This window comes from Pseudomonas sp. LBUM1655 (assembly GCF_059716085.1).
Map to the genome: position 1 here is coordinate 747431 of NZ_CP166801.1, position 56150 is coordinate 803580.

Here is a 56150-nt window from a genome sequence, read left to right on the forward strand (position 1 = left end):
TGCAGCGCCGCTCACATCAGCGTGGTGAATATGCTTTTCGATTGTTTTCAATACTCTGCGCTGATGCGTCAGAGGAGATGACATCAGGGATTCCCCTAGTTCTGACAGATGCGTCAAGCGTCCACACGATTTGCGGCTTATCTTTACTGGCGGGTGCCGGCCCAAGGCACGTTGTTGTATGGTTGTGGTCGAACCGTTGAACCCAAGTGATTGAAAGGATATCGCCATGCTGGACTGGAAAAACCGCGCGGGCGCCGCGCCTGAACGTGCCGCCGAGCCCAAGTCGGCCACCCGCAGCTATGTTGGCGGGCTGTTGTTCAGCCGCGCGCTGGCCACCCTGGTCGGCATTTACCTGTTGGTAACCATCGGTCTTGGTTGGTACTGGAGCCAGGAACCGGCGCTGTTTCCCGTGGCGCAGAACGCACAAGTGGCTGCCGAGAAAGAAGGCAAGCAGATGGTCATCGGCTACACCACGGTGGAAACCCTGAAATCCGTCGCCGGCACCCTGCTCGACAAGCCGGGCGGCTACATTTCCAACGACCGCTTCCCGCCGGGCTTGTGGATGGACAACACGCCGAGCTGGGAATACGGCGTGCTGGTACAGGTGCGTGACCTGACCCGCGCCCTGCGCAAAGACTTTGCCCGTTCGCAATCGCAATCGGCCGAAGACGCCGATCTGGCCAAGGCCGAACCGCGCTTCAACTTCGACAACAAGAGCTGGATCCTGCCGTCCAGCGAGTCGGAGTATCAGGAAGGCATCAATTCCCTGAGCCGCTATCAGGCACGTCTGTCTGATCCATCGCAGAAAAACGCGCTGTTCTATGCCCGCGCCGACAACCTGAACAACTGGCTGGGCGATGTCGGCACCCGTCTGGGTTCGTTGTCCCAGCGACTGTCGGCCAGTGTCGGTCGAGTCAAACTCAATACGGCGCTGAAAACCGAAACACCGGCTGTGGGTGAAGTACCGCAGGTTGATGAAGAAATCGTCGAAACCCCGTGGATGCAGATCGACAACGTGTTCTACGAAGCGCGTGGTCAGGCCTGGGCACTGTCGCACCTGCTGCGTGCCATCGAAGTCGACTTCGCCGACGTACTGGCGAAGAAGAACGCTACGGTCAGCGTGCGTCAGATCATTCGTGAACTGGAGGCTTCGCAAGAGCCCGTCTGGAGTCCGATGATTCTCAACGGCAGCGGCTTCGGCGTGCTGGCCAACCACTCGCTGGTCATGGCCAACTATATTTCCCGGGCCAACGCAGCAGTCATCGACTTGCGTCAACTGCTCAACCAGGGTTGATTCATGAGCCACAACGCCAAAGAGGCGGCCCATCGCGCCGCCTCGGATGCCGAACAGATCGCCTGGGTCGACGATCAGGACAACCTGCTCGGCGCCTTGGTGCGTGCCGATTTGCGCGAACGCGGGCTGATCGGGCGGGGCACGTACATCATGTTGTTCAATTCCGCTGGTGAGCTTTGTGTGCATCGGCGTACCTTGAGCAAAGCCATTTATCCCGGTTACTGGGACGTGGCAGCGGGCGGCATGGTGCAGGCCGATGAAACCTACGCCGAATCGGCGGCCCGTGAGCTGGAAGAAGAGTTGGGCGTCAGTGGCGTGGAACTCACCGCTCACGACCATTTCTACTTCGAGGACACCGGCAACCGCCTGTGGTGCTCGGCGTTTTCCGCCGTGTGGGATGGGCCTCTGAAACTGCAACCGGAAGAAGTGCTGGAAGCGCGCTTTATCCCGGTCGAGCAAGTCATGCAGGAAATCCAGCGAAAGCCCTATTGCCCGGACTCTTTGGCAGCGTTGCAGCGCTATCTCAAGGCTCAACAAAACGACGTCGCAAAGAACACATAAATTGGCGCCGATTGGCACTTAGCAATTGGGTTTTTTGCCGTTACACTGCGCGACCTTTTCAAGCTGTACCGGCCTGCGTTTGTTGAAGCATCGGTGCAGTAGCGCTGCCCCTGCCTGAGTGGGGCTTCGCGGTCGATGACCTTGCCCAAGGTCGCGATCAGTCTTTGTCCTCCCAAGAGGATTGCCGGTGGCCAAAAAAGCCGCATCCTTCGCCGCCCTGGGCGGTCTGGTATTTTCCACCGACGCAGGTCGTCATTGCCCGGAATGCAGTAAGCCGGTTGACGCCTGTATCTGCAAACAAACCGTGATCCCGGCCGGAGACGGCATTGCCCGCGTGCGTCGCGAAAGCAAAGGCCGTGGCGGCAAGACGGTGACCACCATCACCGGCGTGCCCCTGGCCGAAGACGCACTCAAGGAGCTGGCGACAACGTTGAAGAAACGTTGCGGCACCGGCGGAGCCTTGAAAGACGGGATCATCGAAATCCAGGGCGATCATGTCGAGCTACTCTTGGCTGAACTGATCAAGCACGGTTTCAAAGCGAAGAAGTCCGGCGGCTAGCAGCCTCTGTGAAAACCACCTGCGGCTTGATCCGGTGCTGATGGTTGTCAGTTCCGGCGTCGTCTCCATGGTTTTCACAGAGCCTGTTCATGACCGGTTTCTAAACTCCACGCGGTCAGCGCGGTCTACCGCCGCGCTGACGAACCGTCATTTTCATTCTTTAGACTGCGCCAGCCTGCATTTCAGGTAACGCACTATGACTTCTTTATAGGGGACTTCGATGTCCGTACGACGCACACGCAAAGACGATGGCAGCCAATGGACAGTTGCGGACAGCCGCAGTGTTTACGGGATTCGCCATTGGGGGGCCGGGTATTTCGCGATCAATGACGCCGGTCGCGTCGAAGTTCGTCCGAACGGCCCGAGCAGCTCGCCTATCGACCTGTTCGAGCAAGTCGACCAACTGCGCAAAAGCGGTTTGTCCTTGCCGTTGCTGGTTCGTTTCCCGGACATCCTGCAAGACCGCGTACGTCAGCTGACCGGCGCCTTCGATTCGAACATCGAGCGCCTGGAATACCAGAGCCAGTACACCGCGCTTTACCCGATCAAGGTTAACCAGCAAGAAGCGGTGATCGAGAACATCATCGCCACCCAGGACGTCTCCATCGGTCTGGAAGCCGGCTCCAAGCCTGAGCTGCTGGCGGTGCTGGCACTGGCGCCGAAGGGCGGCACCATCGTCTGCAACGGCTACAAGGACCGCGAGTTCATCCGTCTGGCGCTGATGGGCCAGAAGCTCGGCCACAACGTGTTCATCGTGATCGAGAAAGAATCCGAAGTCGGTCTGGTGATCGAAGAGGCCGCCTCGCTGAAGGTCAAGCCACAGGTTGGCCTGCGCGTGCGTCTGTCGTCGCTGGCGTCGTCGAAGTGGGCGGACACCGGTGGCGAGAAATCCAAATTCGGTCTGTCGGCGGCGCAGTTGCTGTCGGTGGTCGAGCGCTTCCGCGCGGCCGGCCTGGATCAGGGCATTCGCCTGCTGCACTTCCACATGGGTTCGCAGATTGCCAACCTGGCTGACTATCAGCACGGCTTCAAAGAAGCGATCCGTTACTACGGCGAGCTGCGCAATCTCGGTCTGCCGGTCGATCACATCGACGTCGGTGGCGGTCTGGGCGTTGACTACGACGGCACCCACTCGCGCAACGCCAGTTCGATCAACTACGACATGGACGATTACGCCGGTGTCGTGGTCGGCATGCTCAAGGAATTCTGCGACGCGCAGAGCCTGCCGCATCCGCACATCTTCTCCGAAAGCGGCCGTTCGCTGACCGCGCACCACGCCATGCTGGTGGTGCAGGTGACCGACGTCGAGAAACACAACGACGAAATCCCGCTGATCGAAAACAAGGAAAACCTGCCGGAAACCGTGCAATGGCTGGTTGACCTGCTCGGCCCGACTGACATCGAAATGGTCACCGAGACCTACTGGCGCGCCACCCACTACATGAGCGACGTGGCTGCACAGTACGCCGACGGCAAGCTGACCCTGGCTGAAAAAGCCCTGGCCGAGCAGTGCTATTTCGCGGTGTGCCGTCGCCTGCACAACTCGCTCAAAGCACGTCAGCGTTCGCATCGCCAAGTGCTCGACGAACTCAACGACAAACTGGCCGACAAGTACATCTGCAACTTCTCGGTGTTCCAGAGCCTGCCGGACACCTGGGCAATCGATCAGGTGCTGCCGATCATCCCGCTGCACCGTCTCGACGAAGAGCCGCTGCGTCGCGCGGTGCTGCAGGATCTGACCTGCGATTCCGACGGCAAGATCAACCAGTACGTCGACGAGCAGAGCATCGAGACCAGTCTGCCGGTGCACGGTTTGAACGAAGGTGAAGACTACCTGCTGGGCGTGTTCCTGGTCGGCGCCTATCAGGAAATCCTCGGCGACATGCACAACCTGTTCGGTGACACCGACTCGGTGAACATCTATCAGAACGCCGATGGCAGCGTGTACCACGCCGGCATCGAAACCCACGACACCATCGAAGACATGCTGCGTTACGTGCACTTGTCGCCGGAAGAACTGATGACTCACTATCGCGACAAATGCGCCAGTGCCCGTATCAGTGCCAGCGAGCGCACGCAATTTCTCGATGCCTTGCGTCTGGGCTTGACCCGCTCCTCCTACCTGTCTTCCTGAGGCCAGGTTGCGATCTCGCCGGGTTGTCTGAAATTTTCCCGCAGGCTGTGGAAAATTCGGATGACCCGGTGGGATACATCCCAAAATCTTCGCGAAATGCTTGGCTATCCTGGCCAGCAAAGTCATCCGGTCTGCTTTTCGCGTAGGTCATTTCCTAAGTTGTACTTCAGCTCTCTACTCGGCCATGGCTCTCGGCGAGAATCCCCGAACGCCCCTCCTGTAGAGATCCGCCTATGTTCGATCCAGTCAACGAGTCGTCGTTTCGTCTCGATGTAGCGGGCCTGTCTGACCCTTTCGAAGTCCTGGCCTTTACCGGTAGCGAAGGCCTCAACGAACCCTTTGCGTTCGAGATCGATGTGTTGATCGACGATCCGCAACTGGACCTTGCCGGCCTGCTTTACCGTTCGGCTTTCCTGTGTTTCGGCCCGTCGGGGGAGGGCGTGCACGGTCAATTGCAGAGCCTCGTCCAGCATGAGCAGGGGCACGGTTCCAGACTGAGCCGGATCCGCCTGGGGCCGAAACTTGGCTGCCTCGATCTGCGGATCAGTCAACGGATTTTCAGTGGCCGTTCGGTGCCACAGATCATTGAGCAAGTGCTCAGGGAGCACGGCATCGTCGGCGCGCAGCGCCGCTTCGAGTTGCGTGGCGACTACCCGGCGCGCACGTTCTGCACGCAATACCGTGAATCGGATCTGCAACTGCTGCAACGCTTGTGCGCGCAGGCGCGGATTCACTATTTCTTCGAGCACCAGCGCGGCGGCCATTGCCTGGTATTCGGCGATGATCCGGCGCAGTTGCCGTTGGCTGACGCCGCGTTGTATCAGGGCGAGCCGGCCGATCCTTTTGCCGGGCCCGCGGTACACCATTGGCAATTGCAGGAAACGTGTCAGGCCGAAGGCACCTCGCTGGCACCACAGGCCGAAGGACGCAGTGACCTGGCGGCGTTGCGTAGCGGCCAATGGCTGCGTCTGGTCGGGCATCCCTTCGCCGAATGCAATCGCCATTGGTTGCTGACCAAGGTGGAACACAGCGCCGATCCGGCCCTTGATCTGCCTTATGCCAACCGATTGTTCGGTGCGCAGCAGGTGCCAGCGTGTGCGTCGGCCGCCGAGCCATCGAGACTGCGCATGCACAGTCTGCAAAGGGCCTGGGTGGTGGCGGTCGACGAACCGCAGCCCGATCATTTCCGCCCGGTGGCGGTGCAGTTCGACTGGCTCTATCAGGGTGAAGGTGCGGCGCCGAGTCACTGTTGGCTGCCGCTCGCGCCAGCCTTGGCTGATGCGCCGCTGGCGGCGCTGGGCGATGGCGTCGAGGTAGTGGTGAGTTTCTTTGAAGGCGATCCGGATCAGCCGATGATCAGCGGGGTGCTGCAACCACCGGTCGCCGCCCCGAACATCACCGATGACCCGCCGCCACCATTGCCGGAGAAACTGGTCTGTGAAGGCTTGCAGCAATTGCTGACGTCCGGCGAGCCGCTTTTGTTGCTATGCCTGATGCCCGGAGGCGGCAGTTTCAGCCACTGCACAGAGGTCGTCTGCAGTTGTCGGTTACTCACCGCGCTTGAACAGAGCGGCGCAACATGAGCGGCGCGGCGCTGGAGCCGATGGCGCAATGGCTGTTGCTCGACGGCCCGGATGCAGCGCGGGCCTTGACGTTACTGCGACAGGCTTTCGCCGACGTGCGGCGCTTCTGGCTGTTTGACGGTACCGAGTTCGAGCCGGTCAGCGAGCACGGCCCGGTGCTGATCGACCTGCGTGATAGCCAGGCGCTGGGGTCGTTGTGTCAACGCGATCCGGATACCTGGCGCGGCTTGCTGCTCGGCAGCGAGGCGCCGGCGCCTGAACTGCTGAGCCACTTGCAACGCATGCTCACAGTCTCGTTCGGATTGAACCATCGGGCCTTGCTCAGTTATTACAATCGCCAGACCGCCAGCTATTTCTTCGACGCCTGTGACGCTGGCGAATTGAGTCGCTGGCTTGGCCCGATCCGCCAATTGCGCTGGTTCGGTGGCACCTGGGCCGATCGTGCGATTGGCAGTCAGGGCTGGCAGCAGTTGCGCAACCCCGGGCTTGCCGTAGAACCATTGAACATCGAAGAAAGCCTTACGCGACGGCAGCGCGAACGCCTGCAAACTTGCCTGTTGGAGCAGCACATCTGGCGCTGGTGCCAATCATTCGGAACCGATTACGCAACGATGGCCTCCCATGTTCAACAGGGTCTGGCGCTGGGCTTCAGCGACCGCAGTGTGCTCGATGGCTGGTTGTGGCTACGCTTGCTGCATCCGCGTGCCGTGCTGGTGCCGCCGCCGGTGGGGCTGACCCAGCAGGAGCGGCTCGACCATGTGCGTCGCCAATGGGGTGGCGATCAATCGTGAGGTTCACGCGTATGGCAGGTTTTTTCCGGCAAGGGTTCGGCGCAGTGATCGGCGCTTTAGTACTGTTGCTGCTCAGTGCGTGTTCGCCGGTAAAACTGCTCAATGTGCTGACCCCGGATAGCACGTTTGAAAAAACCACGGGCATTGCCTACGGTGACGATCCCCGGCAGAAGCTCGATGTCTACGTGCCGCGTGATGCATTGGCCGATGCGCCGGTCGTGGTGTTTTTCTACGGTGGCAGCTGGAACAGCGGCGCGCGCGAGGATTACGCTTTTGTTGGCGAGGCGCTGGCGTCCCGGGGGATTGTCGCGGTCGTGGCGGATTATCGGTTGTATCCGGAGGTGCGTTATCCACTGTTTCTTGAAGACAACGCGCGGGCGGTGGCGTGGACCCGTGCGCACATTCGCGAGTTTTCCGGTAATCCGCAGCGCTTGTATCTGATGGGGCACAGCTCCGGTGGCTACAACGCGGCGATGCTGGCGCTGGATGGCGACTTGCTCGCAGCGGTGGGGATGTCGCCCAAGGACATCAGTGGCTGGATCGGTCTGGCCGGGCCGTACGATTTTCTACCAATCGTGAATCCTGATGTGCGCCCGGTGTTTTTCTGGCCGGACTCACCGCCGCAATCGCAGCCGATCAACCACGTCAATCGCGGCGCGCCGCCAGCGCTGCTGATCGCGGCGAGCAAGGATAATCTGGTCAACCCGACGCGAAACACCGGCGGTCTCGCCCATAAACTGCGCGAGGCGGGTGTGCCGGTGCAGGACTTGTATTACTCGAGACCCAATCACATCACGCTGGTGGCGACATTGTCACGGCCACTGCGGCGGCTGGCGCCGGTGCTCGATCAAGTGGTCGGCTTTATCGAGCACACGCCGGCTCAGTGAGCCGCGCCGTTAAACCAGCCGTCATTACGCTTGAGCCACAGGGCCTGTGCGCCGAGCGTCAGGCTGCGCAGCACCATGAACAGCAGGAACGTAATCCACAGGCCATGATTGCCCAGACCTTGCAATGCCCAGGCGAATGGCACCAGCAGAACCACCGTCAGCAGCATGCCATTGCGCATTTCCCGGGCGCGGGTGGCGCCGATGAACAGGCCGTCGAGCAGGTAGCTCCAGACCGCAATCAACGGCAGCACGGCGAGGTAAGGCAGGTAGACGAACGCGGTGTCGCGCACGCTCTGGATGTTGGTCTGCATCTCGATGAACAAGTGCCCGGCCAGTAAAAACAGCAGGGCAAAGCCAAGGCTGGCGATCAGCGACCAGCCACCGGACACCACCAGCGAGCGGCGCAAGGCCAGGCGATCGCGGGCGCCGATGGCATGTCCGCACAGGGCTTCGACCGCGTGAGCCAGACCGTCCAGCGCGTGCGCCGTCAGCAGCAAGCCGTTGAGCAACAGCGCGTTGGCGGCGACCGTCGCATCACCGAGTCGCGCGCCTTGCACGGTGATCAGGAAAAACACCGATTGCAGGGCCAGACTGCGGATGAAAATGTCGCGGTTGACCGCCAGCAGCGGGCGCCAGCTCTGCCACACTTTCAGCGCAGCCCAGGCGATGTGCCCGGGATAGGCGCGCAAGGCTTTGCGGGTCAGCAGTAGACCGAGCAGGGCACCGCTCCATTCGGCAATCACCGAGGCCCTGGCCGAGCCGACCACGCCCCAGTCCAGACCGATGACGAACCACAGATTCAGCACGATGTTGATCAGGTTGGTGGTCAGCAGAATCGCCAGCGGCGCCCGGGCGTTCTGGGTGCCGAGGAACCACCCCACCAGCGCATAACTGGCCAGTGCGGCAGGCAGCCCGAACAGTCGGGTATGGAAGAAGTCACGAGTGAGCTGATCGAGTTCCGCCGACGGCTGCATAAAGTGCAGCGCAACCCCGCTTAGCGGCACGCCCAAGGTGCCGAGAACCAGCGCCAGTCCCATCGCCAGCAGCAACCCTTGCAGCAAAATCTGCCGCAACGCCGCGCCATCGCTGCGCCCGGCCGCTTGCGCGGCGAAACCGGTGGTGCCCATGCGCAGAAAACCCATGGCCCAGGCGAGAAAGGTGTACAGACTGGCGCCAACCGCCACGGCGCCCAATTGATGGGCGTGAGGCAAGTGGCCGATGACGGTGCTGTCGACCAGCGCTACCAGCGGCACGGAAATATTGGAGAGGATCATCGGCGCGGCAAGCACCCAGACCTTGCGGTGAGTCGGGCGGTCGCGCCAGTCGGCAATCAGGTTGGACATGCGGGCTCCTTGGGGGAGCGGGCATTGTAGCGGTTCGTTGGGGATTTGCTTTGCTCGGATAACCAGCCCCTCACCCCAGCCCTCTCGCGAGGGAGAGGGAGCCGATCTTCATGCTGCTCAACCCTGAAGTTTCAGGTCGGCGTATAGCTGAAGAACAACTCGGTCGGCCCCCTCTCCCCTTGGGAGAGGGCTGGGGTGAGGGGTTTTATGTGAGGTCAGTGAATAATCCAGCTCAACAACCACAACCCCAGCAGCAACCAGATAATCCCGGCAATGATCGACGCATTCATGAACGCGCGAATCGCCGACCACAGCAGCATCAACCCGACGATCAGCGCGATGATGCTGATGATCGAAGTGTCCATCCCCAGCGTCTTGGCCAACCCATCGACAAAGTTGCCCCCGGCGTTGCTCAGCATGTTGAACAAACCACTGAGGCCATCGACGATAAAGCGGATGACCGAACCGAGTGCCTGGCCGAGCCATTCGAAAAAGCTTTCTACCTGCATGTGTGCATCCTGATGAAAGAGCTGAGCCTTGGGCCACAACGCAGGTGGCCGAGTTCCCTGCAAGCATAGAGCTTTCTTTGGCCCTTGCCTTCAACCGGCAACCCCCCGAAGCTATACGCCTTCAGGAGAGCCCGATGAACCTTGTTGAACTGACCGAACGCCTGCACGCCATTCGCGACCGCAATGACTGGCGGCAATTTCACAGCCCGAAAAACCTCGCCATGGCCGCCAGCGTCGAGATGTCTGAACTGGTGGAGATTTTCCAGTGGCTGACGGAAGACCAGTCGCGCCAGTTGCCGGCGGACAAACTCGCCCATGCCGGACAGGAAGTCGGCGATATCGTCCTGTATCTGTTGCTGCTGTGCAGCGAATTGGGGTTGGACATGAATGAAGTGGTGCGCAGCAAGCTCGCCGACAGCGAACGGCGGTTCGGCTGATGAGCGACCGGCATTTCGATCAGTTGGCGACCCGTTTCGCTGAAAAAATCTACGGCGGTGCCAAGGGCGCGATTCGCCTCGCGGTGTTGCAGGCTGACCTTGCCGAAGCACTGCCGGATCGTCCGTTGCGGGTGCTCGACATCGGTGGCGGTCTGGGCCACATGTCGCTGTGGCTGGCAGAGCGCGGGCACGACGTGACCTTTACCGAGCCTGCCGAGCCGATGCTCGAAGGCGCCCGCCAGCGGTTCGCCGAAGCGGGGCAGACGGCGACGTTTATTCAGGTGCCGTGGCAGGAACTGCTCGGGCAACTCACGGAACCCTATGATCTGGTGATCTGTCACGCTGTGCTGGAATGGCTGGCCGAACCCCACGCAATCCTGCCGGTGTTGCATCAATTGACCAAACCCGGTGGTTGGCTGTCGCTGGCGTTCTACAACCGCGACGCGCTGATCTACCGCAATCTGCTCAAGGGCCATTTCAAGAAAATGCGCAAGAACGTGATGGCTGGCGAGAAACAGAGCCTGACCCCGCAGATGCCGCTTGACCCACGAGAATTGGCAACGCAACTCGAAGGCTTGTGGCAGGTCGAAAGCCAAAGTGGGGTGCGGGTTTTCCACGACTACATGCCGGTGGAGTTCCAGGCCCGCGCCGAACTCGTGGATTTGCTCGAGATGGAACTCGCCCACCGTCGTCACCCAAGCTTCGCCGGGCTTGGGCGCTACCTGCACTGGATCTGCCGGCCGATCTGATCGGAGCGCAAAATGAAAGCACAATCGGGGTTACTGCTGATCTGTCTGGGGTTGGCCGCCTGTCAGGGCAGCAACCCCTACGTGGCGCAGTCGCGGCCCTTGCCGCCGGCGCCAGCGCAAGCCGCCAACACCTTTGACCGCAGCGCGTATCCGGCGCCGCCGCGTGATTACGGGCGCTACCGCAGTTGGGCCTGGCTCAACGGCCAACTGCCGCCAGGCACGGCATGGGCGGATTCGGCGCAAGTGGCTGAAGCGGTGAGCAACGCGCTGGATCAGCGCGGCTTGCGTCCGCTGCACGACAATCGCCCGGCGGACCTGTTCGTCACCGCCAATCTGCGTCTGGAAACCCGCTTGCGTCAGGTCCAGGACGATTACGGATACGGCTACGGCGGATACAGTGGCTATGATCGTTATGGTCACGGTTACGGCATGTACAACAGCGTGCCGGTCGTGCGCACCTATCAGGAACAGGTTGTGGTGGTGCGAGTCGACCTGTTCGACGCCGGCACCGGCCAACCGGTGTGGAGTGCCAGCGCCGAAACCGCCAACAAGGGCAGCCAGATCGATCGCACCGATGCGATTCGCGAGGCTGTGGAAAAGGCCATGTCGGCGTATCCTCCGAGCTAGCTTCGGTTAATCGAGAAGCTCTAGCAGGTTCATGTCTTCAACCGGAGAAAAACCATGTACCGCCGTCTTGCTTTATTCGCCATGGTTGCGCTGCTCAGCGGCTGTGCCGCCAACCGGGTCAATCACGACTTCGACGCCAGCCGCGACTTTGCCGGCTATCGCAACTGGAGCTGGAAAGACCCCGCCCTGCAATACCGTCCCGATGATCCACGGATCAAAAGCGACCTGACCGAACAACGCATCCGTCAGGCCGTCACCGATCAACTGGACCAGCGCGGTTTGCGCCCGGCGCCTGCCGGCGCCAAGGGTGACTTGAGCGTGCAGACCTACCTGATCGTCGAGGATCGTCAGCAGCAAGTGACGACCAACTACGGCGGCGGTTGGGGTGGCCCGTGGAATGGTTACTGGGGCGCGCCGATGTACAACGAGACGCGCAACATTACCTACAAGGTGGCGACAATCCAGATCGACCTGCTCGATGGCAAGGACGGCAAACTGGTGTGGCGCGGCAGCGATGAGCAGATGCTCAGCAGCACGCCGAACCCGACGGATCGCAGCAATGCCATTCGCGAGACGGTGGCGCGTATCCTCACCAACTACCCACCGCGCTAGCATCCACCCCTTGTTGTTTTGTGGCGCACGAAATGGCGCGTTGCCACCAGCCCCGTCTACACTCAAAACCACCCACGGAGGTAGCGCTCGGCAGTGCGCCGGCAAAGGAGTGCGCGATGTCACCTCGTTCGCAATTCAATGGCCCGGCCCGCCAGCGCGGGGCGATCGGTTTGGTGGCGGCGCTGACCCTCGGCCTGGCCTTGGTGTGCATGGTGCTGGTGGTCGACAGCGGTCGTTTGTACATGGAGCAACGCAGCTTGCAGCGGGTGGTCGATGTGGCCGCGCTGGAGGCGATCTCGCGCGGTGGCGATTGCCTGACAGGCGCCAGCGCAAACGGCTACGCCACGGCCAGTGCGGCACGCAACAGTTTTACCGTGGCGCAGGGCAGGACCCTGACCGTAACGTGCGGCACCGTGCAAACCGGTGCAAACAACCTGCGAGCCTTCGCCGCCGACGCCTCGAAAAAAGAAGCCATCAGTGTGGTCGCCACCCATGTTGTGCCCACCAGTGTGGCCGCCGCGCTCTACGCCTTGTTTTCGCCGGGCAGCGTGTCCCCGACCACGCGGCTCTCGGCCACGGCGGTTGGTGCCTCGGCTATTCTGCCGCCGCAAGCCCAATTGACCATCGGCACCACGGCGCTGACCATCGATGCCAGTAAGTCCGCTGCTCTGAATTCGTTGATCGGGCAGATGCTCGGCGGCAGCCTCAACCTCAGCGTCGCTGGCTGGCAGGGGCTGGTCGAGACCCATATCAATCTGCTCAGTTACCTCAATCAACTGGCGGTCGACGTTAATGTGGACGCGGGCAACTACACCCAATTGCTGAGCAAGAACATCCAGATCACCCAACTGATCGATACCGCCATCACCGTACTGACCAAGGGCGGTACCACCACCAGCGTGGCGGTCAACGGTCTGCTCGGACTGAAGGGGGCGGTTGGCAGCACTTCGGTGGCGCTCGGGCAATTACTGCAATTGCAGACCGGGGCCACGTCGGCGGCGCTCAATGCCAATCTGCAAGTGTTCCAGTTGATCGAAGCCGTCGTGCAAGTGGCTAACAGTCAAAACGCGCTGGTAGCGAGCGTGCCGTTGAGCATTCCGGGACTTGTCAATGGTTCGGTCAAAACCAAAGTCATCCAGCCGCCGCAATTGTCGGCCGTGGGCAATCCGCTGCTGGCCAAGGCTGATCCCATGGGTGCCAACCGGATCTACGTGAAAACCGCGCAGGTGCGCACGCTGATCTCGCTGAATCTGCCGGTGCTGTCTGGCGTGGCCGGGCTTGCCAATGCCATTGTCAGTACGCCGCTGGTGGGCGGGCTGACCGATACCTTGAACAATGTGCTGCACCTGAACATTGCCGGGGCATTGAACTCGGTGTTCTGTGCATTGGGTGGCACCTGCCAGCGCACCGATCTGAAGATTCTGCCCACCTCGACCATCGACATTTTGCTGGAGGCCGCCGCCGCCGACAGCCATGTCACCGATTACAGCTGCACCAGCGATGCGACCAAGACCCTGACCACCCAGACCAACTCCTCGGTGGTCAAACTCAAGGTCGGCAAGATCGACGCCACCAACGCGTTTTCATCCTCGGGGGATGTCACCGTGCAGCCGCTGGCGTTGATTGATGTCGGCGTTATTACCTGCACCATTCCACTGCTGGGCCTGGGCCAGCCAACCTGCGATCCCAACTCGCGCAAACCGTTCTACGGCGGTGGCCTCGGAGTGATGGTGGATACCTCGGTGGCCAGTATGCAGAGCATCCACACCTACAACCAGCCACCGGAAATCAAGCAAACGCCGCAGAACTTCAGCTTCGGCACGCAAGGGGTCGTCAATAGCCTCAAAGGCACCTTGAGCGGGGTTCAGGTGCAGGCTTACAAACCCACCGGTTCGAGCCTGCTGGGTGGCTTGCTCACTACTACCGCCGACGTGCTGGCCGGCGTCAACAGCACGCTGGGCGTGGTCATCGGTAACCTGCTCAGCCCGGTGCTCGACCCGATTCTTGACGGTTTGCTCGCCAACCTCGGCATCACCCTGAACAAGGTCGACGTCGGCGCCAACCTCAGTTGTCGACCACCGGGGCAACCGATCCTGGTGATCTAGTCGGTCAGCGCAATCGGTAACTCGATACAGAATCGCGCGCCCTCGTCGCCATTGCGCACGCTCAGGCGTCCGCCCATGTTTTCGACGATGCCGTAACTCACCGACAAGCCCAGACCGGTGCCGACACCGACCGGTTTGGTGGTGAAGAACGGCTCGAAAATCCGCTCCAGCAGCCGCGGATCAATGCCGCCACCGTTGTCTTCGACCCATAGCCGCACCACATGCTCGTCGCACTCGGCGTACAGGGCGATCCACGGCTGGAAGTCGCGATCGGCCTCGCGCTTGCCGAGCAAGGCATCGCGGGCGTTGACCATCAGGTTGATCAGCACCTGCTCAAGCTGATCGACGTAACCGCGCACCTGAACCGCAAAGCCTGCCTCTTTGATGCGCAGCTCGACGCCTTTGCCGCGCAGCCCCTCAGACAACAGCGACAACGCGCCTTCGATTGCATCGAGGGGATTGAACGGATGCTGTTCGATTTCCGAACGGCGGCCGAACACGCGCATGTGATCCACCACTCGCGCCGCTCGCTGGACTTGCGCATCGATGCGATTGAGCTTGTCGGTCAGGTAGTCGATCTGCACATCGCCGTTGCTCAAGCGCTTGAGCACATTGACGATGGCCATGCGCATCACATTCAGCGGCTGATTGATCTCGTGAGCCAGGCCGGTGGCCATTTCGCCGAGGGTGGCCATTTTCGCGCTTTGGGTCAGCTGTTGTTGCGAGCGGCGCACCTCGGTGTTGTCACGGCCCACCGCCTGCACCTCGATCAGTTGCCCGTGCTCATCGAACACCCCGCGATCCGACCAGACCCACCACGCATGTTCGCGACCGGGCAGGCGCAGATTGATTTCGGCGGTACTCACCGGCAGTTCCGGAGTCAGTTGCGCCAAGCGCTGGACGAACGCCTGGCGCTGTTCGTCGGACATCCAGCTGCCCAGGTTCACGCCGGGCAATTGCTCCGGCGCGCACTCCAGATAAGTCGCCAAGGGCCGGTTGCCGAAGGTCAGGGTCAAGTCCGGACGATAGCGGCAAATCATCGCCGGCGAATCTTCCACCAGCATCCGGTAGCGCTCTTCACTGGCCTTGACCTGCTCGGCGGCGAGGGTCGCTTCGGTGACGTCCAGCCACAGCCCGACAGCTTCCACCGGCAGGCCGAGATCGTCGCGCAGCAATTTGGCTTCGTCGAGCAACCAGTGTGCATGGCCCTGGCGGTCGAGCACCCGATAACGCGCGCTCACCGAGCCCTCGCGCAGCAACTGCCGCGTGCGTTCGAAATAGCGAGGGCGGTCTTCGGGGTGGACGTGTTCCACCAGTCGGCCGCCGTCACAATCGGCCAGATTCCAGCCCAGCAACGGTTGCAGACTGGCGCTGAAAAACGTCGGTTGCAGCGCCCCTTCGACGTAGCGTTGCACGTAGATCACCGCGGGTGAGCTGGCGATCAGATTGTCCAGTCGCGCATGGGCAGCGGCCGCCTGTTGCTGCTGATTCTTGATGTCGCTGATGTCGAGCATGAACCCCACCAGCCGCCGCTCGGCGCCGATGCCCAAAGACCGGCCTTGCAAGCGAAACCACAGCGGCAACGATTGATCGCTGCGTTGCCAGCGCGCGTTCAACTCCAGCGGTGCGCCTTCATCCTGCAAAGCTCGCAGACGACTGCGCAGCTCATCACGGTCGGCAGGGTGCACCTGGTTGAACCAGTCCTGAATCGGCAACCGCGCAGTCGTCAAACCCAAGCTGTCAGCCAGAGTTGGGGCCAGTTGCACTGCTGTGCTGTCGCTGCTCATTTCCCACCATCCACTGCCGAGCAGCGCTTGCAGACTTTCCAGACGTTCCAATTGCAGATGATGGCGATGCTCGCGCAGGCGCTCCAGCAGGGGCGCGGCCACGGCAGCGGCCAGCAACAGCCAGTCGTGATCGCCGAGATCGGGTGCCTGCTGCTGCGCGTTATAGCCGGCGCACAGCAACCACGCGGCCACGCCCTGGGCATCGCGGTAAGGCACGGCGAAACCCTCATTCGGGCCGAGCAGCGCGCTCAGGCGTGGCTGCTCGCCAGCCAGTAAACGTTGCGGCAATGCGCCGTTCAGGCTGTCGAGGCCCGTGCCCAGTTGCTGTTGATCACGCCACACCTGCGGCGCGTTCAGCGCCGCGTAATGCTGATGAATCTGCCAGCCCTGACCTTGCTCATCGAGCAACGCCACCGCCAGACAGGGGATGTGCAAATGCTGGCTCAAGCGCTGCAACTGTTCGCCCAGCACCTCGGGTAAACGCGCAAGGCTGCCCAGGCGCAATTGATCGCGAATCTGCGTGGCCAGCCACTGGCATTGCTCGCGGCTGTGCGCCTGACGTCGTTCGCTGAGCAGATCACCGATGTCCAACAACTGCAAAATCCAGCCGTCACCCTGCGCCTGCACCCAACCGCGCAGGTGCAGCGGCGGGCCGCTCAGGCTGAAAAAATCCAGGTCGAGCAATTGTCCTTGCCAGTCCGCAGGCTGTCCCTCTAGTGCGAGGCTGCTGTGGGGCAACACATACTCCAGCAGAGGTGCGGGATGGCTGGTGGATATCCGCTGCGCCAGCACATGCCGCAACGGCCCGCTCATATGATTGACCCGGCCTTTGCCATCCAGATAGAGCTGCAGGCCGACGCTCGGCACCAGAGGGCTGTCCATTGGCTGGACCGTTTCGGGGTGTCGATTGAGCAGGCGGCCGAACAGCTTGTCACCGGAACTCAAAATTGCAGGCTCGACGAGGCGCGCAAAGTCGCAGGCAGGCGCGGCACCGTACCGATGCCCGGCAGCACCAGAAACGGCAGCGCCTGATTCAATTTGCTGGTGGGATAGTTGATGGTCACCGTCAGCACGCCACCGACATAGGTGATGTTGCTGTCCGTGGCGGTGTTGAAGTTTAGCGCGCCGGGCAGCCAGGCCAATTGCCGGCCCAGTTCGGTTCGGGCCGTGGCGGTGACCGCCGTGGAGTAATTGGCCGTGGCGGGGTCAAGCGCCACGCTGCGGCGCACGGCTTCGGCCGTCGACTCATTGAACGACTGCATCAACAACAGCGGCAGGCTGTAGCTGACCAAGCCATAAAACACGGCGAAGAAGGTGACGAACACCAAGGCAAACTCGATGGCCACGGCACCTTTTTGCTTGCGGGGGAGGGCGGTTTTCATGAGTGCGTCTACCCTGACAATCACTACGTAATCTCAGCATAGAATCAATCGGCCAAAACGGACGTTTTTTACCGCATGCACAGCTTTGTCCTACTGATTTGGCTGACCCTTTGCGCGGCACAGGATGCCCGCCAACGGCATATCGGCAACGGGCTGACCCTGGGAGTTGGCGGGTTGGCGTTGGGGTATTTGCTGATCACCGGCACTACCTGGCTCGGCGCTGAAGCCACGCAGGCGGGCTGGGCTGTCCTGCTGGCCCTGGCGCTATCCCTTCCTGGTTACGTGTTGAAACATTTTGGCGCCGGTGATGTGAAACTAATGACAGCCTTGGCGCTGGCGACGGACGGTGCACACCTGCTTGGCGCGTTTATCGGCGCAGCGCTGACCAGTGCGATCTGGTTATTGCTGGTGCCAAAACTCTGGCTGCATATGAGTCAAGGGCTTAGAGAACGTCTTCGATATATGGCTCCAGAAAAGTCAAAAAAGCTGCCATTTGCGCCGTTCGTGCTGGTTGGGACAATCCTGGCGTTGCTTTGGATCCGCTAGTCGCCACCTGTCACTACTGCTATGTACATAGTCGGAAAGTGCGTCTATTTTCAAATCAACGTTGTACAGCCTCGCGCTGTAAGTACAGGAACGGTCAGCCTTTGGCCTGGGCATGGAGTGGCAAGTGAACAAGCTTACGTCTGCGGTAAAAGTTCTGGTGGTCGATGATCAGCCGCTGATTGTCGAAGAACTCTGCGAATTCATTGAGAGCAGCGGCTACCGTTGTGTGCCTTGCATATCGAGCAAGCAGGCGATCGAGCAATTTATCGAAGACACCGCCATCGGTCTGGTGCTGTGTGACCTGCATATGCCGGACATGGATGGCATTCAACTGGTGCAGGAACTGCAACGTTTATCGGGCAAGCATCGGGCCTTTGAAGCGATCATGCTCACCGGCCGTGCCGACAAGCAGGACGTGATCAAAGCTTTGCGCGCCGGGATTGCCGACTACTACCAGAAACCGATTGATCTGAACGAACTGCTCCAGGGTTTGCAGCGCCAGGAAGTGGCGTTGCAGGAACGGCAGAAAACCCTGCAACTGGGCAACCTGAATCAGAAGCTGCAATTCCTCTCCGAGTCGATCGACGATCTTTACCAGGACCTCGACAAAGTCCGCCGCGGCCCTGCGCCTGTGAGGGACGAGGGGGCGGGTGATGCCGAAGGGGCGGTGGAGATACCGACGATTTTCAATCAGTTGTCGCCGCGTCAGCTGGACGTTGCCCGGTTGGTGGGCAAGGGCCAGACCAACTATCAGATTGCCTGTGAATTGGGGATCACCGAGAACACCGTCAAGCTGTATGTCTCGCAGGTCTTGCGCCTGACGCACATGCATAACCGCACCCAGTTAGCCCTTGCGTTGTCGCCGAGCAGTTCAGGACTGCGTCAACGGGTGACCGCGCACTGATTGCTGATGACCCCGCCCATTGAGCGGGGTCAAACCCCTCAACCGATGTTGGCCTTGGACTTGGGAAACAGGTTGTCCAGGGTTTCCAGCAAGCGCACGTGATAGATCGGTTTACGGAACAGGTCCAGCACCTGCAGGCGCAGCATATCGCTGACGTCTTCCATGTCTGCATGCCCCGAAGTGACGATCACCGGAAGATGCTGGCGCGAGGTGTGTTCACGCAGGCGCTTGATCAGCGAGATGCCGCTTTCTTCCGGCATGCGCAGATCGGTAATCACCAGGGCGATATCGGGATGGCGGGTCAGGTGATGCAGGGCGAGTTTCACCGACGTTGCCGTATGACAGATGAACCCTTCGCCCTCCAGCAACTCCGCAAGCTCCAGCAGTGCGTCCTCTTCATCGTCGACGAGGAGCAACTGCTGGCGCGGAGTATGTGAGGAGTTCATGGGCAACACCTGCAATGGACTGAGTGCTGACGTTAGAACTCAATGGCCGCATTGACAAGTTATCGGTCCGATCATGGGGTTGGAGTGAGCGCGGTCTGGATGGCGGTCAGGATTGCGGTGACCTGAGTGCCAATACCGTTACCGAACGCGGCAATCACCAGTGCCACCAGGCCGACCACCAACGCATATTCGATGGCGGAGGCGCCTTCGGTGTCTTTGGCCAGGCCTCTGAAGAACGCGATCTCGGATTTGATCTTTTGAACAATGCGCGAATACGACATGAGAATTCTCCTTGAGCACACCAGGTGTTGCGTGTTCGCAACATGATCTCCCTGTGCCAGCATCAGCATTGTTGGCAAATCCCGAGCCTACAACTGTAAGAACAGATTAATACCTAAGTAGTAGTTCGCCGTTTAACGGCAGAAAACGACATTTGGCGCTTCAAGCCGCTACTTTCGTTGGATTTTTTGCTGTTCGTAATGGCGTTTTGTTCTGGCTGCGCTACCGTCAAATAGCGAAATAGTTGCTTGTTCATAGCTGCCTGATTGCGAAGTTATCTCGTTGGAAGTCACGGGTCATTGCATGAGAGACAAAACGCAGCGGGAAAGGGAGAGCCGTCATGAACAGTCGCGTCACTCTGGGTCTGGCCGGGTTGTTTCTGGTAGGCGCCATCATTGCCGGGTATTGGGGGCTCACCTTGAGCCGGCCGCCGGTGGCCGAACCGGTTGCGGCTCCCGCCGTGGCGCCAGCCGCAATCCCCGTCGCCAGCACCGAACCTGTTGAAGATCCAACGCGTCAGCCCGTCGTTGTGTTGCTGCGCGACATCCCGCCTTTCGTGAAGATCACCGCCGCCGATGTGGCCGTGGAAAAACTGCGCACCGCGCCGGCCGGCAGCCTGGGCAATGTCGATCAGGTCATCGGCCGCACACCATGGCGGCCCTTGAGCGCCGGCAGTTGGCTCAGTGATGAAAGCTTCCAGCCGGGCAGCCCTTTGGCGCGGATGATCCGTCCCGGTGAGCGGGCACTGGCGGTGGCGGTGGATGAAGTGATCAACGCCGGCGGGCAATTGGCCCCCGGCGATTACGTCGATGTGTTGCTGTTCTTGCGCAAGGACGAAAACCATCCGCAGGCCTCGGCGCAACGGGTGGTGACGGCCGTGCGCGTACTCGGCGTCGGCAGCCAGATGGGCCTGACCAACGACGGCCAATCCGCCGGCCCGGCGCGCAGTGATGACGAGCGACTCAAACAGGAACAACAGCGCATGGCCGCCCGCAGTGTGGTGCTGGCAGTGCCGGAACCACTGGTCAGCCGCTTGATGCTGGCGTCCAGCGCCGGGGTGTTGCGCCTCGCGGTGCGCAGTGCCGATGAACAGCAACTGGCGAAATATTGGGCCGGCGAAAACGATGTCGCCACTCAACTCGACACGCCTCGGCGCGAGCTGGTCGAGTTCAGTCAATTGTCCCTCACCGCTCCACCCAAACCCATGGCCGTGGCCGGTCAACCGGCGGCGCGCAAACCGACCGTGGAAGTTATCCGCGGTGCTGAAACCGCACAACCCACTCCCTGAATCGAGCAAGGACGCCTTTACATGCGCACATGCTTCACGCCCCTGTTCAACGGCTTGTTTCGGGCCTCGCTGCTGAGTGTTGCCTCGATCGGCAGTGCCGTCGCCGCCGCCGGCAATTGCGCCGCGCTCGGCCCGTTGCCTTCGGTGCTGGAGGTCGGCGAAGGTTTGCAACAGGCGTTGCAATCGCCGGTCGCGATCACCCGGGTGGCAGTGGGCGATCCGAAAATCGCCGACGTGCGGGTGACCGGCGATAACGCGGTGTTGCTCACGGGTGTCGGCCCCGGCGCCACCACGCTGATGATCTGGAGCACCTGTTCCAGCGCCCCGCGCCAAAGTATGGTGTTCGTGCAGGGCAAGGCCAGTGCGGCCATGACTACGGTCTCGCTGCCGGCCTCCGAAGACCCGAACTTGCCGTCGCAAGTACAGACCGACATCCGCTTCGTCGAAGTCAGTCGTACCAAACTCAAGGAGGCGGGCACGTCGATTTACGGCAAAGGCTCGAACAACTTTCTGTTTGGCGCACCGGGTACCGTGCCCAACACCGGCGTCACCCCCGGCGTGGTGCCGTTGGCCAACATCGACCCGCGTATCGCAGTGCCCGGCATCCCGTTGGCCAACGACATGTTCAACATCGTCTGGGGCGGCGGCAGCAGTAAATTCCTCGGCATCGTCAATGCGCTGGAGGGCAGCGGTTTTGCCTACACCCTGGCGCGGCCGAGCCTGGTGGCGTTGAGCGGGCAGAGCGCAAGTTTTCTCGCCGGCGGCGAAATCCCGATCCCGGTGCCGAGCGCCAACAGCAACAGCTACTCCATCGAATACAAGGAATTCGGCATCCGCCTGACACTGACCCCGACCGTGGTCAGCCGTGATCGCATCGCCCTCAAGGTCGCCCCGGAAGTCAGCGAGCTCGACTACAACAACGGCGTGACCATCGGCGGCACCACGGTGCCGGCGTTCACCATCCGCCGCACCGACACCAGCATCTCCCTGGCCGATGGCGAGAGTTTCGTGATCAGCGGTTTGATCAGCACGCAGAACGCTTCTCAGGTGAACAAATTTCCCGGGCTGGGCGACATACCGGTCATCGGCGCGTTCTTTCGCAACTCCTCGATCAACCGTGAAGAGCGCGAGTTGCTGATGATCGTTACGCCGCACCTGGTCCAGCCGCTGGCCGCCAATGCGCCGCTGCCGTCGCTGCCCGGCGAAAAACTGCGCAACTACGACCCGAACTGGTATCGCCTGTACTTCCTCGAAAACGGCAACTTCGATAAACGCAGCGGATTATCGCAATGAGCCAGAACCTGAGTCAGACCTTCCTCGCCATCACCCGCAACGACACGGATCTTGAGTGGTTGCAAGGGTCGCTGGCGCCGCTGGGGCAAGTGGTCAGCGCTGGCGGCGGCAGTCTTGACGAGCTGCTGGCGCTGGTAGACGTGACCTTTGCCAGCCTGGTTTTCGTCGGTCTCGACCGCGAGCATCTGGTGGCCCAGAGCGCACTGATCGAAGGCGTGCTGGAAGCCAAACCCATGCTCGCCATCGTCGCCCTCGGTGACGGTATGGACAATCAACTTGTGCTGAATGCAATGCGCGCCGGGGCACGGGATTTTGTCGCCTACGGTTCGCGCTCCAGCGAAGTCGCCGGGCTGGTGCGACGCCTGAGTAAACGCCTGCCGGCGGTCACACCAAACACCCAACTCGGCGGTTTGACCGTGCTTTACGGGGTACAGAGCGACGCCGACGGCGCGCTACTCGCCAACCACATGGCGCTGGTGGTGCAGAAGAGCGGGCAGCAAACCCTGTTGCTCGATCTGGGCCTGCCGCGCGGTGACAGTCTGGCGCTGTTGGGGCTGGAGAGCTCGTTTCATTTCGGCGATGCGTTGCGCCACCTGCGGCGCCTCGACGCGACCCTCATCGACAGCGCCTTCACCAGCGCCGAAGCAGGGCTGCGCATCCTCGCCTACGCCGGTTCCGACGAGCCACTGGAACGTACCAGCGCCGCCGAGTTGTACATGTTGCTCAGCGCCCTGCGCCAACACTTCCAGCACATCGTGGTCAACCTCACCGGGCAACCCGACAGCGAAGCGCTGCGCACCTTCGTCAGTCACTGCGACAAACTCCTGTGGTACACCGATCAGAACGTGCTCGACTGTCGGCGCAATCTCGCCGTGCTCAATCTGTGGCGCGAGAAGGGCATGAAACTCGATCACGGTCGCCTGCTGGTGGATCGCTATCTGCGTAACGTTGCGCCCGATTCCGACACCCTCGGCAAGACCTTCGGGCTGGAGGTGATTGCCGTACTCGCCTACAGCCCGGAAGTTCGACTCAACGCCAAGAATCAGGGCGTGACCCTGTTCGAACTGGCCCCGCGTGAAGCCCTCAGCCAAAGTCTGCGCACCCTTGGCGAACGCTTGGCGAAACGCTCGGAAAGTCTGGCCAAACCGAAAGTCACCTGGTTCGACCGCTTGCGAGGCACCTCATGAACGGCGAGCAATTGTTCGGCGGCCCTCAGCGCCACGCCACCGGCAACACCGATCACGATGGCCTGAAACTGGTGCTGCACCGCTACATCATCGATGCCATCGAAGAGTCCGGGAAAAACCTGCTGGAGGGTTCGCGGCAGGTGCTTTCGCAATTCGTCATCGACAAGGTCGCCGAATACATCGCACGCCTGCACCTGGCGATTTCCCGTTATGAAATGGAGCGTCTGGCCGAAGAGATCGTCGATGAACTGACCGGTTTCGGCCCGCTGGAAGTGCTGCTGCGCGACACAGCGGTGACCGAGATTCTGGTCAACGGCCCGCACCGGGTGTTTATCGAACGCGACGGCGTATTGCACCTGAGCGACTTGCGCTTCATCGATGCCCACCACGTCGAACGGGTCATGCAGCGCATCCTTGCACCATTGGGTCGACGTCTCGACGAGTCCTCGCCGATGGTCGATGCGCGCCTGCCCGATGGCAGTCGGGTCAACGCGATCATCCCGCCGATTGCCCTCGATGGCCCGTGCCTGTCGATTCGTAAGTTTCGCAAGGACATGCTCAAGAGCACTGACCTGATGGCCATGCAAACCATCGATCAGGCGATCTACGACTTCATAAAAGAGGCGGTCGGCAAGCGCTGCAACATTCTTGTCAGCGGCGGTACCGGTACCGGCAAGACCACGCTGCTGAACATCCTCAGCCAGTTGATCAGCCCCCACGAACGCCTCGTCACCATCGAAGACGTCGCCGAGTTGCAACTCGGCCATCCGCACGTCGTGCGCCTGGAAACCCGTCCGCCGAATGCCGAGGGCCACGGTGAGGTCAAGGCCAGTGACCTGATCCGCAACGCCCTGCGCATGCGCCCCGACCGAATCATCCTCGGCGAGATTCGCGGTGTTGAAGTGGTCGACGTACTCACCGCCATGAACACCGGCCACGACGGTTCGATGAGCACCGTGCACGCCAACAACGCCCAGGACGCCTTGTTGCGCCTGGAAACCCTGGTCGGCCTGACCGGGCGCACCATCGCCGAACGCACCCTGCGCCAGATGATCTGCGCGGCACTGGATGTGGTGATTCAACTGACCCGCATGCCCGATGGCCGCCGCTGCGTCAGCGAAGTGGTGGAAGTGGTTGGCGTGCGTGATGACGTCTACGTCACCAACACCTTGTTCCGCCTCGACCGCCGCACAGGTTTCGGTTTCCTGCGCGAAGCAGTGAACCCGGCCGGCGACAAGTTGCGCCGCGAACCGACGCTGGCGCACTGAGGGCCACGGCATGCTCAAACCGCTGCTGCTAATCGTGATTTGCCTGGGCCTGCTCGGTTTGTCGCTGCGCCTGTTCTACAACGGCTGGCGCCAGAGTGGCGCCGAACGGGTACTGGATCGACTGAATCAGGGCCAGCCGCAACTGACGGCGGATTCGCCCCGTTGGGCCAGTCTTGAGCGGGCCTTTTTGCGCGCAGGACTGGGCCGTCCGACCGAGCGCATCGGTATCTGGCTGCTGCTCTGGGCCTTTGCGATCCTGATCGGTTTTGCCTTGGCCGGATGGGTCGGTTTGCTGGTTTTGCTGGTGTTGCCGCCAGTGATGCTGCGCCTGTATGTCAGTTGGCGCTATCAACGGCGCTTGCGGCGGATGATCGAACAATTGCCGCAACTGCTCGACCACACTGTGCGCAGTCTTAAGTCTGGTCGCACCTTGGCCGATGCGGTGCTCGGCGGCATCGAGGCCAGCGAAGATCCACTGAAAAACGCCATGGGCCGTGTGCAGCGCAACGTCCAGTTGGGCGTGAGTTTGCCGGACGCGATGTCAGACATGGCCGAGCTCTACGAGAAGGACGAGTTTCGCCTGTTCGCCCTCGGCCTCAAGGTCAATCATCGCTATGGCGGCAACGCCAGCGAACTGCTGGAAAACCTGATCAAGATGATCCGCGAGCGCGATCAGGCCTCGCGCCAGTTGCGCGCCATGACTGGCGAAACCCGCCTTACCGCGTGGGTGCTGGGCTTGCTGCCGATTGCCATGGCCGGGTATTTCCTGATGGCCAATCCGATTTATCTGGTCGCCATGTGGCACGACCCGTCCGGGCAGCGAATGCTGGCCACGGCGTTCGGCATGCAGGTGATTGGCAGTCTGTTGCTCTGGCGGATGTTGCGCAGCCTATGACCACACCCCTGATGATCAGCGCCGTGTTGTTGCTCGGCGCCGCCCTGTTACTGATCGCCAGCCTGCTGGAGCAACGCCGCCGCGCGCGGCAGATCAGCCGGCGACTGGACGGTGACCTGATCCGCGAAAACCGTTTCGGCAACCTGTTGCACGTGCTCGGCGAGAGCCAGGTCGGCCAGCGCAGCGTCAAGCTCGACAACGAAACCCAGACGTTACTCAGCCGTCTCGGCTGGCGCAGCGCTCGTCAGCGCTCGCTGTTCGCCGCCTGCCAGATCGGTACGCCGTTGTTACTGCTGGCGCTGACGGTGTTGCTGCAATCGGTGTTTTTTCCGACCGTAGAAAAACAATGGATCGCGCCGTTGTTCGCCCTCGGTGTCGGCTACTTGTTGCCCAAACGGTTGCTGGTGATGGCGGTGGCGCGGCGGCAAAAACAACTGTCGACCGAGATCGGCACCTTCCTGCCGCTGCTGCGCATCCTCTTCGAATCCGGCATGGCCGTGGAGCAGGCGCTGCGCGTGTTGAGCTACGAAAGTCAGGCGTTGCTGCCAGTGCTGACTCAGGAATTGCGTCTGGTGCTGGCGCGGGTCGACTCCGGTCTTGAGCTGGGAGAGGAACTGAACAAAGCCACGCAATTGCTCGCGGTGGACGAGTTCACCGACACCTGCGTGATCCTTCAGCAGTTGCTGCATCAGGGCGGCGGGGCGATGAAGTCGCTGCTCTCGCTCAAGCAACTGCTTGATGACCGGCGCCTCACGCGCCTGCAGGAATACATCTCGAAGATGTCCGCAAAAATGTCCGTCGTGATGATGCTGTTTCTCTTCCCGGCGTTATTGATCGTCCTCGCCGGCCCGGGCTTTACTGCCCTGGCCAAGGCCTTGGGGGCTTGAAGGAGTGGTGATGAAAGCAATGATTGCCGGTGCATGTCTGTTGTTGCTCGGTGGCTGTGCCAGCACCGGGCAGAACCCCTGGGAAGCGCTGACCAACAGCGCCAGTTGCGGCAAGCTCAGTTCAGATCAGCAACTGTCGTTGAACCTGGCCGATGACATGGCCAAAGACGGCAAGCTCCACGCCAGCCTGGCCAACCTGCAAAGCCTGCCGGACAACCTCGCCGATGTGCGGTTGCGCAAGGCCAAGGTTTACCGTTTGCTTGGTCGCAGCGAGGCCGAACCGTTGTATCGCAGCCTGCTCGGCACCTGCTTGGCGGCCGAGGCCGAACATGGTCTGGGCCAGCTCGCGGCGGCCAGATCCGATTACGGTCAGGCACAGGCGCACCTGCAACGCGCCGCACGGTTGGCGCCCACCGATGAAAAAATCCGCAACGATCTGGGCGTGGTTTACCTCAATCAATTGCGCATCGAAGACGCGCGTTTTGAATTCCTCACCGCCATGGAGCTCAAGCAAAGCGATAAATTGGCCGCGCTGAATCTGGTGACGCTGTTGCTGTATCAGGACGATTGGAACCGCGCCGCCGAACTGGTCAGCCGCTTCGGGTTGAGCCCCACGCAATTCAGCGAAGCTCAGAGCCGCGCGGAAAAACTCAAAGTCCCGAGCCCTGCCACTGCCGCCGTCACAGCGATGCTCAAGTAAGGAGAGCCGTGATGAAAACCGCGATTTTTTGTCTTGCTCTGTTGGCTCTGCCGCTCACCGGTCATGCCATCGACGCCGGCCCGGCCTCGGCCCAGCAACAGGAAACCGAGGGCTGGCTGCAACTGCAAAGCCGCAACAAAGTGGCCTCGCCGAAAGTACAGACGGTGACGCCGACTGAACGGGAATTGGCGATGCAGCGCTGGCTGAAAAGCTACGAGCATCAGATACCGCAGTTTTTTGATCAGGATCAGGGTGGCGAGGTCGATAGCGGTTCGGGGGGCTAGCAGGTTCACCGCGTTATCGTTCATCGCGAGCAGGCTCGCTCCCACAGGTTCTACATGGGCTTGAAAATCGCGCATACCTTTGTAGGAGCTGCCGCAGGCAGCGATCTTTTGACTTTGATTTTTGAAGGTCAAGATCAAAAGATCGCAGCCTGCGGCAGCTCCTACAGGGAGTGGATTTCAAGTCGGGATGTTTAATCGTGTATCGAAATCTCAGAAGCATCCCACAAGGTTTTCAGGTTGTCCGTCGGACGTGCGCTCACTAGTCTTGGGCTGTCGCTGACACCTCAGCGATCGGGTGTGGAAACCTGAATGTTAAGTAGATGCATTGCACCAGCACCGTAATCGTTGCCGACGTCTTCGTTCGTCTGCAAACTGCGTCGCGGCGGCTGTGCGTGGGCAGACTTCGGTCTGGCCGGTTGCCTACTTATCGGTATTTCCACCCCGCGTACAGCTGCCACCTTTTTGTCGTGTGGAAACGACAACAGGTGGCTCCTTCAGCCAAGTAGGAGTTTTTCATGGACAAACTGATTCCCGATCCACCCCTCGAAACCACCCCACTCGCCGACGCCATCCGCGCCGATGACCAAGCGAAAAACCGCGAAGCGATCAAGCGCGCGCTCGATTTCTATCTCTGCCCCGAGCCGAAAAACCCGCGCCAGCCGAGCACGATGTTCCTCGTCAATCCGAGTGTCGACACCGAAAGCCTGCTCGCCCACGCCTGCGAATCACTGGCCAGCGCCAGCACAGCGGCCAGCAACTTCGCCAATGAACTGAGCGGCGCGCAACGCAGCACCGTGTTGGGCATCCAGCAAATTGTCATGCTCGCCGAACTGGCGGTGAACCGGGCGCTGGATCGGGTCGACCCGCAAACCTGATCCGCAGAAAAAACCGCGTTATCGTTCATCGCGAGCAGGCTCACTCCTACATTTGGAATGCGTTCCCCTGTAGGAGTGAGCCTGCTCGCGAAAGCGGTATGACAAGCGCCGCCTATCTACAACTGATAACTGAAACTGATGCTGTACCGCGGCTTGCGATTGAACGTATCCAGCGCTTCATCCGACATCGCCTTCGCCGCCTCCAGTGCAATGTTGTAGTACTTGGCATCGCCAAACCTCAGACCGATCGCCGCCGATGACAGATTGTTGGCTTGCACCGGCAGTTCATTGAACCAACTGCGCGAACGATCGAGCACGACGTACGGCTGGAGGATTCGCACCCAGTTGCCGTCGCGGTTGAAGCTGTAGTTGACCTCGTAAGCCACCCCCCAACCCTTGTCGCCGGACGCCTGATCATCGGGATAGCCGCGACCGAAATTCTGCCCGCCGAACACCGCCCGTTCACTGTCGGGCAAGGTGTCGTCGCTCCAGTACAACGCCGCCGACAGCACGCCTTGCCAGTTGTCGAGGAACTTGTCGCTCTGTACGCCAGAGAGCCGCACACGGAAGAAATCCAGATCGATATCGCTGGAATTGGTCTTCGCGCCCAAGCTGTCGAAGCCCTGATAAACCCCGGCGCTGAGGATTCGCAGTTGCCGTGCATCGGCCTTGCGCCAGTCGCCTTCGAAGGCGAGGGCGCGGATGTCGGTGCGGAACTCCGTGCTGAACGGGAAGTTGATGCCGTCGTAGCGAGTCTTGTCATTGACCGCATACAGGCGCGAGCCGGCGGTCAGCAGTTCGTTGGATGCGGCAATCAACGGCACGTTGAAGCCGATGGAATATCGGTCGTTTTCGCGATGGGTATCCAGGCGTCCGCCACCGTTGATCAACACTTCCGTGCCGGGGTCGGCGCGATAACGTGAGGCCGACAGATTCAGTTGCGTGCCTTCGGCGTCGAGGAACTGGCTGTAGTCGAGGCGGTAGTAACGTTCGTGGTCGTCACCGGGTGGGAACAGACCGCTGAGGCTCAGTTGTTCACCCATGGAGGTCTGCGAGTTACTGCTGACGCCGAGCAAGGCCTGGGGGCCGTTGCGGTTGTCCTCGGTGGTGCTCAGTGTGCTGGTGAACGGTTTGCGGCTGGCCTGGGCGACGAGTGTCGTGGCGCCGTCGGTGGTGCCCGGCGGTGGTACCTGGGCCTGGATGGTCACGCCGGGAATGCGCGTCATCAACGTGGTGTAGCGCTCGAAGGTCTTGCGGGTCAGCGGCCGTTCGGCCTGAATTTTCGCCGCCAGCTTGTCGAGCAGGCCTTTGACTCGGCCGACATCGCCCTGCATCTGCACGTCGCGCACATAGCCTTCAACCAGCACCACCCGCGCCACGCCGTCATCGAAACTCTGTTGCGGCAGGAAGGCGTAAGACAACAGGTAGCCGTCCTGTTGGTAGCGGCGGGTGATGGTACGTGTGGCTTCGATCAGGTCGGCGAGGCTGGCCTCGCGGCCGATCAGTGGCTTGTAGATATCAGCCAGTTCGTTGAGTGGATAGATTGTCCCGCCTTCGATCTGCACCGTCTTGAGATTGACTTTGGTCTCCATCAACAACGGTTGCGCGGCGGTCGCGCCGGGGTCAGGCACTTGCAGCGGCGCGGCAGCCGGGCGATAGGCATCGGCCGGCAGATTCGGCACGGGCAGGTTACGAATGGTTTCGTTGCTATTGAGAAAGCTGGGCAGGGTGTCGGCGAGGGCGGTGGAACTGAGACTGAGGAACAGCAGGGATGCCATAACGCGCATAGGACACTCCATGGTCAGATCACAGCGAGGGCTGATTTTTTCCTAAGAAAAAAGCGGAAGACTCGTTGGAATCTTCCGCCTTCAACCAAGCGTAGGCGCTGTAGGTGAGGCCGTCGAATCGGCCAGGTGCAATTTAGCGTTTGTTGCCTCCCAGAGCGCCGGTCAAACCACCGAGTACGCCGCCCAATCCGCCAGTGGTGCCGCCCGTTGTGGTGCCACCGTTAACCAGACCGCCGACCGCTGCGACGGTGCCGCCAACGTTATTGACCAGGCCACCGACAGCTGTAGTGACCGGGTTGTTGGTGGCAGCAATCGCGCCACCGAGGTTGCTGACCGCGCCGCCGACCTGGCCGGTGAGACCAGCGACTGGCGAGCCGAGGCCGGTCGCCGCGCCGAGTTGTTGGGTCACGGTGGTGACGCCACTGGTGACTGGATTCAGCGCGCCGCCCAGTGTGGCGCCAACGGTGGCCAGTGGTGAGGTTGTCGCTGTGATCGGTGCGCCCGAGCCACCCAGAACTGTGTTCAGCGAGGCGATGGTATTGCCCAGCCCGCCAGCAGTGACACCACCGGCACTGACCACGCCGTTGGTATTACCGGCGTTCAAGCCTGTGCCAACGTTGACGACTGCGCCGCCGACGGTTTGCAGTAAGCCAGTGCCGCCGAGGCCACCGCCGATACCGCCACTCCCTGAACCGGTGCCGTTGGACACCAGGCCGCCAGCCTTGCCCGCCGCCGTACCGACATTGCTCAGTGCGCCGCCGAGGGTGTTGGTCAGGGCATTGCCGTTACCCGCGTCGGTGACTTTGTCGCCGACACCATCAACGGTGCTGCCGACTTTCTGGATCACGCCTTTGAGCGGGTCGCCCAGACCGGTGGCATCACCGATTTTGTCGGTGGTGCTTTCAACCATGGCAATCACCGGCACCAGGCCGCTGCCGACTTTATTGGTCAATTGGCTGGTCGGGCCGTTGCTGAGGGTGGTGTTGAGGGTGTCGCCGAGCATGGTGACTTTCTCCCCTACGCCATCGAGTACCGGTGCGACTTTAGTGACCACGCCGCCGACCACGGGAACGCTGCTGGTCGCGGTGGCCAGTTTGCCGCTGAGGTCGGACACGCCATCGCCGACATCCGTTACGACGCCACCGACCGAGGCCACGGTGGTGGTCAGGCCTTTGGGATCAGTGGCCAGCTTGCCGATGCCATTGGCCACGCCATCGCCCAAAGTCGTGACCACGTTGCCGGCGGTGTTGGCCGCGCTCTGCACTACGCCACCGACCACAGGCACGGTGCTCAAGGAGTCACCAATCTGGCCGACGCCGTCGCCGACGCCGCTGACCGTTTTGCCGACATCCTGCACAAGGGTGGTCGTCACCAGTGCAGCCGGGGTGGATGGATTGGTCGGATTGGTCGGGTCTGTCGGATTGGTTGGGTTGGTTGGATCGGTCGGGGTACCGCCAGTTCCACCTGTACCGCCTGTCCCACCGGTTCCACCTGTACCGGCAGTATCCCCGGTCCCTCCGGTTCCGCCTGTGCCTCCGGTACCATCGGTGCTGGTTGCCGGAGAGGAACTGCCGGAACTGCTCTTATGACCGCCACCGCCGCTGCTGCAACCGGTGAGGCCGAGGGAAAGGATCAATGCCAGAGCGATTGCCGATTTGCACCACACGTCTTGAGTTTTCATGATCGAGATTCCTTGCACCTGTAACAACATTCGTCGTTTTCGATGGCTCACCGATCTGTTGTCGGTGATGCCTCGTCCGTGGTGCCAATCTCGATCCGGGGGCGGATTCACGCCATTCTCAAGTTGGTATTAACGCCTTTATACATAAGGCGATGCACAGCGCCTAAGGACTAATACCCAAGGTATAGAAGGGCAAAAAAAGCCTTTAGAATCAAGGCCTGGTATTTATCGGGGAAGGGGACAGGTCGCGTAAAAACTTAAGTGATATATACACAATTAACAGGCTGTCCTTCTCCCAGGATGCCAGAGCTCTGTGTTGAAAGAGGCTCTTGTGGCGAGGGGATTTATCCCCGATGGGTGGCGCAGCCGCCCCAAAAACCTGGGAGCGGGGTGGGGCAGATATACCCTGTGCGCAGGTTTGCGACGGCTGCGCCGCCGATCGGGGATAAATCCCTCGCCACAGAGGCCTTCACACATAGGCTGCTTTCATTGAGCTTTATGTGGATCAGGCGATCGGCTGCCAATTCCCCACCATATGTTCCAGGTCTCCAGCGCCCATCAGCCGCAACTCGCCACTCGACCCCGCCGCGCTCGCCAGCAACGTCACTTCGCTTGGCAATCGCACCGGTTTGCGAAAGTGCACAGTGATCTCCAGATTGGCCTTGGGCAAGTGATCCGCCAACGCCGCCAGCGTGCGCGCCTTGTTCCACAAACCGTGGGCGATGGCCGTGGGAAAGCCGAACAGCTTGGCGCTGGCCGCACTCAAGTGGATCGGGTTGTAGTCGCCCGACACTTTGGCGTATTGCCGGCCAATGTCTGCCGGGGCTTGCCACTTCGCTGTTTCCACCAGCGCCTGGGTCGATTCCCAATTCTGCTCGACAGGCTCACCGTCAAGTTTCACCCCGCGGCAGAGCATCTGACTTTCGGCTTCCCACAACGGCCCGAGTTGATCATCCAGCGTGGTCAGCAGATCGAACGTCGCGCCCTTGGGATGCGGTTGCAGGTTGTGCACGCGGACGCTGACTTGCGCACGACTGATCCCACCCATCGGGCGCAGCACGCGAATACGGTTGCTCATATGAATGAGCCCCAGCAGCGGAAACGGAAAATCTTTCGCCGTGAGCAATTGCATCTGCAAGGCAAACGCGAGGATGTGTGGATAAGTCGGCGGCAGCAGGCCGTCGTCGGCAAAACCGCAGACCTTGCGGTAGTTCGCCAGGCGTTTGCCATCGACATCGACTAAACAGCGCAGGCCGCTGTCGGGCAGTTGCGTGCCGGTGATTTTGCGACGCGTCGCTGCCCGCGCATACAGCCCGGGCAGACTCGGTTCGCGTTCCAGTGTGTGCCATTCGATGCTCATGCCTAAGCCCCCAGAACACTTTGTCCACAGACCCGCAGCGCCTGCCCGGTGAACGCGCCGGTGCCCGGTTGCGCCAGCCACGCGACGGCTTCGGCGACGTCTTGCGGCAAGCCACCCTGGCCCAGGGAACTCATGCGTCGCCCGGCTTCACGCAGGCCAAAGGGGATGTGCGCGGTCATCTGGGTTTCGATGAAACCGGGGGCCACGGCGTTGATGCTGATGCCGCGTTCCAGCAGCGTCGGCGCCCAGGCTTGGGCAAGACCGATCAAACCGGCCTTGCTTGCGGCGTAGTTGGTTTGCCCGCGATTGCCGGCGATCCCGCTGATCGAGGCGAGCAAAACCACCCGCGCGTTGTCGTGCAACGTGCCGCTGTCGAGCAGGGCTTTGGTCAGCACTTGCGGGGCGTTGAGGTTGACCGCCAGCACCGCGTCCCAGAATTCCGGGGTCATGTTGGCCAAGGTCTTGTCGCGGGTGATCCCGGCGTTGTGCACGAGAATGTCGAGACCGTCCGGCAATTGTTCGATCAGTTGCGCGGCGGCATCTTCGGCGCAGATATCGAGGGTGATGCTGCGCCCGCCAAGGCGTGCAGCGAGGGCTTCGAGATCGGTCTTGGCCGGCGGTACATCGAGCAGAATCACCTCAGCGCCATCGCGTGCCAGGGTTTCGGCAATCGATGCGCCGATACCACGTGCCGCGCCGGTGACCAGCGCCTTGCGCCCGGCCAATGGTCGCGTCCAGTCCGTCACGGGCGTGGCACACGCAGTCAGGCGAATCACTTGCCCGGACACGAAGGCACTTTTCGGCGAGAGGAAAAACCGCAGCGGGCCTTCCAGTTGATCTTCGGCGCCTTCGCCAACATAGATCAATTGCAGGGTGCCGCCGCTGCGCAGCTCTTTCGCCAGCGAGCGGGAAAAACCTTCCAGGGCCCGTTGGGCACTGGCGGCGAACGGATCGCGCAGGGTTTCCGGCGCACGGCCGAGAATCACCAGATGGGCACTGTGATCAAGATTCTTCATCAGGGGCTGAAAGAACTCGCGCAGTTGCTTGAGCTGGTCGGTGTGCTGCAAATCACTGGCGTCGAAGACCACGGCTTTGAGTTTCGGGCCGAGGCCGGGAATCCATTCGGTGGCCGTCGCCGGTTGCTCGCCGTAGCGATAAATCCCCTCGGTCAAACGGTTGGCAAACGCGCTGACGCGCTCGGCCAGCGGCCCGCCGCCGATCAGCAGCGCACCTTCCACCGGCCGCAGGCGTCCGGCCTGCCAGCGCTCCAGTCGCACCGGCGACGGCAGGCCCAGTGCCCCGACCAGACGATGGCCGATGGACGAGTTGGCGAAGTCGATATAGCGGTCAGACATGGAACGCTCTCCAAAAGTTGGGGTTCAAAGTGTGGACTACTCACGGCAATCAATCGTTCGATCCACGCAATAAGGCCTACGCTAGAACACTGAGGTTTAGCAGGTCTTGCAGATAAATGCGGAAGCTGTGGGAGAGCAGTTTATGTGGCGAGGGGATTTATCCCCGATGGGGTGCGCAGCGGCCCCTGACCTGCGGACGCGATTTGCCTGATAAACCGCGATTGCAGAATTTGGGGCCGCTGCGCGTCCCATCGGGGATAAATCCCCTCACCACAGGCTCGCTCCCACAGGGGGGCTGCGTGAAATTTCGATCATTTAACAAGGAGCTTTTCATGAGTCAGCTGCGCCGCGTCGCGATCATCGGCGGTAACCGTATCCCTTTCGCCCGTTCCAACGGACCGTACGCCGCTGCCAGCAATCAGGCGATGCTCACCGCAGCCCTTGAAGGCCTGATCGAACGCTACAACCTGCACGGCCAGCGCATCGGCGAGGTGGTGGCGGGTGCAGTACTTAAATTGTCACGGGATATGAACCTGACCCGCGAATGCGTGCTCGGCTCGCGCCTGTCACCGGCCACCCCGGCCTACGATATCCAGCAAGCCTGCGGCACCGGCCTTGAAGCCGCGTTGCTGGTGGCCAACAAAATCGCCCTTGGCCAGATCGATTGCGGCATCGCTGGCGGCGTCGACACCACGTCGGACGCGCCGATCAGCGTCAGCGAAGGTCTGCGCAAGATCCTTCTGCAAGCCAATCGCGCCAAGACCACTGGCGACAAACTGAAGACTTTCCTGCAACTGCGCCCCAAACACCTGATCCCGGAATTCCCGCGCAACGGCGAAACGCGCACCGGCCTGTCGATGGGCGAACATTGTGAGCTGATGGCGCAGACCTGGAATATTCCTCGCGAGGATCAGGATCAACTGGCCCTCGAAAGCCATCACAAACTCGCGGCTTCCTACAGCGAGGGTTGGCATAACGACCTGATGACACCGTTCCTCGGTCTGACCCGCGACAACAATTTGCGCCCTGATCTGACCCTGGAAAAACTCGCCTCGCTGAAACCGGCCTTCGAAAAAAGCGCCAAAGGCACGCTGACAGCGGGCAACTCCACGCCACTCACCGACGGCGCTTCCGTGGTGCTGCTCGGCAGTGAGGAATGGGCGAAGGAACGCGGCTTGCCGATCCTCGCGTACCTGCGCGATGGCGAAGCGGCGGCGGTGGACTTCGTCAACGGCGCCGAGGGGCTGCTGATGGCGCCGGTGTATGCGGTGCCAAGGCTGCTGGCGCGTAATGGGCTGACCCTGCAGGATTTTGACTATTACGAAATTCATGAAGCGTTCGCCGCGCAGGTTTTGTGCACGCTCAAGGCCTGGGAAGATCCCGAATACTGCAAAACCCGGTTGGGGTTGGATGCGCCGCTGGGTTCGATCGACCGCAGCCGACTCAACGTGAAAGGCAGCTCGCTGGCGGCGGGGCATCCGTTTGCTGCGACCGGTGGGCGGATTGTCGCGAATTTGGCGAAGTTGCTGGATGCGGCGGGCAAGGGGCGGGGATTGATTTCGATTTGTGCGGCGGGCGGGCAAGGGGTAACTGCAATTATTGAACGCTGACCACAATCCCATCGCAGGAGTGAGCCGTGTCAGATTCTGTCGCAAATGCCCTCAACGTCATTTACCAACATTCCCGACAGGCTCAGCTATCATTCGCAGCGGTCGATTTTCCGGCACAGTGTGTGCATCTTCACGGTTCACAGGTCGGCAACCCCTCCCCGTGATGCGAGGATTGCCGTATAACGAGTGACATTCGCGTGTTTGGTAATAAAGGACCCACAATAAAAGCTGATGAAGACTCCAAAACGCATTGAACCCCTGATCGAGGACGGTCTGGTCGACGAAGTGCTGCGCCCACTGATGAGTGGTAAAGAAGCAGCTGTTTATGTGGTGCGCTGCGGCAATCAGTTACGTTGCGCAAAGGTCTACAAGGAGGCGAACAAACGTAGTTTCCGCCAGGCGGCCGAGTATCAGGAAGGCCGCAAGGTTCGCAACAGCCGACAGGCTCGCGCGATGGCCAAGGGCTCAAAGTTCGGTCGCAAAGAGACCGAGGATGCCTGGCAGAACGCCGAGGTTGCGGCGCTGTTCCGTCTGGCCAGTGCCGGGGTACGCGTACCCAAGCCTTACGATTTCCTCGACGGCGTGCTGTTGATGGAACTGGTGGCCGACGAATTCGGCGAGGCGGCACCGCGTCTGAACGACGTGGTGCTGGAGCCGGATCAGGCGCGCGAGTATCACGCGTTCCTGATTTCGCAGATCGTGCTGATGTTGTGTACCGGTCTGGTGCACGGTGACCTCTCCGAGTTCAACGTGCTGCTGACACCGACCGGGCCGGTCATCATCGACCTGCCGCAAGCGGTGGATGCTGCGGGCAACAACCACGCGTTCAGCATGCTCGAACGTGACGTTGGCAACATGGCTTCGTATTTCGGCCGTTTCGCGCCGGAACTGAAGAAGACCAAGTACGCCAAGGAAATGTGGGCGTTGTACGAAGCCGGCACTTTGCACCCGGCCAGCGTGCTGACCGGCGAGTTCGACGATCCGGAGGATCTGGCCGATGTTGGCGGGGTGCTGCGTGAGATCGAAGCGGCGCGGCTGGACGAAGAGCGCAAGCAAGCGATTCGTGCGGCAGACGACGAGCCCAAGGGCAAGTCGGATGAACCACCGCCGCCACCGTGGATGCAGTGATTGCGTAACAAAAAACCCGGCTTCGGCCGGGTTTTTTTATATTTGCATTACCCCTTGTAGGAGCTGCCGAAGGCTGCGATCTTTCGATCCTGTTTTTTAAGGGCAAGATCAAGAGATCGCAGCCTTCGGCAGCTCCTACAAGGAATGTATGTGACCAGCCCCCGCAACGCCCACCTGATCATCACCGCCCGGCTGATTTCCGATTTCGGCGCCTTCCTCAACATGGTTGCGCTGGCCACTTACGTCTATCTGCTGAGCAACAGCGCAATGAGCGTCGGCATCTTCCTGGCCAGCCGCGTCGGTGGCGGGATCTTCGCCAGTCTGATCGGCACGGGGTTTTACCGACGCTTCAGCGGTCGTCTGCCGCTGATCGCGTTCGATCTGCTGCGCGCCGGCGTGCTCGGTTTGCTGTTGATTGTGCCGGTCAGCCAGCAAGCGCTGCTGTTGCCGTTTATCGCCTTCGGCCTGGGCCTGGGCAATTCGATGTTCGCCATCGGTCTCAATAGCCAGTTGCCGCGCTTGATTGAGCCTGCGCATTTGCTCAAGACCAACGCCTGGATCACCTCGGCCTCATCGGCGGCGATGGTTGGCGGCAGTCTGGTTTCGGGATTGCTGGTGGCCGGTTTCGGTTTTGAAGTGGTGTTCGCGCTAAACGCGCTGACCTACTTGCTGGCAGCGTTGTTGATTGTGCCGCTGCGTTTCGACACCCCGACCCTCAATGAAAAATCCGCACGCGGCGAGTGGTCAGCCCTCAGGCAAGGTCTGCGCAGTGCCCCGGTGATTGCCGCAATGCTTGCCGTGACGATGGCCGACACCTTGGGCAGCGCCGCGCACAACGTCGGTTTTCCGATCATTTCAAAACTGCTGTCACCGGATTCGGCAAGTACCACATTGGGCTTGATGCTGGCGGTGTGGGCCAGTGGCAAACTGCTCGGAGCGCGTATCGCCAGCCGCCTGAAAGGCTCGGACAACATTCACCTGGAACGGCGGTTTTTCTTCGGCGTGGCGCTGATGTCTTGCGGTTTTATCCTGATGTTCCAGCAGCACAGTCTGTTCGGGTTGTTGCTGTTTTCGTTGCCGGCGGGACTGGGAGATGGCTTTTCCGAGGTCGGTCTGCTCTCGCGGCTACAACGTGAGCCCGAGGATTTGCGTCTGCCGATCTTCAGCTTCCTGACGCTGTTGCAAATGACCGGGTTCGGCATCGGTATGCTGATCGCTGCGCCGTTCTACCAATGGTGGACGCCCGGTGCCGTGGTCATGCTGTTCCACGGCATTCCCCTGGGCACCTTGCTCACGGTGAAAGTATTGGCGCTCAGGCGCGGGCGGGTGTTGCGCAGCAGCCCGACGCCAGCTCCTTGAGGATCGGGCAGTCGGGGCGATGGTCGCCCTGGCAGTGTTCGACCAGATCCTGCAGGGTGTCGCGCAACTGGCCCAGCTCGCGGATCTTCTGGTTCAACTCGTCGATGTGCTGCCGCGCCAAGGCATTCACATCGGCGCTGGCCCGTTGCCGGTCCTGCCAGAGCGTCAGCAGCTTGCCGACTTCCTCCAGAGAAAACCCCAGGTCCCGCGAACGCTTGATGAAGGCCAATGTGTGCAAGTCATCATCGCCGTAAATCCGATAACCGCTGTCAGTACGATGGGCCGCTTTGAGCAAACCGATCGACTCGTAATAACGGATCATTTTCGCGCTCAGGCCACTGTGGCGGGCCGCTTGGCCGATGTTCATCGGTGCTCCTCCAGATCCTTGGGTTTCCAGGTTTTCAACAGTAGCGCATTGCTCACCACGCTGACGCTCGACAGCGCCATCGCCGCACCGGCCAGCACCGGGTTGAGGAAGCCGAACGCCGCCAGCGGAATGCCGATCAGGTTGTAGACGAAGGCCCAGAACAGGTTCTGGCGGATCTTCGCGTAGGTCTTGCGGCTGATTTCCAGCGCCGCCGGCACCAGCCGTGGATCACCGCGCATCAGGGTGATGCCAGCCGCATGCATGGCCACGTCGGTGCCACCGCCCATGGCGATGCCGATGTCCGCCGCCGCGAGTGCCGGGGCGTCGTTGATACCGTCGCCGACCATGGCGACCACGCCGGTTTTCTTCAGCTCGGCAACGGTGGCGGCTTTGTCCGCCGGCAATACTTCGGCGTGAACATTTTTGATGCCCAGAGCCTCGGCCACGACGCGCGCGCTGCCACGGTTGTCGCCGGTCAGCAGATGGCTGTGGATATCTCGGGCGGCGAGTTGTTGCACCGCCTCCAGTGCGCCGGGTTTCAACGTGTCACCGAAAGCGAACAGACCGAGTACGCGCGGCTGCGGACTTTGTTCGATCAGCCATGAAAGGGTGCGGCCCTCGGCTTCCCAGGCTTGCGCAGAGTCAGCCAGACTGCCGGTGCTCAAACCACTTTCTTCGAGCATCCGCCGATTGCCCAGCGCCAGACGCCGACCGTCAAGGCTGCCGGCGATGCCGCGACCGGTCAGGGATTGGCTATCGCTGACGTCGGGCACCTTCAGATCACGTTCAGCGGCCGCATCCAGCACGGCTTTGGCCAACGGATGCTCACTGCCACGTTGCAGCGCGCCGGCCAGTTTCAGCAGTGTGTTTTCGTCGCCATCGACCGCGCTGAAATGGGCGATGCGCGGCGTGCCAGAGGTCAGCGTGCCGGTTTTGTCGAACACCACGTTGCTGACTTCATGGGCACGTTCCAGGGCTTCGGCGTCCTTGATCAGAATGCCGTGACGCGCGGCCACGCCAGTGCCGGCCATGATCGCGGTCGGCGTGGCGAGGCCGAGCGCACAGGGGCAAGCGATGACCAATACCGCGACAGCATTGATCAGCGCGGTTTCCAGCGGCGCGCCGTATAGCCACCAGCCGATCAGCGTCGCCAGGGCCAACACCAATACTGTCGGCACGAACACCTGGCTGACTTTATCCACCAGTTTCTGGATCGGTGCTTTTGCTGCTTGAGCGTCTTCGACCAGACGAATGATCCGCGCCAGCACGCTTTCCGCGCCAAGGACGGTGGTGCGCACCAGCAAGCGGCCTTCACCGTTGATCGCGCCGCCGGTGACTTTATCACCCGGTTGTTTCGGCACCGGCAGGCTTTCGCCGCTGATCAAGGCTTCGTCGGCGTGGCTTTGGCCTTCCAGCACTTCACCGTCGACCGGGAAACGCTCGCCGGGTTTGACCAGTACCTGATCGTTCAGGCGCAGGGCGCTGATGGCGACGTCCTGTTCGCGGCCATCGATCACTTGAATCGCCCGCTCCGGACGCAAGGCTTCGAGGGCGCGAATGGCGCTGGCGGTCTGACGTTTGGCGCGGCTCTCCAGATATTTACCGAGCAGTACCAGTGCAATCACCACCGCCGACGCTTCGAAATACAGATGCGGCATGCGCCCGGCGGCGGTCGCCCACTCGTAAAGACTCAAGCCATAACCGGCGCTGGTGCCGAGCGCGACGAGCAAGTCCATGTTGCCGGCGCCAGCGCGCACGGCTTTCCACGCGGCCACGTAAAAGCGCGCACCGAAGATGAATTGCACAGGTGTGGCGAGGGCGAATTGCACCCAGGCCGGCAGCATCCAATGGATGCCGAATGGCTGCAGTAACATCGGCAACACCAATGGTAGCGCGAGGGCGATGGCGCAGATCAGCGCCCAGCGTTCATGTTGCAGGCGCTGTTGCTGGTTATCGGTTTGCGGATGTTCGGCTTGCCAGATGCTGGCCGAGTAACCGGCCTTGCTCACGGCGTCGAGCAGGGTTTGTGAGTCGACCTGGCCGAGCAGTTCGAGGTGGGCGCGTTCGTTGGCCAGATTGACGCTGACGCTTTTAACGCCCGGGACTTTGTTCAGGGCGCGCTCGACGCGACCCACGCAGGAAGCGCAGGTCATGCCGTCGATGCTTAACTCGATGTTTTGTTGCGGCACGCTGTAACCGGCGCGCTCAACGGCTGCCATCAACGCCGGCAAACTGTCACCGGGCGCCTGGACTCGCGCCTGTTCGGTGGCGAGGTTGACGCTGACGGCACTGGCGCCGATGACTTTGCTCAAGGCGCGCTCGACACGCCCGGCGCAACTGGCGCAGGTCATGCCGGCAATCGGCAGATCGAAAGTGATGGATTCGGACATTGGTCACGCTCCCGGTAGAAGTTGCCTACAGGATCAACCTTGCCACGCGGGCAAGGTCAAGCGCCAATCTTCTACCGTTGATCGTTCCCACGCGGAGCGTGGGAACGATCATGTGGGAGCGACTTAGTACCCGAGAGCGGCGGGTTTGAGGTACATCCCTTCTTGCGCCATCGCAATCCGGAACTTCAACACGTCCCCGGCCTTGAGCGTGATGTTCTGTGAACCTGGCGCCAGCAATCCCGGATTGCAGCCCGGCACTTGCCCCGGCAACAGTTTCAGACGCAGCGACACATTGCCCGGCGGCAGGTTGAACGAGGTGCTCTGTTCCTGAAACAGCCGCGCCGACAATTGATCCTGGATATACACGCCAATCTCGCAGGAGGTCGCCACTTCCAGGCGCTCGCGGGAAATGATCAGCACCCCGTAGTCCTCTCCGGCGGCGTGCGCCGAAGGGAAAGCGGCAAAAAGACTGAGAAAGCCAAACAGGCTGAAAGCTGACCAGCGCATGGCTGAATCTCCTGAGTTCATGTCATAGATGCATGCAGCTTGGCCGAGCGCGGCGCCGATTGCCAGCCCGGCAGTTTATTCAAGAACTTGACCTTACCATCGTGGCAAGCTCGAGACTGCCGACAACCTCACTCAAAGGAGTCACTCCATGCAAGTGTTCAATGTTCAAGGCATGTCCTGCGGTCACTGCGTCAAAGCCGTCACTCAAGCCCTGCAGTCCAAGGATCCGGCGGCCAGTGTGCACGTCGATCTGGCTGCCAAAGAAGTCGGCGTCGAAAGTGCGCTGAGCGCAGAACAGGTCATCGCGATCATCAGCGAAGAAGGCTATCCGGCAAAACTGGCCTGAGGTTTTTATAGTTAGCGAGCTATCGGAATGTTCAAGGCGTCCGGGCGCGGCTAGACTGTCGGGCTGCCGACTTGCCAACCTGGATGCCTGATGAACCTCCGTACCATTCTGATCCTTGGCGCCTTGAGCGCCTTCGGTCCTTTAGCGATCGACTTCTATCTGCCGGCATTCCCGTCGATGGCGCTGGCCTTTGGCACCGATGAAAAACACGTCCAGTTGACCTTGGCGGCCTATTTCCTCGGCCTGTCCATTGGTCAGCTTTTATACGGCCCGGTGGCAGATCGTTTCGGTCGGCGGATTCCGCTGCTCACCGGCGTTGCGCTGTTCACCCTGGCGTCACTGGCCTGTGCTTATGCACCGAATCTCGAATGGCTCATCGGCGCGCGTTTTGTCCAGGCGCTGGGCGGTTGCGCGGGGATGGTGATTGCCCGGGCGGTGGTCAGCGACAAATGCGATGCGGTGGGCTCGGCGAAGGTGTTCTCGCAATTGATGCTGGTGATGGGCCTGGCACCGATTCTGGCGCCGATGCTGGGCGGGCTGCTGGTCAACACCACAGGCTGGCAGTCGATCTTCCTGGTGTTGACCGGGTTCAGTGCATTGGCGGGCTTGGCCGTGGCCCTCGGTCTGCCGGAAAGTCTGCCTGACCATGTGCCGCGCCAGCCGTTGTCCGGTGCACTGCGTCAGTACGGGCGGCTGTTCAAGGATCGGGTATTTCTCGGCCACGCCCTGACCGGGGGTATCGCCGTCGCCGGGATGTTTTCCTACATCGCCGGCTCGCCGTTCGTCTTCATCAAACTTTACGGCGTGCCGGCCGAGCATTTCGGCTGGTTGTTCGGCACCAACGCGGCGGGTTTCATTCTGGTGGCTCAGGTCAATGCGCGGCTATTGGCCAAACGCGGCCCGGCCTTTCTGCTGGCGCGTGCAGTGTGGGTGTATCTGTTGGCGGGTGTGGCATTGCTGGCGGTCAGTGCGCTGCACACCGAAGCGCTGTGGCCGCTATTGATTCCGTTGTTCATCTGCATCGCCAGCCTCGGTTGCATCCTGCCCAACGCTTCGGCATGTGCAATGAACGGCCAAGGGGCGCGGGCCGGCAGTGCGTCGGCGCTGATGGGCTGCTTGCAATTCAGCGTTGCATCCGGCGCCGCTTCTCTGGTGGCAATCCTGCACGACGGCAGCGCCATGCCGATGGCCATGGTCATCAGCCTGTGCGGGTTGTTGGTAGTGAGCGTCGCGATGCTCACCCGGCGTTTGCAGAATGCCCGGGCGGTAGCGCAAGCCGCTGCGTAAGGTGACTCAGCCGGCGGCGCGCTGCTGGCTGCGGTCGGGAAACTGGTGCGGCGCGCAAATTCGCGCTTCTAGGGTGCGGGTGAAGGCCAAGGCTTCGGCTTCACTGCGGAATGTCACGGCGTGCTGGTCGAGTCGAACCTGCCATTGAGACTTTGCCACTTCTTTTATCAGGATCTTCATTGCTGACCTCCCTTACGTAAAAGATGTACCGCAGAGGTTTCGATTGTAGACCCGAATACGATCGCAATTGTGACAACGGTCAAGCATCTGACTGACGGCAAAAAAAGACCGCAGCCCATGCAGGCTGCGATCTTCTGCTCTTCAGAAACCTTCTAAAACAATTTTCCCCTTGGCTTTGCCGCTCTCCAGCAGCTCATGTGCCCGGCGCAGATTGGCCGCGTTGATCGTGCCGAAGTGCTCGCCGACCGTCGTCTTCAACGTTCCCGCATCAATCAGCTTGGCCACGCGGTTGAGCAGGTTGTGCTGCTCGATCATGTCTGGTGTCTCGAACAGCGAGCGGGTGTACATGAACTCCCAGTGCAGCGACAGGCTCTTGCGTTTGAGCTTGGTCACGTCCAGCGACTTCGGATCATCGATCAATGCCAGTTTGCCTTGCGGCGCCAGTGCTTCGACCAATTGATCCAGATGTTGATCGGTCTGGGTCAGGCTGGCGACGTGAGTCACGTTGTTAATGCCGGCGCGTTTCAGTTCCTCGCTCAACGGCTGGCTATGGTCGATCACCAGATCCGCGCCCAGCTCCGTGACCCAATCACGGGTCTGCTCGCGCGATGCAGTACCGATCACCTTAAGACCTGTCAGTTGCTTGGCCAATTGAGTGAGGATCGAACCGACCCCGCCCGCCGCGCCGACGATCAGCAGGCTCTGGCCTTCATCGGTTTGGCCTTCGCCGATTTGCAGGCGTTCGAACAACAACTCCCACGCGGTGATCGCAGTCAGGGGCAGGGCGGCGGCTTCGGCGAAACCGAGGGACTTGGGCATATGGCCGACAATCCGCTCATCGACCACGTGCAATTCGCTATTGCCGCCCGCGCGGGCAATGGAGCCGGCGTAGAACACTTTGTCGCCAGCCTTGAACAGCGTCACTTCACTGCCAACCGCCTTGACCACACCGGCCACGTCCCAGCCCAGCACTTTCGCGGCGCCACCTTCAGGGGCTACGTTCTGCCGTACCTTGGTGTCCACCGGGTTGACCGAGATGGCTTTGACTTCCACCAACAGGTCGCGCGGGCCGGCCATCGGCTCTGGCAGTTCGATGTCTTGCAGGGCTTTTGCGTCGCTGATGGGCAAGGAAGCGTAATAGGCAATGGCTTTCATGAGTGGCTCCGAACAGTAAGTAATGCAGGGCAAATTTGATGGGACAGATGATTGGCTATTTCTTCACAAGATAAAACCGGCTAAAACCGCAGTCTCTTTCAATATTTTTTTGATAATCGGGGCTGTGGATGCTGCGTTTCGATGATTTGCAGTTGTTTGTCCGGGCGGCGGATCTGGGCAGTCTGTCGGCGGCGGCGCGGGTGATGGACATGTCCGCCGCCGTGGCCAGTGCGGCGCTCAAGCGTATCGAACAGCAACTCGGTGCGCGCCTGCTGGCCCGTTCGACGCGCAGCCTGCGCCTGACCGCCGAGGGCGAAGGTTTTCTCGAATACGCCCGTGCGGCATTGAGTAATCTCGATGAGGGCCGGCGGTTACTGGCCAGTGGACAGGAACAGGTCAGCGGGATTTTGCAGCTGTCGGCGCCCTCGGACTTCGGCCGCAACTTGTTGTTGCCATGGCTCGACGAGTTCCAGCGCGAGCACCCGAAACTCACCGTACGCCTGCTGCTCGGCGACCGTATCGCCGATCTGTTTCGCCAGCCCGTGGACATCGCTCTGCGCTATGGCGAGCCGGAAGACTCCAGCCTGGTTGCCCTGCCTGTCGCCCCGGACAACCGTCGCGTGCTCTGCGCATCACCGGCCTATCTGGCGCGGCACGGCGAACCGCGCCAGCTCGAACAACTGGCTCAGCACAATTGCCTGTTGTACATGCTCGGCAGTCGGGTTCATGACCACTGGAGTTTTCACGACGGTAAACGCGAGGTCGGCCTGACGGTCAGTGGCGACCGATTCAGTGATGACGCCGACGTCGTGCGTCTATGGGCGGTGGCAGGAGCGGGAATTGCCTACAAGTCATGGCTGGATGTGGGCGCCGATGTCCTTGCCGGGCGCCTCAAAGTGCTGCTGCCAGAGCTGCTGTGCGAACGCGCTCCGCTGAATTTGCTGTGCGCCCATCGCGCACAATTGAGTAAGCCGGTGAACCTTCTGAGGGAAATGCTCGCCAGCCGATGCGCTGAATTGAGTAGTCAATTTCCCGCTTTCCAGAAACTTGATCATTAGTCGCAGCTAAATAGAGAAATTTCTGTCAGGAACAATCACCACCCGTGCAGGCTTAGGCGCGGGACGGGGCTTGCATCCCGCTTATACTAGCGCCCGCCTCATGCCGGTACCGAAACATGGCCCGAACGCCGTCAATGCCGAACTGCCACTGTTTGGATCAGGGCTGCATTTCGTCGCCGGGTTCTGTGCCGGAACATGTTATGTCAACGGCCTGCCTTGCCCCGGTTCAGGGCGATTTTCGCGTCTTGGCCGCCGACCCATTACTGGTCAAGATGTCTGCGAGCAGTAGACGATACGATTCCACAGGGAGTGAATACATGGAACATGCACCTTGCATCAGCCAGATCGCCACGTTGCTGGCCGACCCCAAGCGCAGCGCGATGATGTGGGCGTTGATGGACGGCTCGGCCCGGCACACCGAGGAGCTTGCGCTACTGGCAGGGCTGTCGCCGTCGTCGGCCAGTGCGCATCTGGCACGGCTGGCCACCGGCGGTCTGTTGAAGGTCGAAGTCCGTGGTCGCAAACGGTTTTTCCGTCTCTCGGCGCCGGAGGTCGGGGCGGCGATAGAAGCCCTGGCCAGCGCCACCATCGCCAGTGCCCCGCGGGAAATACCCGAAGTATTCAAGCGCGCCACACCCATGGCCAAACCTCAGGCAGCGCCTTCTTCGCTGTTGCGCGCACGCTTTTGCGATGACCACCTGGGCGGCACGCTGGCTGCCGATCTGTACCAGCGCCTGCTCGACGCCGGCTGGATCGAACAGCTTGAACAGCGCGTGGTGGTGACGCAAAAAGGCGCGAAACAATTGGCCGGTCGCGGGGTATTCATCCAGGCACTCGCCCATCGCAATGTACAGGTAGCCTGTGCCTGCCCGGACTGGAGCGAGCGTCGTCCGCACATGGGCGGTTCACTCGGCGCGGCGTTGCTGCAGTTGTTCATGCAGTCCGGTTGGCTGACTTTGCCCAATGACTCAAGAGCCTTGCAGCTGACGGCCACCGGACAGCGCGAGTTGCACCGTTTCGCCCGGGAAACCGAGCTGGAAATGGCGTTGTAGAGCGATTGAGAAGGACGTCGGGCGTTACGGCGTCGTCTACGACTGCGAGCAGGTCGCATCCAGTACTAACTCTGAATCACCATCGCGCACACTCGATCCGGGGACTTTTCGGATGGGGGACGCGGCATGGACACTCAAGGCTTCAGCGCGGCAGAACGTTTGGAACGGCTGCCGATCAGCGGTTATCACCGGATTATTTTCATCATCATCGCCTTGGCGTTTTTCTTCGACTCCATGGATCTGGCGATGATGACGTTCCTGCTCGGTTCGATCAAAGCCGAGTTTGGTCTGAGCAGCGCGCAGGCGGGTCTGCTCGCCAGTTCGAGCTTCTTCGGCATGGTGCTGGGCGCGTCGCTTTCCGGCATGCTCGCCGACCGCTTCGGGCGCAAACCGGTGTTTCAGTGGAGCATCGTTCTCTGGGGAGTGGCCAGTTACCTGTGCTCGACGGCGCAAACGGTCGAGACGCTGACGCTGTTCCGCATCCTACTGGGGATCGGCATGGGCATGGAGTTTCCCATTGCGCAGTCGATGTTGTCCGAGCTGATTCCGGCGCAACGGCGCGGTCGCTACATCGCATTGATGGATGGCTTCTGGCCGCTGGGTTTTGTCGCGGCCGGGGTGCTGTCGTACTTCCTGTTGCCGGTGATTGGCTGGCGCGACATCTTTCTGGTGTTGGCGGTGCCGGCGGTGTTTGTGCTGGCGATCCGGTTTTTCATACCCGAGTCACCGCGCTGGCTGGAACAGGCCGGACGGCATGGAGATGCCGATAAAGTCTTGAACGGGATCGAAGAGCGCGTGCGATCGTCCCTTGGCGTTGCGACATTGCCGCAACCGCTGCGCCTGCCGCGAACCGTGACGCCTCCGGGCAACTTTTTCTCGGCGCTGAAGCAGATCTGGTCGCCGCAATACCGCCAGCGCACAACGATGATCTGGAGCCTGTGGTTCTTTGCGCTGCTGGGTTTTTACGGGCTGACGTCGTGGCTCAGTGCATTGCTGCAACAGTCGGGTTTCGCCGTAACCCAGTCGGTTTACTACACCGTGCTGATTTCTCTCGGCGGGATTCCCGGATTTCTGATGGCCGCGTGGCTGGTGGAGCGCTGGGGACGCAAACCGGTGTGCATCGTCACGTTGCTCGGCGGCGGGGTGATGGCGTTTCTCTACGGGCAGAGCGCGGTGTTTGGCGGCAACGTGGCCTTGCTGATCAGCACGGGATTGCTGATGCAGTTTTTCCTGTTTGGCATGTGGGCGGTGCTCTACACCTACACGCCGGAGTTGTATCCAACCTCGGCTCGGGCGACAGGCTCGGGGTTTGCCTCGGCGATTGGCCGTGTGGGTTCCTTGCTCGGGCCGTTGATCACCGGGCTGGTGTTCCCGATCACCGGGCAGGGTGGGGTGTTTGCGTTAGGCGCGTTGTGCTTCGCGATTGCGGCGGGGGTGGTGTGGCTGTTCGGGATGGAGACGCGGGGCAAAACGCTGGAAGAGCTGACAGAGTCGACATCGGTATAAATGTGGGAGCGAGCAAGCTCGCTCCCACGTTGGATCTTCAGCGTTATTACGGTTTTACCAACCGCGCATCCAGGCTGTTCTGGGCCAGGCGCTTGGCCTGATCCTGGGTCATGCCCAAATGCTCGTACAGCGCATGGAAGTTCTCGGTGACATAACCGCCGAAATACGCCGGGTCATCGGAGTTGACCGTGACTTTCACGCCACGTTCGAGCATGTCGAGGATGTTGTGCTGCGACATGTGATCGAACACGCAGAGCTTGGTGTTCGACAGCGGGCACACGGTCAGCGGGATCTGCTCGTCGATGATCCGTTGCATCAGGCGCTCGTCTTCGATGGCGCGCACGCCATGATCGATGCGCTGGATTTTCAGCAGATCGATGGCTTCCCAGATGTACTCCGGCGGGCCTTCTTCACCGGCGTGGGCGACGGTCAGGAAGCCTTCGTGACGGGCGCGGTCGAACACGCGCTGGAACTTGCTCGGCGGATGGCCCATCTCGGAACTGTCCAGACCGACCGCGACAAACGCGTCACGGAACGGCAGCGCCTGATCGAGGGTTTTCTGTGCTTCTTCTTCGCTCAAGTGGCGCAGGAAGCTCAGGATCAAACCGCTGGTGATACCCAGTTGCTGCTCACCATCTTTCAAAGCGGCCGCGATGCCGTTGAGCACCACTTCGAACGGGATACCCCGGTCGGTGTGGGTCTGCGGATCGAAGAACGGTTCGGTGTGAATCACATTCTGCGCTTTGCAGCGCAGCAGGTAGGCCCAGGTCAGGTCGTAGAAATCCTGGGAGGTGCGCAGCACGTCGGCGCCCTGGTAATACAGGTCGAGAAATTCCTGCAGATTGTTGAAGGCGTAAGCCTTGCGCAGGGTTTCGACGTCATTCCACGGCAGGGCGATCTTGTTGCGTTCGGCCAGGGCGAACAGCAGCTCGGGCTCCAGCGAGCCTTCCAGATGCAGGTGCAGTTCAGCCTTGGGCAGGGCGTTGAGCCAGTCGTACATATTCTTTTCTCATCAGGTGCAATGGCGGCATTCTACAGATGCTCGCCGAAACAATTGGCAAAACCTGACCAACCGATCCGTCACACCGCTTCCTGTTCCCGCCGATAGGCGTAGGTATCGGCGAAGCGCGACAGCAGGAATTCGGCGCAAGTGGTGGTCGGGTATTTCGCCGGGTGCTGTGCGTCCTGGCAACCGGGCAGGCATTCGATGCGAGTGTCCGGGTGCGGTTCGGCGAAGAACGGCATCGAATAGCGATCCACCCCGAGCGGGCTGTTCACCCGATGTGGCGTCGAGCGATAACGGTCGTTGCTCCAGCGCGCCATCATGTCGCCGAGGTTGACCACGAAGGTGCCGTCAATCGGCGGCGCATCGATCCATTCACCGTTGACGTTCTTCACTTGCAGGCCACCGGCGCTGTCCTGATAGAGCAGGGTGATGCAGCCGTAATCGGTGTGCGCGCCGGCACCTTGCTGTTCGGCGGAACTGGCGGTGTGGCGCGGTGGGTAGTGGATCATCCGCAACACACTGACAGGCTCATTGAAACGGCTGTCGAAGAAATCACGTTCAATGCCGAGGGCAATGGTTATTGCTCGCAGCAACGTTTGCGCGAGGGCCTGCATGTCGAGGTAATGCTGCTCCATCAAGGTTTCCCATCCCGCTTGCGCAGGATGGCGGTTCGGCCCGCGCAAGGGTTTTTCTGCCAGCACCTCAGGATGGTTCGCCGGCAGGTGCAGGCCCATGTCGAAGGTTTCTTTCAGGTCGCTGGGTTTATCCGGGTCGAGTTGTTCGGTGGCGATGGCGCCATAGCCACGATGGTGGCGGGTCTGGGTGATATCGATCTGAAGTTTTTCCTGCGCAGGTCGCGCAAAAAAGCGTTGCGCATGGTCGAGCAGGGCGTCGATGCGCTGCGCCGGGATAGGATGGCCCTTGATATAGAAGAAGCCCCACTCGCGGCAGGCCAGATCGATTTGTGCGGCGACGGCGGGCCAGGCGTTCTGGTTGTCGCTGTAGAGCGGGCTGATGTCGATGATGGGAAGCTGATCCATACACAATCCTTGGGGCGGTGAGTTTCCAATTTGGGAGCGAGCCTGCTCGCGAAGAGGGCGTGTCAGACAACATCTTTGTTCAATGACACACCGCTTTCGCGAGCAGGCTCGCTCCCACAGGGTTTTGTGTAGTGAGTAAAAATTACTTCGGCATCTCGGCCTTCATGCCTTCCACGTAATAGTTCATCGACGCCAGTTCCGCCGTGGTCGCACTCACACCCGCCGGAATTTTCTCGACCCCGGCCTGATCCTTGATCGGCCCGGTAAACGGTTGCAACGCGCCGCTCTTGATGTCGGCAATGATCTGCTCGGCCTCGGCTTTAACCGGCGCCGGCACCAGATCGCTGATCGGCAGTTCAACCGTACCTTCTTTCAGCCCGCCCCAGTAATCCTGCGACTTCCAGGTGTGATTGATGACGCTTTGTGTCGCCTGAATGTAGTGCGGCGCCCAGTCGTTGACGATCGAGGTCAGCACCGCTTTCGGGCCGAAGTGCGCCATGTCCGAGGCATACCCCACCGCGTACACCCCACGGCGTTCGGCCGCCTGAATCGGTGCCGGGCTGTCGGTATGCTGGAACACCACGTCGACACCCTGGTCGATCAGTGCGTTGGCGGCATCGGCTTCCTTGCCCGGATCGAACCACGAGTTGACCCACACCACTTTGATCTCGGTGCCGGGGTTGTACTTGTTCAGGGCCAGTTGAATCGCGTTGATGTCGCGGATCACTTCCGGAATCGGGAACGAGGCGACATAGCCGATCTTCTTGGTCTTGGTCATCTTTGCCGCGAGGAAACCGCCGACGTAGCGGCCCTCGTAAGTGCGCGCCAGATAGGTGCCGAGGTTCTTGTCCTGCTTGTAACCGGTGGCGTGTTCGAAGGTCACTTTGGGAAATTGCTTGGCGACTTTCAGCGTCGGGTTCATGTAGCCGAAAGATGTGGTGAAGATCAGGTCGTACTTGTCCTTGGCCATGTTGCGGATCACCCGCTCGGCGTCGGCGCCTTCGGCAACGTTCTCCACGTAGTTGGTGGTGATCTGTGAGCCGAGCTTCTCCGCCAGCGCCTTGCGCCCCTGTTCATGCTGATACGTCCAGCCGTGGTCGCCGATCGGGCCGATGTAGACGAAACCGACCTTCAGCGGATCGGCAGCGCTGGCGCTCAGGCTGATCCCCAGACCGATAGCGGCGCACAGCAGTTTGTGCAGCGGACGTATTTGCATGAATTGGAGCTCCATTTTGTTGTGTGTGGTCAGCACCAATGCAAATTGCTGACCAACAGGACAAAAAATCAAAAGATCGCAGCCTTCGGCAGCTCCTACATTGGATCGGCGTACTCCTGTAGGAGCTGCCGAAGGCTGCGATCTTTTCAGGCCGGAACCAACGCAGTGCAACTCTGCGAATTCACGCCATCCACTGGTGCGCTAAGGTGTAACGAAACGTTAGCGCCGCCCCGCAGTCAGTAGCTCATTCGCACTCTTCGGTAAAAAGGCCCGCAATGCTCTCAATCCTCAAGCAAGAAAGCTTTCTTGTGCTGGCCCTGCTCGCCGCACTCGTCGCTTATCCACTGGAACACTGGATGCTGCACAGCGGCCAGATGGTCGCGCTGATTTCAGGTCTGGTACTGATCGCTTTCATCGTCGCCGCCTCGATGCGTGTCGCCCATCAAGCTGAACTGCTGGCGGAAAAAGTCGGCGATCCCTACGGCACGATGATCCTCACCCTGGCCGCCGTGCTGGTGGAAGTGGTGATCCTGGCGATCATGATGAGCAACGAAGCCTCGGCGACGCTGGTGCGCGACACCATCTATTCCGCAGTGATGCTCGATATCAACGGCATCCTCGGCCTCGCCGCGCTGATGGGCGGGATCAAGCACGGCGAGCAGTCCTACAACGATGATTCGGCGCGCAGCTACAGCGTGATGATCCTCACCGCCATGGGCGTGTCGATGGTGGTGCCGGAGTTCATTCCCGAGGCCAACTGGAAGATTTATTCGGCGTTCACCATCGGCGCGATGGTGGTGCTTTACGCGTTGTTCCTGCGCATGCAGGTCGGCCCGCACAGCTACTTTTTCAGCTACAGCTACCCGGACAAACGCCGCAAAAAAGAGCCGGCGGAACAGGAGCCGAAACCGGTCAGCCTGGCGCTGTCTATCGGGATTCTGGTCGCGGGTGTAGTGGTGATCGGCGCACTGGCCGAGGTGATGTCCAAGACCCTCGATCTGGGCCTGGAAGGCACGGGGGCGCCGCCGGTGATCACGGCGATTCTGGTGGCGGCGATCTCGGCCGCGCCGGAGATTTTGACCGCGTTGCGCGCCGCATTGGCCAACCGCATGCAGTCGGTGGTCAATATTGCGATGGGCGCGTCACTGTCGACGGTGATCCTGACTGTGCCGGTGATGGAGGCGATGGCGCTGTATACCGGCCAGCCGTTTCAGATGGCGATGACACCGGTGCAGACGGTGATGATTTTCCTGACGCTGATCGTCAGCGCGATCAACCTCAATGACGGCGAGACCAATGCCATCGAAGGCATGACGCACTTCGTGTTGTTTGCGACGTTTATCATGTTGTCCTTGCTGGGCCTCTAACGACGGATGATCGTTCCCACGCAGAGCGTGGGAACGATCAGATTGGGAAAGATCAGGTACCGGCAATCAACTGGCGCGCCGCCTGGCTGTGATCGGCAATCAGGCCTTTCAGATCCAGCCCTTCAACCTGACCATCCACCACACGCCACTTGCCGCCAATCATCACCCGATCCGCACGATCCGCACCGCACAACAGCAACGCCGAAATCGGATCATGGCTACCCGAGAAGCGCAGTTCATCGAGCTTGAACAACGCCAGATCCGCCTGCTTGCCCACCGCCAGTTCGCCAATGTCAGTACGCCCCAACAGGCTTGCCGAACCCTTGGTCGCCCAGCCCAAAACACGTTCCGGAGTAATCTTCTCGGCGCCGTAACGCAGGCGCTGGATGTACAGCGCCTGACGCGCTTCAAGGATCATGTTCGACGCATCGTTGGACGCCGAACCGTCGACGCCCAGACCAAACAGCGCACCGGCGTCGGTCAGGTCGATACTCGGGCAAATGCCGGAAGCCAGGCGCATGTTCGAACTCGGGCAGTGGCAAATGCCGGTGCCAGCCTGGCCGAGGCGGGCGATTTCGTCCGGGTTGAAGTGGATGCCGTGGGCCAGCCAGGTGCGCGGGCCGAGCCAGCCGACGCTGTCCAGATAATCCACGGTGCGCAGGCCGAAACGCTGCAGGCAGAAATCTTCTTCGTCGAGGGTTTCGGCCAGGTGCGTGTGCAGGCGCACGTCGAGTTTGTTCGCCAGTTCGGCGCTGGCCGACATGATTTCCGGCGTCACCGAAAACGGCGAGCACGGCGCCAAAGCGATCTGGATCTGCGCGCCGTCACCGCGCTCGTGGTACTCGTGAATCAGGCGCTGGCTGTCGTCGAGAATCACCTGACCTTCCTGCACGGTCTGCTGCGGCGGCAGGCCACCGTCCTTCTCGCCGAGGCTCATCGAACCACGGGTGAGCATGGCGCGCATGCCCAGTTCACGCACGGTTTCGACTTGTACGTCGATGGCGTTTTCCAGACCGTCCGGGAACAGATAGTGGTGGTCGGCGGCGGTGGTGCAGCCCGACAGCAGCAATTCAGCCAAAGCCACTTTCGTCGCGAGGGCGAGTTTTTCCGGGGTCAGGCGCGCCCACACCGGGTACAGGGTTTTCAGCCACGGAAACAACGGCTGATTGACCACGGGCGCCCAAGCGCGAGTGAGGGTTTGGTAGAAGTGGTGATGCGTGTTGATCAGGCCCGGCAGGATCACGTGTTCGCGGGCGTCGAACACTTCATTGCATGGCGCGGACGGCTGCTGACCGGCAGCGAGGACTTCGACGATCACACCGTCTTGCAGCACCAGACCGCCACGGGCATCGAGCTCGTTGGACGTGAAAATGGCGAGGGGATTTTTTAACCAGGTACGGATGGCAGGCATTGTGGCCGGCTCCTCTGAAAATTGGGTTCAGGGTTGCCAGCTCAGTGTTGCCCTGTCTGCTGATCCAGGGTCGTCGCGGGGACGAGGTGCGGAGTTTCAAACAAAACCGCTTTATGGGCAACCCCCACCCGACAGGACACCACGATCCCCTGTAGGAGCTGCCGAAGGCTGCGATCTTTTGATCCTGTTTTTTAAATCAAAAGATCGCAGCCTTCGGCAGCTTCTACAGGGAGATTTGTGTGCTTACCAGGGAATGGTTTCACCCTTGTAGTTCACAAAGTGATGCCCGCCCTTGCCGGTATACGCATTCACCTGATCAACCAGGCCGCGCGTGCTGGTCTCGACATCAACGTTGGCGCCTTCGCCGCCCATGTCCGTCTTCACCCAACCCGGATGCAGCGACAGCACGGTCAGTTTCTGCTCGCCCAGTTGGCTCACAAAGGTGTTGGTCATCGAGTTCAGCGCAGCCTTGCTCGCTTTATACAGCGCCAGTTCCGGCTCGTCAGGCGTAGTCACGCTGCCCAGCCTCGAACTCATGAACGCCAGCACGCCGCTGCCGTCGCGAATCTGCCCGACAAAGCGCTGGGCCAGATTGATCGGTGCCACGGCGTTGGTGAAAAACAATTTCCCGACTTCAGCCAGTGTCGCGCCGCCCGGGGTTTGCACGTCCGGGCCTTTGACTCCGGCGTTGACGAACAGCAGGTCGAAGGTTTCACCTTTGAGTTGCTGACTCAGGGCGATCACTGCTTGCTGGTCATCCATGTCGAGCTTCTCGATGCGCACCTTGCCCAGCGCTTGCAACGCCTCGGCTTTTTGCGGATTGCGCACCGTGGCCGTCACTTGCCAGCCATCGGCCAGCAGGGTTTGCACCAAACCGAGACCCAAGCCACGGGAGGCGCCGATGATCAGTGCGTTTTTTGCCTGGGACATGATGGGTTCCTTGAAAGTCAGAGTTCAGGATTCAATGGACACGCCTGACCGAGCCGTAGTTGCAACTCCTGACGCAAGGCGTCGAGCTCACTCATGCGGGTTTCGATCAGTTGCAGTTTGTCGCGCAGCAATTGCGCCACGGCGTTTTCCGGATCGGGCGCGTTCCACAACGCGGCAACGCTGGCGCCGATCTCGCCGAGGGTAAAGCCCAGTCGTTGCGCAGTCTTGATGTAGAGCACCAGTTGCACCATCTCCGACGGATAGTCGCGATAACCGTTGGCACTGCGTTGCGCCGCGATCAATCCGCGCTGCTCGTAGAAACGCAGCGTGTCGCGGCTGACGGCGCTGGCTTGGGCTAACTCACCGATGCGCATTGTGCTGCACTCAATAGGGCTTGACCCTGGAGCATACTCCAGGCTTTACCGTGGTTGCTCCTCAAATTTCTGGAGCATGGATGATGTGGACGGCAACCCAGTATCGAAACGTGGTGCGCGGCAGTGCCTGGTATGACTTGATCGTCACGGCGGCGTTTGTTACGCCGTGGAGTTTTGCTGTTTTACATGAGCTGTTAACCGCGCTGGATTTCCCTGGCGAACTGCCGGCATTCCAACCGGTGCACATGTTGATGGCGAATCTGTTGGGCTCGGTGGTTTGTGTGTGGGCAGTGCTGCGGATTCGGGATCCGCAGGCGCTTTATGGACGGTATGACGCGGTGGCGCGATTTCTGTTTGCGGCTTGGCAGGGATATGCCTTGCTGCAGGGCGCCAGTTCAATTTTGATTGTTTTTCTGGTCTTCGAACTGGCGTGGGGCGTGGCTCAGGTGTTGCCTGTCAGTACGCT

Annotated in this window: 54 protein-coding genes (1 of these 54 cut by a window edge); 33 read left to right on the forward strand and 21 right to left on the reverse strand. The window is 60.9% G+C overall.

The window, feature by feature from the left end:
• Positions 1 to 226 precede the first annotated feature (226 nt).
• From ACA074_RS03205 to ACA074_RS03235, 7 genes are all read left to right on the forward strand, one after another.
• Positions 227 to 1294 carry a DUF2333 family protein gene (locus ACA074_RS03205; RefSeq protein ID WP_187678516.1) on the forward strand — a complete coding sequence of 356 codons (1068 nt, stop codon included), beginning with the start codon at positions 227 to 229 and terminating at the stop codon, positions 1292 to 1294.
• 3 nt (positions 1295 to 1297) lie between these two features.
• The gene (locus tag ACA074_RS03210; RefSeq protein ID WP_497678427.1) at positions 1298 to 1855 is read left to right on the forward strand and encodes an NUDIX hydrolase; all 558 of its coding nucleotides are present in this window, start codon (positions 1298 to 1300) and stop codon (positions 1853 to 1855) included.
• Positions 1856 to 2042: 187 nt separating this feature from the next.
• Positions 2043 to 2414 (forward strand): translation initiation factor Sui1, encoded by a 372-nt coding sequence (locus ACA074_RS03215; RefSeq protein WP_007914613.1) that lies wholly within the window; start codon positions 2043 to 2045, stop codon positions 2412 to 2414.
• A 220-nt stretch (positions 2415 to 2634) separates the two neighbouring features.
• A complete protein-coding gene (gene speA, locus ACA074_RS03220; protein WP_497678428.1) occupies positions 2635 to 4548 on the forward strand; it encodes an arginine decarboxylase in 1914 nt (637 codons plus the stop codon).
• 233 nt (positions 4549 to 4781) lie between these two features.
• The gene (locus tag ACA074_RS03225; RefSeq protein WP_497678429.1) at positions 4782 to 6131 is read left to right on the forward strand and encodes a type VI secretion system Vgr family protein; all 1350 of its coding nucleotides are present in this window, start codon (positions 4782 to 4784) and stop codon (positions 6129 to 6131) included.
• Positions 6128 to 6922: a DUF4123 domain-containing protein gene (locus tag ACA074_RS03230; protein ID WP_489880649.1), complete on the forward strand. Its 795-nt coding sequence runs from the start codon at positions 6128 to 6130 to the stop codon at positions 6920 to 6922. The genes ACA074_RS03225 and ACA074_RS03230 overlap by 4 nt, the downstream gene beginning before the upstream one ends.
• A gap of 11 nt (positions 6923 to 6933) precedes the next feature.
• Positions 6934 to 7809: an alpha/beta hydrolase gene (locus ACA074_RS03235; protein ID WP_497678430.1), complete on the forward strand. Its 876-nt coding sequence runs from the start codon at positions 6934 to 6936 to the stop codon at positions 7807 to 7809.
• Here the strand turns inward: ACA074_RS03235 and ACA074_RS03240 are convergent.
• Both ACA074_RS03240 and ACA074_RS03245 read right to left on the reverse strand, forming a co-directional pair.
• Positions 7803 to 9152, reverse strand: coding sequence for an MATE family efflux transporter (locus ACA074_RS03240; RefSeq protein ID WP_497678431.1), 1350 nt, complete (start codon positions 9150 to 9152; stop codon positions 7803 to 7805). The two genes, ACA074_RS03235 and ACA074_RS03240, sit on opposite strands and share 7 nt — an antisense overlap.
• Positions 9153 to 9367: 215 nt before the next feature.
• Positions 9368 to 9661: a hypothetical protein gene (locus tag ACA074_RS03245; RefSeq protein WP_126359744.1), complete on the reverse strand. Its 294-nt coding sequence runs from the start codon at positions 9659 to 9661 to the stop codon at positions 9368 to 9370.
• Between the two features lie 134 nt (positions 9662 to 9795).
• On the opposite strand from ACA074_RS03245, the gene ACA074_RS03250 reads away from it, so the two are divergent.
• From ACA074_RS03250 to ACA074_RS03270, 5 genes are all read left to right on the forward strand, one after another.
• Positions 9796 to 10098, forward strand: coding sequence for a MazG-like family protein (locus tag ACA074_RS03250; RefSeq protein WP_187678510.1), 303 nt, complete (start codon positions 9796 to 9798; stop codon positions 10096 to 10098).
• Positions 10098 to 10847, forward strand: a complete 750-nt coding sequence (locus tag ACA074_RS03255; protein WP_497678432.1) for a methyltransferase — start codon at positions 10098 to 10100, stop codon at positions 10845 to 10847. The genes ACA074_RS03250 and ACA074_RS03255 overlap by 1 nt, the downstream gene beginning before the upstream one ends.
• A gap of 12 nt (positions 10848 to 10859) precedes the next feature.
• Complete coding sequence (locus ACA074_RS03260; RefSeq protein WP_497678433.1) at positions 10860 to 11474, forward strand: DUF4136 domain-containing protein; 615 nt, start codon at positions 10860 to 10862, stop codon at positions 11472 to 11474.
• Positions 11475 to 11528: 54 nt separating this feature from the next.
• Positions 11529 to 12086: a DUF4136 domain-containing protein gene (locus ACA074_RS03265; RefSeq protein WP_489880645.1), complete on the forward strand. Its 558-nt coding sequence runs from the start codon at positions 11529 to 11531 to the stop codon at positions 12084 to 12086.
• Between the two features lie 116 nt (positions 12087 to 12202).
• On the forward strand, positions 12203 to 14191 hold the full coding sequence (locus ACA074_RS03270; RefSeq protein WP_497658606.1) for a TadG family pilus assembly protein: 1989 nt from the start codon (positions 12203 to 12205) through the stop codon (positions 14189 to 14191).
• Here the strand turns inward: ACA074_RS03270 and ACA074_RS03275 are convergent.
• Positions 14188 to 16923 carry a PAS domain-containing sensor histidine kinase gene (locus ACA074_RS03275; RefSeq protein ID WP_497678434.1) on the reverse strand — a complete coding sequence of 912 codons (2736 nt, stop codon included), beginning with the start codon at positions 16921 to 16923 and terminating at the stop codon, positions 14188 to 14190. The two genes, ACA074_RS03270 and ACA074_RS03275, sit on opposite strands and share 4 nt — an antisense overlap.
• On the reverse strand, positions 16920 to 17360 hold the full coding sequence (locus ACA074_RS03280; RefSeq protein ID WP_187678504.1) for a TadE/TadG family type IV pilus assembly protein: 441 nt from the start codon (positions 17358 to 17360) through the stop codon (positions 16920 to 16922). Before ACA074_RS03280 ends, ACA074_RS03275 begins: the two co-directional genes overlap by 4 nt.
• 75 nt (positions 17361 to 17435) lie before the next feature.
• Between ACA074_RS03280 and ACA074_RS03285 the strand changes: the two genes are divergently transcribed.
• Together ACA074_RS03285 and ACA074_RS03290 are read left to right on the forward strand one after the other, a co-directional pair.
• Positions 17436 to 17906, forward strand: a complete 471-nt coding sequence (locus ACA074_RS03285; protein ID WP_401268798.1) for a prepilin peptidase — start codon at positions 17436 to 17438, stop codon at positions 17904 to 17906.
• A 124-nt stretch (positions 17907 to 18030) separates the two neighbouring features.
• Positions 18031 to 18810 (forward strand): response regulator, encoded by a 780-nt coding sequence (locus ACA074_RS03290; RefSeq protein WP_497678435.1) that lies wholly within the window; start codon positions 18031 to 18033, stop codon positions 18808 to 18810.
• A 38-nt stretch (positions 18811 to 18848) separates the two neighbouring features.
• Here the strand turns inward: ACA074_RS03290 and ACA074_RS03295 are convergent, their stop codons facing one another.
• Together ACA074_RS03295 and ACA074_RS03300 are read right to left on the reverse strand one after the other, a co-directional pair.
• On the reverse strand, positions 18849 to 19256 hold the full coding sequence (locus ACA074_RS03295) for a response regulator (RefSeq protein ID WP_401268794.1): 408 nt from the start codon (positions 19254 to 19256) through the stop codon (positions 18849 to 18851).
• 71 nt (positions 19257 to 19327) lie between these two features.
• Entirely contained in the window at positions 19328 to 19537 is a 210-nt protein-coding gene (locus ACA074_RS03300) for a Flp family type IVb pilin (RefSeq protein WP_489880642.1), read from the reverse strand.
• 338 nt (positions 19538 to 19875) lie between these two features.
• On the opposite strand from ACA074_RS03300, the gene cpaB reads away from it, so the two are divergent.
• The 9 genes from cpaB (at position 19876) to ACA074_RS03345 (ending at position 28212) form a co-directional block, all read left to right on the forward strand.
• Positions 19876 to 20823, forward strand: coding sequence for a Flp pilus assembly protein CpaB (gene cpaB / locus ACA074_RS03305; protein ID WP_497678436.1), 948 nt, complete (start codon positions 19876 to 19878; stop codon positions 20821 to 20823).
• A 21-nt stretch (positions 20824 to 20844) separates the two neighbouring features.
• Positions 20845 to 22116: a type II and III secretion system protein family protein gene (locus ACA074_RS03310; protein ID WP_489880641.1), complete on the forward strand. Its 1272-nt coding sequence runs from the start codon at positions 20845 to 20847 to the stop codon at positions 22114 to 22116.
• Entirely contained in the window at positions 22113 to 23303 is a 1191-nt protein-coding gene (locus ACA074_RS03315) for a CpaE/TadZ family protein (protein ID WP_187678497.1), read from the forward strand. The genes ACA074_RS03310 and ACA074_RS03315 overlap by 4 nt, the downstream gene beginning before the upstream one ends.
• On the forward strand, positions 23300 to 24571 hold the full coding sequence (locus ACA074_RS03320; RefSeq protein ID WP_401268782.1) for a TadA family conjugal transfer-associated ATPase: 1272 nt from the start codon (positions 23300 to 23302) through the stop codon (positions 24569 to 24571). The genes ACA074_RS03315 and ACA074_RS03320 overlap by 4 nt, the downstream gene beginning before the upstream one ends.
• A gap of 10 nt (positions 24572 to 24581) precedes the next feature.
• Positions 24582 to 25466 carry a type II secretion system F family protein gene (locus tag ACA074_RS03325; protein ID WP_497678437.1) on the forward strand — a complete coding sequence of 295 codons (885 nt, stop codon included), beginning with the start codon at positions 24582 to 24584 and terminating at the stop codon, positions 25464 to 25466.
• Entirely contained in the window at positions 25463 to 26353 is an 891-nt protein-coding gene (locus ACA074_RS03330; protein ID WP_497678438.1) for a type II secretion system F family protein, read from the forward strand. Before ACA074_RS03325 ends, ACA074_RS03330 begins: the two co-directional genes overlap by 4 nt.
• Before the next feature lie 10 nt (positions 26354 to 26363).
• Complete coding sequence (locus ACA074_RS03335; RefSeq protein WP_187678493.1) at positions 26364 to 27053, forward strand: tetratricopeptide repeat protein; 690 nt, start codon at positions 26364 to 26366, stop codon at positions 27051 to 27053.
• 11 nt (positions 27054 to 27064) lie between these two features.
• Positions 27065 to 27337, forward strand: coding sequence for a DUF3613 domain-containing protein (locus ACA074_RS03340; protein ID WP_187678492.1), 273 nt, complete (start codon positions 27065 to 27067; stop codon positions 27335 to 27337).
• Positions 27338 to 27852: 515 nt separating this feature from the next.
• The gene (locus ACA074_RS03345) at positions 27853 to 28212 is read left to right on the forward strand and encodes a DUF6124 family protein (protein ID WP_187681154.1); all 360 of its coding nucleotides are present in this window, start codon (positions 27853 to 27855) and stop codon (positions 28210 to 28212) included.
• Positions 28213 to 28328: 116 nt separating this feature from the next.
• Here the strand turns inward: ACA074_RS03345 and ACA074_RS03350 are convergent, their stop codons facing one another.
• The 4 genes from ACA074_RS03350 to ACA074_RS03365 form a co-directional block, all read right to left on the reverse strand.
• Positions 28329 to 29999 carry a ShlB/FhaC/HecB family hemolysin secretion/activation protein gene (locus tag ACA074_RS03350; protein ID WP_489880639.1) on the reverse strand — a complete coding sequence of 557 codons (1671 nt, stop codon included), beginning with the start codon at positions 29997 to 29999 and terminating at the stop codon, positions 28329 to 28331.
• Between the two features lie 133 nt (positions 30000 to 30132).
• Positions 30133 to 31680, reverse strand: coding sequence for a collagen-like triple helix repeat-containing protein (locus ACA074_RS03355; RefSeq protein ID WP_497678439.1), 1548 nt, complete (start codon positions 31678 to 31680; stop codon positions 30133 to 30135).
• A 505-nt stretch (positions 31681 to 32185) separates the two neighbouring features.
• Positions 32186 to 33040 (reverse strand): MaoC family dehydratase, encoded by an 855-nt coding sequence (locus ACA074_RS03360; RefSeq protein ID WP_497678440.1) that lies wholly within the window; start codon positions 33038 to 33040, stop codon positions 32186 to 32188.
• 2 nt (positions 33041 to 33042) lie between these two features.
• Entirely contained in the window at positions 33043 to 34395 is a 1353-nt protein-coding gene (locus ACA074_RS03365; RefSeq protein ID WP_401268762.1) for a 3-oxoacyl-ACP reductase, read from the reverse strand.
• Positions 34396 to 34727: 332 nt separating this feature from the next.
• On the opposite strand from ACA074_RS03365, the gene ACA074_RS03370 reads away from it, so the two are divergent.
• From ACA074_RS03370 to ACA074_RS03380, 3 genes are all read left to right on the forward strand, one after another.
• Positions 34728 to 36005, forward strand: a complete 1278-nt coding sequence (locus tag ACA074_RS03370; protein WP_187681149.1) for an acetyl-CoA C-acetyltransferase — start codon at positions 34728 to 34730, stop codon at positions 36003 to 36005.
• A gap of 231 nt (positions 36006 to 36236) precedes the next feature.
• Positions 36237 to 37133 carry a PA4780 family RIO1-like protein kinase gene (locus tag ACA074_RS03375; RefSeq protein WP_187681148.1) on the forward strand — a complete coding sequence of 299 codons (897 nt, stop codon included), beginning with the start codon at positions 36237 to 36239 and terminating at the stop codon, positions 37131 to 37133.
• Between the two features lie 144 nt (positions 37134 to 37277).
• Entirely contained in the window at positions 37278 to 38492 is a 1215-nt protein-coding gene (locus ACA074_RS03380) for an MFS transporter (RefSeq protein ID WP_489880635.1), read from the forward strand.
• Here the strand turns inward: ACA074_RS03380 and cueR are convergent.
• From cueR to ACA074_RS03395, 3 genes are all read right to left on the reverse strand, one after another.
• Entirely contained in the window at positions 38446 to 38859 is a 414-nt protein-coding gene (gene cueR / locus ACA074_RS03385; protein ID WP_497678441.1) for a Cu(I)-responsive transcriptional regulator, read from the reverse strand. The two genes, ACA074_RS03380 and cueR, sit on opposite strands and share 47 nt — an antisense overlap.
• Positions 38856 to 41249 (reverse strand): copper resistance metal-translocating P1-type ATPase CueA, encoded by a 2394-nt coding sequence (gene cueA, locus ACA074_RS03390; RefSeq protein ID WP_497678442.1) that lies wholly within the window; start codon positions 41247 to 41249, stop codon positions 38856 to 38858. Before cueA ends, cueR begins: the two co-directional genes overlap by 4 nt.
• A gap of 123 nt (positions 41250 to 41372) precedes the next feature.
• Complete coding sequence (locus tag ACA074_RS03395) at positions 41373 to 41756, reverse strand: hypothetical protein (protein ID WP_489880633.1); 384 nt, start codon at positions 41754 to 41756, stop codon at positions 41373 to 41375.
• A 148-nt stretch (positions 41757 to 41904) separates the two neighbouring features.
• Between ACA074_RS03395 and ACA074_RS03400 the strand changes: the two genes are divergently transcribed.
• Positions 41905 to 42102 carry a heavy-metal-associated domain-containing protein gene (locus ACA074_RS03400; protein WP_401268749.1) on the forward strand — a complete coding sequence of 66 codons (198 nt, stop codon included), beginning with the start codon at positions 41905 to 41907 and terminating at the stop codon, positions 42100 to 42102.
• Between the two features lie 90 nt (positions 42103 to 42192).
• Positions 42193 to 43389 (forward strand): multidrug effflux MFS transporter, encoded by a 1197-nt coding sequence (locus ACA074_RS03405; protein ID WP_489880631.1) that lies wholly within the window; start codon positions 42193 to 42195, stop codon positions 43387 to 43389.
• A 6-nt stretch (positions 43390 to 43395) separates the two neighbouring features.
• Here ACA074_RS03405 and ACA074_RS03410 read toward each other — a convergent pair whose 3' ends face one another.
• Both ACA074_RS03410 and ACA074_RS03415 read right to left on the reverse strand, forming a co-directional pair.
• Entirely contained in the window at positions 43396 to 43569 is a 174-nt protein-coding gene (locus ACA074_RS03410; protein ID WP_163024159.1) for a hypothetical protein, read from the reverse strand.
• Positions 43570 to 43710: 141 nt separating this feature from the next.
• The gene (locus tag ACA074_RS03415) at positions 43711 to 44724 is read right to left on the reverse strand and encodes a zinc-binding alcohol dehydrogenase family protein (RefSeq protein ID WP_497658616.1); all 1014 of its coding nucleotides are present in this window, start codon (positions 44722 to 44724) and stop codon (positions 43711 to 43713) included.
• Between the two features lie 128 nt (positions 44725 to 44852).
• Here ACA074_RS03415 and vimR point away from each other — a divergent pair, with 128 nt between their 5' ends.
• The 3 genes from vimR to ACA074_RS03430 all read left to right on the forward strand — a co-directional run bounded on the left by vimR (position 44853) and on the right by ACA074_RS03430 (position 48340).
• On the forward strand, positions 44853 to 45782 hold the full coding sequence (gene vimR, locus ACA074_RS03420; protein ID WP_497658617.1) for a transcription regulator VimR: 930 nt from the start codon (positions 44853 to 44855) through the stop codon (positions 45780 to 45782).
• 317 nt (positions 45783 to 46099) lie between these two features.
• Positions 46100 to 46834 carry an ArsR/SmtB family transcription factor gene (locus ACA074_RS03425; RefSeq protein ID WP_401268739.1) on the forward strand — a complete coding sequence of 245 codons (735 nt, stop codon included), beginning with the start codon at positions 46100 to 46102 and terminating at the stop codon, positions 46832 to 46834.
• Between the two features lie 126 nt (positions 46835 to 46960).
• Positions 46961 to 48340: an MFS transporter gene (locus tag ACA074_RS03430; protein WP_401268737.1), complete on the forward strand. Its 1380-nt coding sequence runs from the start codon at positions 46961 to 46963 to the stop codon at positions 48338 to 48340.
• A gap of 46 nt (positions 48341 to 48386) precedes the next feature.
• Here the strand turns inward: ACA074_RS03430 and ACA074_RS03435 are convergent, their stop codons facing one another.
• The 3 genes from ACA074_RS03435 to ACA074_RS03445 all read right to left on the reverse strand — a co-directional run bounded on the left by ACA074_RS03435 (position 48387) and on the right by ACA074_RS03445 (position 51602).
• Positions 48387 to 49340, reverse strand: a complete 954-nt coding sequence (locus ACA074_RS03435; RefSeq protein ID WP_401268734.1) for an adenosine deaminase — start codon at positions 49338 to 49340, stop codon at positions 48387 to 48389.
• Positions 49341 to 49420: 80 nt separating this feature from the next.
• A complete protein-coding gene (locus ACA074_RS03440; protein WP_497678443.1) occupies positions 49421 to 50386 on the reverse strand; it encodes a 2-oxoglutarate and iron-dependent oxygenase domain-containing protein in 966 nt (321 codons plus the stop codon).
• Positions 50387 to 50528: 142 nt separating this feature from the next.
• Complete coding sequence (locus tag ACA074_RS03445; RefSeq protein ID WP_489880626.1) at positions 50529 to 51602, reverse strand: BMP family ABC transporter substrate-binding protein; 1074 nt, start codon at positions 51600 to 51602, stop codon at positions 50529 to 50531.
• Positions 51603 to 51877: 275 nt separating this feature from the next.
• Here ACA074_RS03445 and ACA074_RS03450 point away from each other — a divergent pair, with 275 nt between their 5' ends.
• Positions 51878 to 52969 (forward strand): calcium:cation antiporter, encoded by a 1092-nt coding sequence (locus tag ACA074_RS03450; protein WP_497616339.1) that lies wholly within the window; start codon positions 51878 to 51880, stop codon positions 52967 to 52969.
• 52 nt (positions 52970 to 53021) lie between these two features.
• Here the strand turns inward: ACA074_RS03450 and ACA074_RS03455 are convergent, their stop codons facing one another.
• From ACA074_RS03455 to ACA074_RS03465, 3 genes are all read right to left on the reverse strand, one after another.
• Positions 53022 to 54380 (reverse strand): 8-oxoguanine deaminase, encoded by a 1359-nt coding sequence (locus ACA074_RS03455; protein ID WP_497678444.1) that lies wholly within the window; start codon positions 54378 to 54380, stop codon positions 53022 to 53024.
• Positions 54381 to 54623: 243 nt separating this feature from the next.
• Positions 54624 to 55310 carry an SDR family oxidoreductase gene (locus tag ACA074_RS03460; protein ID WP_497678445.1) on the reverse strand — a complete coding sequence of 229 codons (687 nt, stop codon included), beginning with the start codon at positions 55308 to 55310 and terminating at the stop codon, positions 54624 to 54626.
• Between the two features lie 17 nt (positions 55311 to 55327).
• The gene (locus tag ACA074_RS03465) at positions 55328 to 55684 is read right to left on the reverse strand and encodes a MerR family transcriptional regulator (RefSeq protein ID WP_187681311.1); all 357 of its coding nucleotides are present in this window, start codon (positions 55682 to 55684) and stop codon (positions 55328 to 55330) included.
• Between the two features lie 83 nt (positions 55685 to 55767).
• On the opposite strand from ACA074_RS03465, the gene ACA074_RS03470 reads away from it, so the two are divergent.
• On the forward strand, positions 55768 to 56150 hold the 5' portion of the coding sequence (locus tag ACA074_RS03470) for a hypothetical protein (RefSeq protein WP_489880623.1). The gene runs 67 nt beyond the window's last position; only the first 383 of its 450 coding nucleotides appear in the window; the start codon lies at positions 55768 to 55770; its stop codon lies beyond the right edge, outside the window.

Coding starts and splice junctions, on each gene's coding strand:
- ACA074_RS03370 (WP_187681149.1), top strand. CDS start 34,728: ATGAGTCAGCTGCGCCGCGTCGCGATCATCGGCGGTAACCGTATCCCT.
- ACA074_RS03365 (WP_401268762.1), bottom strand. CDS start 34,395: ATGTCTGACCGCTATATCGACTTCGCCAACTCGTCCATCGGCCATCGT.
- ACA074_RS03440 (WP_497678443.1), bottom strand. CDS start 50,386: ATGGATCAGCTTCCCATCATCGACATCAGCCCGCTCTACAGCGACAAC.
- ACA074_RS03245 (WP_126359744.1), bottom strand. CDS start 9,661: ATGCAGGTAGAAAGCTTTTTCGAATGGCTCGGCCAGGCACTCGGTTCG.
- ACA074_RS03250 (WP_187678510.1), top strand. CDS start 9,796: ATGAACCTTGTTGAACTGACCGAACGCCTGCACGCCATTCGCGACCGC.
- ACA074_RS03295 (WP_401268794.1), bottom strand. CDS start 19,256: ATGAACTCCTCACATACTCCGCGCCAGCAGTTGCTCCTCGTCGACGAT.
- ACA074_RS03375 (WP_187681148.1), top strand. CDS start 36,237: ATGAAGACTCCAAAACGCATTGAACCCCTGATCGAGGACGGTCTGGTC.
- ACA074_RS03280 (WP_187678504.1), bottom strand. CDS start 17,360: ATGAAAACCGCCCTCCCCCGCAAGCAAAAAGGTGCCGTGGCCATCGAG.
- ACA074_RS03395 (WP_489880633.1), bottom strand. CDS start 41,756: ATGCGCTGGTCAGCTTTCAGCCTGTTTGGCTTTCTCAGTCTTTTTGCC.
- ACA074_RS03430 (WP_401268737.1), top strand. CDS start 46,961: ATGGACACTCAAGGCTTCAGCGCGGCAGAACGTTTGGAACGGCTGCCG.
- ACA074_RS03345 (WP_187681154.1), top strand. CDS start 27,853: ATGGACAAACTGATTCCCGATCCACCCCTCGAAACCACCCCACTCGCC.
- ACA074_RS03355 (WP_497678439.1), bottom strand. CDS start 31,680: ATGAAAACTCAAGACGTGTGGTGCAAATCGGCAATCGCTCTGGCATTG.
- speA (WP_497678428.1), top strand. CDS start 2,635: ATGTCCGTACGACGCACACGCAAAGACGATGGCAGCCAATGGACAGTT.
- ACA074_RS03265 (WP_489880645.1), top strand. CDS start 11,529: ATGTACCGCCGTCTTGCTTTATTCGCCATGGTTGCGCTGCTCAGCGGC.
- ACA074_RS03445 (WP_489880626.1), bottom strand. CDS start 51,602: ATGCAAATACGTCCGCTGCACAAACTGCTGTGCGCCGCTATCGGTCTG.
- ACA074_RS03255 (WP_497678432.1), top strand. CDS start 10,098: ATGAGCGACCGGCATTTCGATCAGTTGGCGACCCGTTTCGCTGAAAAA.
- ACA074_RS03360 (WP_497678440.1), bottom strand. CDS start 33,040: ATGAGCATCGAATGGCACACACTGGAACGCGAACCGAGTCTGCCCGGG.
- ACA074_RS03465 (WP_187681311.1), bottom strand. CDS start 55,684: ATGCGCATCGGTGAGTTAGCCCAAGCCAGCGCCGTCAGCCGCGACACG.
- ACA074_RS03310 (WP_489880641.1), top strand. CDS start 20,845: ATGCGCACATGCTTCACGCCCCTGTTCAACGGCTTGTTTCGGGCCTCG.
- ACA074_RS03400 (WP_401268749.1), top strand. CDS start 41,905: ATGCAAGTGTTCAATGTTCAAGGCATGTCCTGCGGTCACTGCGTCAAA.
- cpaB (WP_497678436.1), top strand. CDS start 19,876: ATGAACAGTCGCGTCACTCTGGGTCTGGCCGGGTTGTTTCTGGTAGGC.
- ACA074_RS03235 (WP_497678430.1), top strand. CDS start 6,934: ATGGCAGGTTTTTTCCGGCAAGGGTTCGGCGCAGTGATCGGCGCTTTA.
- ACA074_RS03260 (WP_497678433.1), top strand. CDS start 10,860: ATGAAAGCACAATCGGGGTTACTGCTGATCTGTCTGGGGTTGGCCGCC.
- ACA074_RS03460 (WP_497678445.1), bottom strand. CDS start 55,310: ATGTCCCAGGCAAAAAACGCACTGATCATCGGCGCCTCCCGTGGCTTG.
- cueR (WP_497678441.1), bottom strand. CDS start 38,859: ATGAACATCGGCCAAGCGGCCCGCCACAGTGGCCTGAGCGCGAAAATG.
- ACA074_RS03425 (WP_401268739.1), top strand. CDS start 46,100: ATGGAACATGCACCTTGCATCAGCCAGATCGCCACGTTGCTGGCCGAC.
- ACA074_RS03380 (WP_489880635.1), top strand. CDS start 37,278: ATGTATGTGACCAGCCCCCGCAACGCCCACCTGATCATCACCGCCCGG.
- ACA074_RS03415 (WP_497658616.1), bottom strand. CDS start 44,724: ATGAAAGCCATTGCCTATTACGCTTCCTTGCCCATCAGCGACGCAAAA.
- ACA074_RS03240 (WP_497678431.1), bottom strand. CDS start 9,152: ATGTCCAACCTGATTGCCGACTGGCGCGACCGCCCGACTCACCGCAAG.
- ACA074_RS03450 (WP_497616339.1), top strand. CDS start 51,878: ATGCTCTCAATCCTCAAGCAAGAAAGCTTTCTTGTGCTGGCCCTGCTC.
- ACA074_RS03325 (WP_497678437.1), top strand. CDS start 24,582: ATGCTCAAACCGCTGCTGCTAATCGTGATTTGCCTGGGCCTGCTCGGT.
- ACA074_RS03340 (WP_187678492.1), top strand. CDS start 27,065: ATGAAAACCGCGATTTTTTGTCTTGCTCTGTTGGCTCTGCCGCTCACC.
- ACA074_RS03410 (WP_163024159.1), bottom strand. CDS start 43,569: ATGAAGATCCTGATAAAAGAAGTGGCAAAGTCTCAATGGCAGGTTCGA.
- ACA074_RS03205 (WP_187678516.1), top strand. CDS start 227: ATGCTGGACTGGAAAAACCGCGCGGGCGCCGCGCCTGAACGTGCCGCC.
- ACA074_RS03350 (WP_489880639.1), bottom strand. CDS start 29,999: ATGCGCGTTATGGCATCCCTGCTGTTCCTCAGTCTCAGTTCCACCGCC.
- cueA (WP_497678442.1), bottom strand. CDS start 41,249: ATGTCCGAATCCATCACTTTCGATCTGCCGATTGCCGGCATGACCTGC.
- ACA074_RS03330 (WP_497678438.1), top strand. CDS start 25,463: ATGACCACACCCCTGATGATCAGCGCCGTGTTGTTGCTCGGCGCCGCC.
- vimR (WP_497658617.1), top strand. CDS start 44,853: ATGCTGCGTTTCGATGATTTGCAGTTGTTTGTCCGGGCGGCGGATCTG.
- ACA074_RS03455 (WP_497678444.1), bottom strand. CDS start 54,380: ATGCCTGCCATCCGTACCTGGTTAAAAAATCCCCTCGCCATTTTCACG.
- ACA074_RS03270 (WP_497658606.1), top strand. CDS start 12,203: ATGTCACCTCGTTCGCAATTCAATGGCCCGGCCCGCCAGCGCGGGGCG.
- ACA074_RS03285 (WP_401268798.1), top strand. CDS start 17,436: ATGCACAGCTTTGTCCTACTGATTTGGCTGACCCTTTGCGCGGCACAG.
- ACA074_RS03435 (WP_401268734.1), bottom strand. CDS start 49,340: ATGTACGACTGGCTCAACGCCCTGCCCAAGGCTGAACTGCACCTGCAT.
- ACA074_RS03315 (WP_187678497.1), top strand. CDS start 22,113: ATGAGCCAGAACCTGAGTCAGACCTTCCTCGCCATCACCCGCAACGAC.
- ACA074_RS03335 (WP_187678493.1), top strand. CDS start 26,364: ATGAAAGCAATGATTGCCGGTGCATGTCTGTTGTTGCTCGGTGGCTGT.
- ACA074_RS03230 (WP_489880649.1), top strand. CDS start 6,128: ATGAGCGGCGCGGCGCTGGAGCCGATGGCGCAATGGCTGTTGCTCGAC.
- ACA074_RS03320 (WP_401268782.1), top strand. CDS start 23,300: ATGAACGGCGAGCAATTGTTCGGCGGCCCTCAGCGCCACGCCACCGGC.
- ACA074_RS03210 (WP_497678427.1), top strand. CDS start 1,298: ATGAGCCACAACGCCAAAGAGGCGGCCCATCGCGCCGCCTCGGATGCC.
- ACA074_RS03300 (WP_489880642.1), bottom strand. CDS start 19,537: ATGTCGTATTCGCGCATTGTTCAAAAGATCAAATCCGAGATCGCGTTC.
- ACA074_RS03405 (WP_489880631.1), top strand. CDS start 42,193: ATGAACCTCCGTACCATTCTGATCCTTGGCGCCTTGAGCGCCTTCGGT.
- ACA074_RS03225 (WP_497678429.1), top strand. CDS start 4,782: ATGTTCGATCCAGTCAACGAGTCGTCGTTTCGTCTCGATGTAGCGGGC.